General features: G+C 67.5%; 33 protein-coding genes and 1 pseudogene. 21 read left to right on the top strand and 13 right to left on the bottom strand.

What is annotated here, in order from left to right:
* The coding region (locus EX20_RS26455; RefSeq protein ID WP_034195259.1) for a transposase at positions 1-254 on the bottom strand (254 nt) is incomplete at its 3' end.
* Positions 255-658: 404 nt separating this feature from the next.
* The gene (gcvA, locus tag EX20_RS26450; RefSeq protein ID WP_014725325.1) at positions 659-1,558 is read right to left on the bottom strand and encodes a transcriptional regulator GcvA; all 900 of its coding nucleotides are present in this window, start codon (positions 1,556-1,558) and stop codon (positions 659-661) included.
* A 119-nt stretch (positions 1,559-1,677) separates the two neighbouring features.
* Between gcvA and EX20_RS26445 the strand changes: the two genes are divergently transcribed.
* The gene (locus EX20_RS26445) at positions 1,678-2,382 is read left to right on the top strand and encodes an SDR family oxidoreductase (protein WP_014725324.1); all 705 of its coding nucleotides are present in this window, start codon (positions 1,678-1,680) and stop codon (positions 2,380-2,382) included.
* Between the two features lie 58 nt (positions 2,383-2,440).
* On the opposite strand, the gene EX20_RS26440 is transcribed toward EX20_RS26445, so the two are convergent.
* Positions 2,441-3,580, bottom strand: a complete 1,140-nt coding sequence (locus EX20_RS26440) for a patatin-like phospholipase family protein (protein ID WP_011882551.1) — start codon at positions 3,578-3,580, stop codon at positions 2,441-2,443.
* Between the two features lie 633 nt (positions 3,581-4,213).
* Here EX20_RS26440 and EX20_RS26435 point away from each other — a divergent pair.
* Both EX20_RS26435 and EX20_RS26430 read left to right on the top strand, forming a co-directional pair.
* Positions 4,214-5,968: an ABC transporter permease gene (locus EX20_RS26435; RefSeq protein WP_034195258.1), complete on the top strand. Its 1,755-nt coding sequence runs from the start codon at positions 4,214-4,216 to the stop codon at positions 5,966-5,968.
* Positions 5,969-5,979: 11 nt separating this feature from the next.
* Entirely contained in the window at positions 5,980-7,326 is a 1,347-nt protein-coding gene (locus EX20_RS26430) for an ABC transporter ATP-binding protein (RefSeq protein WP_014725322.1), read from the top strand.
* A gap of 49 nt (positions 7,327-7,375) precedes the next feature.
* Here EX20_RS26430 and EX20_RS26425 read toward each other — a convergent pair whose 3' ends face one another.
* Together EX20_RS26425 and EX20_RS32295 are read right to left on the bottom strand one after the other, a co-directional pair.
* Entirely contained in the window at positions 7,376-8,254 is an 879-nt protein-coding gene (locus tag EX20_RS26425; RefSeq protein ID WP_034195257.1) for a MurR/RpiR family transcriptional regulator, read from the bottom strand.
* A gap of 186 nt (positions 8,255-8,440) precedes the next feature.
* Positions 8,441-8,614 (bottom strand): hypothetical protein, encoded by a 174-nt coding sequence (locus EX20_RS32295; RefSeq protein WP_155624709.1) that lies wholly within the window; start codon positions 8,612-8,614, stop codon positions 8,441-8,443.
* Between EX20_RS32295 and ggt the strand changes: the two genes are divergently transcribed.
* Together ggt and EX20_RS26415 are read left to right on the top strand one after the other, a co-directional pair.
* Positions 8,613-10,364 (top strand): gamma-glutamyltransferase, encoded by a 1,752-nt coding sequence (gene ggt, locus EX20_RS26420; RefSeq protein WP_034195256.1) that lies wholly within the window; start codon positions 8,613-8,615, stop codon positions 10,362-10,364. The genes EX20_RS32295 and ggt overlap by 2 nt on opposite strands.
* A pseudogene (locus EX20_RS26415) lies at positions 10,358-10,570 on the top strand (dicarboxylate/amino acid:cation symporter); the annotation flags it as partial. The gene ggt and the pseudogene EX20_RS26415, both read left to right, overlap by 7 nt.
* A gap of 111 nt (positions 10,571-10,681) precedes the next feature.
* On the opposite strand, the gene EX20_RS26410 reads toward EX20_RS26415, so the two are convergent.
* Positions 10,682-11,065, bottom strand: coding sequence for a YXWGXW repeat-containing protein (locus EX20_RS26410; protein WP_034195254.1), 384 nt, complete (start codon positions 11,063-11,065; stop codon positions 10,682-10,684).
* A 612-nt stretch (positions 11,066-11,677) separates the two neighbouring features.
* Here EX20_RS26410 and EX20_RS26405 point away from each other — a divergent pair.
* Positions 11,678-12,766 (top strand): porin, encoded by a 1,089-nt coding sequence (locus tag EX20_RS26405; protein WP_011882545.1) that lies wholly within the window; start codon positions 11,678-11,680, stop codon positions 12,764-12,766.
* Positions 12,767-12,964: 198 nt separating this feature from the next.
* Here the strand turns inward: EX20_RS26405 and EX20_RS26400 are convergent, their stop codons facing one another.
* On the bottom strand, positions 12,965-13,363 hold the full coding sequence (locus tag EX20_RS26400; protein WP_011882544.1) for a GreA/GreB family elongation factor: 399 nt from the start codon (positions 13,361-13,363) through the stop codon (positions 12,965-12,967).
* Positions 13,364-13,873: 510 nt separating this feature from the next.
* On the opposite strand from EX20_RS26400, the gene EX20_RS26395 reads away from it, so the two are divergent.
* Positions 13,874-14,203, top strand: a complete 330-nt coding sequence (locus EX20_RS26395; RefSeq protein ID WP_011882542.1) for a DUF4148 domain-containing protein — start codon at positions 13,874-13,876, stop codon at positions 14,201-14,203.
* Positions 14,204-14,354: 151 nt separating this feature from the next.
* Here the strand turns inward: EX20_RS26395 and EX20_RS26390 are convergent, their stop codons facing one another.
* Entirely contained in the window at positions 14,355-14,816 is a 462-nt protein-coding gene (locus tag EX20_RS26390) for a CBS domain-containing protein (protein ID WP_014725314.1), read from the bottom strand.
* A 176-nt stretch (positions 14,817-14,992) separates the two neighbouring features.
* Between EX20_RS26390 and ribA the strand changes: the two genes are divergently transcribed.
* From ribA to EX20_RS26370, 4 genes are all read left to right on the top strand, one after another.
* Entirely contained in the window at positions 14,993-15,643 is a 651-nt protein-coding gene (gene ribA, locus EX20_RS26385; protein WP_011882540.1) for a GTP cyclohydrolase II, read from the top strand.
* A 54-nt stretch (positions 15,644-15,697) separates the two neighbouring features.
* Entirely contained in the window at positions 15,698-16,780 is a 1,083-nt protein-coding gene (locus tag EX20_RS26380; protein ID WP_231572302.1) for an acyltransferase family protein, read from the top strand.
* A gap of 288 nt (positions 16,781-17,068) precedes the next feature.
* The gene (locus EX20_RS26375) at positions 17,069-17,359 is read left to right on the top strand and encodes a VgrG protein (protein WP_226151047.1); all 291 of its coding nucleotides are present in this window, start codon (positions 17,069-17,071) and stop codon (positions 17,357-17,359) included.
* 152 nt (positions 17,360-17,511) lie between these two features.
* The gene (locus EX20_RS26370; RefSeq protein ID WP_051974505.1) at positions 17,512-18,228 is read left to right on the top strand and encodes an ankyrin repeat domain-containing protein; all 717 of its coding nucleotides are present in this window, start codon (positions 17,512-17,514) and stop codon (positions 18,226-18,228) included.
* Between the two features lie 220 nt (positions 18,229-18,448).
* Here the strand turns inward: EX20_RS26370 and EX20_RS26365 are convergent, their stop codons facing one another.
* The 3 genes from EX20_RS26365 to EX20_RS26355 form a co-directional block, all read right to left on the bottom strand.
* On the bottom strand, positions 18,449-19,222 hold the full coding sequence (locus tag EX20_RS26365; protein ID WP_175464240.1) for a hypothetical protein: 774 nt from the start codon (positions 19,220-19,222) through the stop codon (positions 18,449-18,451).
* Between the two features lie 53 nt (positions 19,223-19,275).
* A complete protein-coding gene (locus tag EX20_RS26360; protein ID WP_011882534.1) occupies positions 19,276-19,884 on the bottom strand; it encodes an acyl-homoserine-lactone synthase in 609 nt (202 codons plus the stop codon).
* A gap of 209 nt (positions 19,885-20,093) precedes the next feature.
* A complete protein-coding gene (locus tag EX20_RS26355) occupies positions 20,094-20,537 on the bottom strand; it encodes a DUF4902 domain-containing protein (RefSeq protein ID WP_011882533.1) in 444 nt (147 codons plus the stop codon).
* 73 nt (positions 20,538-20,610) lie between these two features.
* On the opposite strand from EX20_RS26355, the gene EX20_RS26350 reads away from it, so the two are divergent.
* On the top strand, positions 20,611-21,330 hold the full coding sequence (locus EX20_RS26350) for an autoinducer binding domain-containing protein (protein WP_011882532.1): 720 nt from the start codon (positions 20,611-20,613) through the stop codon (positions 21,328-21,330).
* Between the two features lie 57 nt (positions 21,331-21,387).
* Here EX20_RS26350 and EX20_RS26345 read toward each other — a convergent pair whose 3' ends face one another.
* Both EX20_RS26345 and EX20_RS26340 read right to left on the bottom strand, forming a co-directional pair.
* On the bottom strand, positions 21,388-22,095 hold the full coding sequence (locus EX20_RS26345) for an MgtC/SapB family protein (protein WP_011882531.1): 708 nt from the start codon (positions 22,093-22,095) through the stop codon (positions 21,388-21,390).
* A gap of 328 nt (positions 22,096-22,423) precedes the next feature.
* Positions 22,424-22,624 carry a hypothetical protein gene (locus EX20_RS26340; RefSeq protein ID WP_034195251.1) on the bottom strand — a complete coding sequence of 67 codons (201 nt, stop codon included), beginning with the start codon at positions 22,622-22,624 and terminating at the stop codon, positions 22,424-22,426.
* A 3-nt stretch (positions 22,625-22,627) separates the two neighbouring features.
* Between EX20_RS26340 and EX20_RS26335 the strand changes: the two genes are divergently transcribed.
* The 9 genes from EX20_RS26335 (at position 22,628) to EX20_RS26295 (ending at position 45,878) form a co-directional block, all read left to right on the top strand.
* Positions 22,628-23,776 carry a metallophosphoesterase gene (locus tag EX20_RS26335; RefSeq protein ID WP_034195250.1) on the top strand — a complete coding sequence of 383 codons (1,149 nt, stop codon included), beginning with the start codon at positions 22,628-22,630 and terminating at the stop codon, positions 23,774-23,776.
* A gap of 261 nt (positions 23,777-24,037) precedes the next feature.
* Positions 24,038-24,637 carry an alpha-ketoglutarate-dependent dioxygenase AlkB family protein gene (locus EX20_RS26330; protein ID WP_034195249.1) on the top strand — a complete coding sequence of 200 codons (600 nt, stop codon included), beginning with the start codon at positions 24,038-24,040 and terminating at the stop codon, positions 24,635-24,637.
* 332 nt (positions 24,638-24,969) lie between these two features.
* The gene (locus EX20_RS26325; RefSeq protein WP_034195248.1) at positions 24,970-25,176 is read left to right on the top strand and encodes a hypothetical protein; all 207 of its coding nucleotides are present in this window, start codon (positions 24,970-24,972) and stop codon (positions 25,174-25,176) included.
* 612 nt (positions 25,177-25,788) lie between these two features.
* The gene (gene gspI, locus EX20_RS26320) at positions 25,789-26,199 is read left to right on the top strand and encodes a type II secretion system minor pseudopilin GspI (protein ID WP_063710896.1); all 411 of its coding nucleotides are present in this window, start codon (positions 25,789-25,791) and stop codon (positions 26,197-26,199) included.
* Positions 26,183-26,845, top strand: a complete 663-nt coding sequence (locus EX20_RS26315) for a PulJ/GspJ family protein (RefSeq protein ID WP_034195246.1) — start codon at positions 26,183-26,185, stop codon at positions 26,843-26,845. Before gspI ends, EX20_RS26315 begins: the two co-directional genes overlap by 17 nt.
* Positions 26,846-26,982: 137 nt before the next feature.
* On the top strand, positions 26,983-30,615 hold the full coding sequence (locus tag EX20_RS26310) for a tetratricopeptide repeat protein (RefSeq protein WP_231572301.1): 3,633 nt from the start codon (positions 26,983-26,985) through the stop codon (positions 30,613-30,615).
* A complete protein-coding gene (locus EX20_RS26305) occupies positions 30,612-32,834 on the top strand; it encodes a tetratricopeptide repeat protein (RefSeq protein ID WP_034195291.1) in 2,223 nt (740 codons plus the stop codon). The genes EX20_RS26310 and EX20_RS26305 overlap by 4 nt, the downstream gene beginning before the upstream one ends.
* A 32-nt stretch (positions 32,835-32,866) precedes the next feature.
* Complete coding sequence (locus EX20_RS32660; RefSeq protein WP_014725296.1) at positions 32,867-33,067, top strand: hypothetical protein; 201 nt, start codon at positions 32,867-32,869, stop codon at positions 33,065-33,067.
* A 64-nt stretch (positions 33,068-33,131) separates the two neighbouring features.
* The gene (locus tag EX20_RS26295) at positions 33,132-45,878 is read left to right on the top strand and encodes a filamentous haemagglutinin family protein (protein ID WP_034195290.1); all 12,747 of its coding nucleotides are present in this window, start codon (positions 33,132-33,134) and stop codon (positions 45,876-45,878) included.
* The last annotated feature ends 424 nt before the right edge of the window (positions 45,879-46,302 follow it).

Below are 46,302 nucleotides of genomic sequence, written 5' to 3'. Positions count from 1 at the left end.
CGGCGCAGTTCCTTGACCTCACGCTCCAGGGCCTTGATGCGTTCACGCTCGGCCGTGCTCACGCCATCACGTTCCCCACGATCGATCTCCTCGCGCTTGACCCAATCCAGCAGCGTCTGCGGCGTACAGCCGATCATCGGCGCAATCGATTCGACCGCCGCCCACATCGACGGATGTTCGCTACGCTGCTCACGTACCAGACGCACTGCGCGCTCCCGGACTTCCGGGGAAAACTTGGTTGCCTTCTTGTTCATGGCTCGATTCTCTCAAGAATCCGAGCCTCCACAAAATTCGGTGCGGGTCAAACTTCCCCGAACGGGCGATGCTTCGCTTCGGCATGCAGCCATGCCACGCCTGCGTCACCGACAACCTCGCGTGATCGTCTATTGATCAGTGTTTCCATAGAGACGGTTTCACAAAGACGCGTAGCTACTGTCCCTCAGTGCGTCCCCGTTTAATGTCTCGTCCAAACCCTCCGTCGCCATTGCCGAGTGTGGAGTCTTGTGTGCCTTCGACTGCAACGCGGTCGCGTTTCCGACTCGAGTACAGACTTTCTACGATTTCCGGCAACGCGGCGGGACACCCGAAGACCGTACTGGCAAGGAGTCGAGGTACGGACACTTTTGTGCGCACACATCGACGGCGCGTCCCGCATCGCTCACGCAGCCGCATACTGCGCAAACAGCCACCGCCGCATGGCTTCGAGCGTATCGGACTGCGCATTCGCATTCGGAAAGACGACGTAAAAGCCGAGCGACATCGGAAACGAAAAATCGAATACGCGCCGCAGCCGGCCTTCGGCGATATCGCGCTCGACGAGCGGCTCGCTCGTCAAGGCGATGCCCTGGCCGGCGATCGCGGCGTCGATCGCGAGCAGCGACTGACTGAAGCGCGGGCCCTTGGTCGCGTCCACGCGGCCTCGTCCGCCGAGCTTGTCGACGAATTCGGGCCACAGATCGTGCGCGTCGTGCAACAGCACGTGCGTCGACAGATCGTCGATCGAGCGGATCGGCGGCGCGCCGTCGAGCAATTTGGGGCTGGCGACGGCGAACACGTCGAGCGGCGACAGTAACTGCGCGGTCAGCCCGGCGGGAAACGGCGGCTTGCCGAGCCGAATCGCGATATCGACGCCATCGGCCCGGAACGATGCGAGCCGCTCGTCCGCGACGACGCGCACTTCAATGTCGGGATGCTGCCGGCCGAAGTCGGCCAGCCGCGGAATCAGCCATTTCGACGCGAACGACGGCGTCGTGCTGACCGTGAGCGCCGCCGGCCGCTGGCCGAGCGCTTGCGTCGCGTCGGCGATCAGCTGCAGCGCGCGCTGGACCGACGAGAAATACTCGAGCCCGTCGCGCGTCAGCGCGAGCCCTCGCGGCAAGCGCCGGAACAACTGTACTTGCACCGCGTCCTCCAGATGCCGGACCTGCTGCGCGACGGCGCCCTGGGTGACGCCGAGTTCATCGGCGGCGAGGCGAAAATTCAGGTGGCGCGCGGCGGCCTCGAACGCGCGCAGCGCATTCAGCGGCGGAAACCGACGGGCATTGGACAGCGCCTTCATGCAGTAGAAAACCTACAGGGTAAATGCAGAAATGATCGTTCGACAGGCCGATTATAGAGGCCTAGAGTGGCGCTTTTGCACACGTCGGTAGCGTTGCGCCGACCATTCTGGAGAACGGCATGACTGTAGAAAAAGTGGCGTTGATCACGGCGGCGGGCAAGGGCATGGGTGCGGCGATCGCGCGCGACCTCGCGAACCACGGCTATCGCGTCGCGCTGATGTCGCCGTCCGGCAGCGCGGTCGAGCTTGCGACGGAACTCGGCGGTTTCGGCATCGCGGGCTCCGTCACCGACGACGCGGACATCGAGCGCTTCGTGAGCGGCACGCTCGCGAAATACGGCCGCATCGACGCGGTCGTCAACAACACCGGGCATCCGCCGAAGGGCGATCTGCTCGCGATCGACGACGCCAAATGGCACGAAGGGCTCGACCTGATCGTGCTCAACGTCGTACGCGTGCTGCGTCGCGTCACGCCGGTGTTCCTGCAGCAGGGCGGCGGCGCCGTGGTCAACATCTCGAGCTTCGCGGCCGATGCGCCCGAGCAGCCGATGCCCGTGTCGTCGGCGCTGCGGGCGGCGCTCAGTGCGTTCACGCGGCTGTACGCGGAGCGTTACGCGAAGGACAACATTCGCGTCAATTCGGTGCTGCCCGGCTTCATCGACAGCTGGCCGGAGACGCCCGAGATCGTCGCGCGCATCCCGGTCGGCCGGTTCGGCAGGACCGACGAGATCGCGCAGACGGTGACGTTCCTGTTGTCCGAAGGCGCCGGCTACATCACCGGGCAGAACCTGCGCGTCGACGGCGGCATCGTGCGCGCGCTCTGAGCGGCCGCGCGAGCGCGCGCCGCGGGCGGCACCACGCGACGCCGCCGCGCGGCGCGCGTCAGTTGTGCCGTTCGCCGATCCGGTTTTCTTCCGGGCTCCACACGCTCAAGCCCTCGGTCGGATCCATCGGCCGTTCCCACGGCCGCGCGGCGATCGCCTGCATCGTCGCGTCGAAACCGGCCTGGCGGCGCGCGGCAATCCCGTCCGGCGTGAAATCGATGTCCTTCCACTGATCGTCGCCGTCGAGTCGCGGCGCCGCGAGCTTGATGACGCGCATCGTGGTCTGACAGCCCCATGCGGCGAGCGCCTGCACGTCCGCCGACGCGCGCTCCGGCTCCGGCACGCGCATCACCAGTTCGTTGATCACGTGACGCAGCCGGTGAATCTGCTGCTGCCGCGCGATGTTGCCGTCGGTGCGGCTCGCATACTGGATGTCCTTCTGCCGCTCCGACACCTGCCAGATGCTCTGCGGCTCGGGGCCGACCGGATTCCACATCTGCACCGAGAAGATGATCGAGCTGCGGCGCGGCGCATCGTCCAGCACGACCTCGACCGGCGTATTCGAATAGATGCCGCCGTCCCAGTACGGCGCGCCGTCGACGCGCACGGCCGGGAACGCGGGCGGCAGCGCGCCGGAGCTCATCACGTGGTCGAGGCCGAGCCGGCGCTCGCGGGAATCGAAATAGCGCATCGCGCCGGTGCACGCGTTGACCGCGCCGACGGTGACGCGCGGCCGGCCCGCATTCAGCAGCTCGACGTCGATCAGCGAAGCGAGCGTGTCGCGCAGCGGCTCGGCCACGTAGTACGACGCGTGCTCGACGCCGACGTGCGCGAGCGGCCCGAGCCACGCGGCAGGGTTCGGCCGAAAAAATCCGGGCAGCCCCGCGCCGATCACCGCGAACTCGGCGCCGATCTTGTTCCAGGTCGTCGGCAGGCCCGGCACGTTCACCGCGGGGCGTTCGGTCACGTGACGCCAGAACTGTGCGATCCGCTGCGCGCGCTGCGCCGGCGCGTTGCCGGCGATCAGCGCCGCGTTGATCGCGCCGATCGACGTGCCGATGACCCAGTCGGGCTGGATGCCCGACGCGTTCATCGCTTCGAACACGCCGAGCTGGTACGCACCCAGTGCGCCGCCGCCTTGCAGCACGAGCACGACCTGGCCGGGCAGTTTCGGGTGTGCGGGTTGACTCACCGTCATCGTTCGCCTCGCGGTCGGTGACGGCCGGCGGGCGCCGGCCGGATGGAAGCAGTGTAGGCGATGGCCGGCGGCGCCTGCGCTGCGCGGTGCGTTGCCCGATGCCGCGGCGTACGAAGGGGGCGAGCGCATTTGAGTGGCGGATGCGCGTTTCGCCGATGGCGCGAGGCGGCTTCGCATCGAAGTGCTTCCTGCTGCCGTCATCGGCATCGAAGCGGACCTGCGATCGCGATACGCCGAATGCATGCCGGCCGGCCACTTCGACGGGCGGATCGTGCGCGCACTGGCGAGCGCCACGTGGCTTCTGTCTGCGACGTTCAATGCGAAGCGAAAGCTGTCGCGCTGCGCCAACGTTTGCGACCGGTTCCGCGACCGGCAATGTGTTGCATGTCAATGTCCTGTAAGTGACACGTCACATTTGCGTCATGCCGGCCCGATAGCCTGCGACACCGAATCGTCACTCCGGAGCCCATGATGCCGAACCTCGCGGCAACGGAACCCCGCGCCGCGGCTCGCTGCCGCGCGTCCGCCGTTGGCGTCTGCCGACGGCCTGCCTGGGGCCACGCACGCTGACGCGGCCATCGGCTGCGCGCGCGGCCGCTCCCATCGATTTTCAATTTCACCCACACGCTACCGATGGATATCCGCTTCTTCGATCCGAATCGCACCGCCAATGCGTCCGCGTGGCGCGTGCTGCCCAACCGCTGGGACGCGGTCGCGTTTCCGCTGATCATCGGCATCCTCGCGATGGCGATCGTCGGCTTCCACGAAACGATGGCGCCGATCGCGACGCTGCAGACGCAGAAGATCTCGCTCGATCCGTCGAACCTGCCCGAATACGCGTTGCGCACCACGCTGCGGATGCTCGCCGCGATGGTCGCGTCGCTCGTGTTCACGCTCGGCTACGGCACGCTCGCCGCGAAGAGCCGCCGTGCGGGCATGGTGCTGATTCCGATCCTCGACATCCTGCAGTCGGTGCCGGTGCTCGGCTATATCTCGTTTACGGTCACGTTCTTTCTCGCGCTGTTTCCGGGCCGCGTGCTCGGCGCGGAGCTCGCCGCGATCTTCGCGATCTTCACGAGCCAGGCGTGGAACATGACGTTCAGCTTCTACCAGTCGCTGCGCACGGTGCCGCGCGATCTGAGCGAGGTGTCGCGCGGCTTCCACCTCACGCCGTGGCAGCGCTTCTGGAAGCTCGAAGCGCCGTTCTCGATGCCGGGCCTGATCTGGAACATGATGATGTCGATGTCGGGCGGCTGGTTCTTCGTCGTCGCGTCGGAGGCGATCACCGTCGGCAACCGCACGATCACGCTGCCGGGCATCGGCGCGTATCTCGCGCAGGCGATCGCCGACAAGAATCTCGCCGCGGTCGGCTGGGTGATCGTCGCGATGTCGGTCGTGATCCTCGCATACGACCAGTTGCTGTTCCGGCCGCTCGTTGCGTGGGCCGACAAGTTCCGGATGGAGAACACCGCGTCGGGCGACGCGCCGCAATCCTGGCTGCTCGACATGATGCGCCGCACGCACCTGATCCATCAGCTGCTGGTGCCGGCCGGCTGGCTGCTGTCGCAGGCGGCGCGCATTCCGCTGCGCGCGCCGTCGGTGACGCTCGCGCGGTCGCGCGGCAAGTCGTCGCGCCGGTCGTCGCGCGTCGGCGACCTCGTGTGGGCCGCCGTCGTGATCGCGTTGACGCTGTATGTCGCGTGGCGCGTCGTCGGCTTCGTGGCGACCGGCGTCACGCTGGCCGAGGTCGGCCACGTGCTCGTGCTCGGGCTCATCACGCTGCTGCGCGTGCTGGTGTTGATCGCGATCGCATCGGTGGTGTGGGTGCCGCTCGGCGTGCTGATCGGGCTGTGCCCGAAGCTCGCCGAGAAGATCCAGCCGCTCGCGCAGTTCCTCGCTGCGTTCCCGGCCAACCTGCTGTTCCCGGTGTTCGTGATCGTGATCGTCCACTTCCACCTGAACGCGGACATCTGGCTGTCGCCGCTGATCGTGCTTGGCACGCAGTGGTACATCCTGTTCAACGTGATCGCGGGCGCGATGTCCTATCCGAACGACTACAAGGAAGCGACCAAGAACTTCCGCATCCGCGGCTGGCAGTGGTGGCGTCAGGCGATGCTGCCTGGCATCTTTCCGTACTACGTGACGGGCGCGATCACGGCGTCGGGCGGCGCGTGGAACGCGAGCATCGTGTCCGAATTCGTGCAGTGGGGCGACACGAAGGTCGTCGCGCACGGCCTCGGCTCCTATATCGCGCAGACCACCGCGGCCGGCGACTTCCCGAAGATCATCCTGGGCATCGCGGTGATGTCGCTGTTCGTTACGCTGTTCAACCGTCTGCTGTGGCGTCCGATGTACGCCTATGCGGAATCCCGGCTCCGTCTCGATTGAGAGTAAGCGCGATGCAAAACCCCACCGTAATCAACGCCCCCGTCCAGACGTCCCAGCCGCTTCAGCCGCCGCGGCCCGGCGCCGAAATCCTGCGCGTCGACCACGTGAGCCGCGGCTTCAACAAGACGCAGGGCGAATTGCTCGTGCTCGACGACGCGAACCTGTCGCTGCGCGAAGGCGAAATCGTCGGGCTGCTCGGCCGTTCCGGCTCGGGCAAGTCCACGTTGCTGCGGATCATCGCCGGGCTGATCGAGCCGACCGGCGGCGAAGTGACCTATCTCGGCAAGCCGCTGACCGGCCCGGCCGAGGGCGTCGCGATGGTGTTCCAGACCTTCGCGCTGTTCCCGTGGCTGACCGTGCTGCAGAACGTCGAAGCCGGCCTCGAGGCGCTCGGCGTGGGCGCGCGCGAGCGCCGCGAGCGCGCGCTGGCCGCGATCGACCTGATCGGCCTGGACGGCTTCGAAAACGCGTACCCGCGCGAGCTGTCGGGCGGCATGCGTCAGCGCGTCGGCTTCGCGCGCGCGCTCGTCGTCGATCCGACCATCCTGCTGATGGACGAGCCGTTCTCCGCGCTCGACGTGCTGACGGCCGAGACGCTGCGTACCGACCTGCTCGACCTGTGGACGCAAGGCCGCATGCCGATCAAGTCGGTGCTGATCGTCACGCACAACATCGAGGAAGCGGTGTTCATGTGCGACCGGATTCTGGTGCTGTCGTCGAATCCGGGGCGCGTGATCGCGGAGATCAAGGTGCCGTTCAAGCATCCGCGCAACCGGCTCGATCCTGAGTTTCGCAAGCTGGTCGACGATATCTACGCGAAGATGACCGCGCGCCAGACCGGCGAGGCGACCAAGAAGGGGCTCGAACTCGGCAGCTGGTTGCCGCAGGTGTCGACCAACCTGATGGCCGGTCTGATCGAAACGCTCGCGATGGCGCCGTACCACGGCCGCGCCGACATGCCCGAAATCGCGCGCACGCTGCATCTGGAGATCGACGATCTGTTCCCGATCGCCGAAGTGCTGCAGTACCTGGGCTTTGCCGACGTGCGCGAAGGCGACGTGTTCCTGACGCCGCCGGGCCGCGTGTTCGCCGAGTTCGGCACGCAGGAACGCAAGCTGATGTTCGCCGATCATCTGCTCAAGCACGTGCCGCTCGCCGCGCGGATCAAGAAGGTGCTGAACGAACGGCCGGGCCATCGCGCGCCGCGCGTGCGCTTCGAGCAGGAGCTGGAGGATTTTCTGCCGGACGACACGGCCGAGGAAACGCTCGACGCGGTGATCGACTGGGGGCGTTACGGGGAAGTGTTTTCGTACAACGACAAGACGGAGGTGTTCAGCCTCGAGGACGTCGAGAGCTGACGCTTCATCGCCGCTGATGCGCGGCGACCGATGCGGCGCGCCGCGCCGCTCACTCCGGCAGGTCCCACCGGTCGGCATCCTGCGCGCCGCCGCCCGTACCGAGCCGCTCGATCTTCTCCATGCGCTGCCGCGCGAGTTCCGGCAGCCGGTTCGTGACGCCGATCACGAGCGCCTCGGCGAGCGCGAGCGCGGGCACGTTGGTCTGCAACATCGCGAACGGCCGCCCGAGAATCCGCAGCACGATTTCGGCGAACGCGCTGATCGGCGAGCGCCATTCGTCGGTGATCAGCAGCACGCGCACGCCGAGCGCGTGCGCAGCCTGCGCGAACCGGACGCTGTCCTTCTGATAGCGGCGAAAGTCGAAGATCACGAGCACGTCGCCGGGCTCCATGTCGGCCAGCGACACCGACGCGACGTTCACGTTCGGCTCGACGTAGTGCACGTGCGGCCGCGCATACGCGAGCGTGAACGAGAACAGCGAGGCGAGCGGCGCCGTATAACGGCCGCCGCCGCAGAACACGCGCACCTCCGGCGCCGCGAGCAGCGCCACCGCGGCGTCGAACGCGGCCGCGTCGAGCCCGTCGATCGTCGTCGCGAGCGATTGCGACAGCCGCTCGAAGATGGCCGCATGACTGTCGCGCATGCCGGTTTGCGAATGAAACGCGTCCATGCGCGCGAGCGGCGAGTTCATCGCCGCGTCGATCTCGTCGTGCAGCGCCTGCTGAAACGACGAGTAATTCGGAAAGCCGATCCTGACGACGAAGCGAAACACGGTCGGGTCGCTCACTTCGGCTTGCTTCGCGAAGCTCGCGATCGGCCCGAGCCCGAGGCTCGGGTAGCGATCCAGCAGCGCATGCGCCACCTTCTGTTCCGACGGCGTGAAGCTATCCATCTGCGATAGCAGCAACGCCCTGATGCTTGTCCCCATGGGCACCCCGGCTGGCTCGTGCTGAACGACGAACGGCAGAGCTGCGTCTGCCGGCGAGCGTGCATGGTAGCCGATGGGCGCCGCGCGAGGCGGGCGGCCCGGCCGTTCCGACGCAAGCATCCAGGCGACGCGCCGCTCCGCCGATCGTGTAACGAATCAAACATTCTCCGATCTCGCGCGCGGGTTTCACGCAGAAAGCACGGTAAGTCCCCTAGTTTTTGACGGAAAAATGCCGATGCTATGATCGCAGCCTTGCTGAAATGTATCGTTCATTACATTCGACCGGAGCCGGATCGGCCGGCCGCCCGGCGCATCGCGCATCCCGGCATCGCCGGTCAATCGTGTGGAGGATTTCGTCATGAGACGGCTCGTCGTACTCACCTTGTTGTCGGCCGTCGGCGCATGCGCGTTCGCGGCTTCGGAGCCCGCGGTGGAAGCCACCCACGGCATGGTCGTGTCGTCGCAGCATTTCGCGTCGCAGATCGGCGTCGACATCCTGAAGGCCGGCGGCAACGCGGTGGACGCGGCCGTGGCGGTCGGCTACGCGCAGGCGGTGACCAATCCGTGCTGCGGCAACATCGGCGGCGGCGGTTTCATGACTGTGCATCTAGCAGACGGCCGCGACCGCTTCATCAATTTCCGCGAGACGGCGCCGGCCGCGGCGTCGGCGAACATGTACCTCGACGCGAACGGCAACGTGATTCCGAACCAGAGCCTGTACGGCTATCGGGCGGTCGGCGTGCCGGGCACGGTCGCCGGCCTCGACCTCGCGCAGCGCAAGTACGGCAAGCTCACGCGCAGGCAGGTGATGGAGCCGGCGATCCGGCTCGCGCGCGACGGCTTCGTGCTGACGCGCGGCGATACCGACATCCTCGACACGACGATCGAGCGCTTCAGGAAGGACCCGGAGGCCGCGCGCATCTTCCTGCGCGCGGACGGCACGCCGCTGCAACCGGGCGACCGCCTGGTGCAGAAGGACCTCGCGCGCACGCTCGAGCGCATCGCGGAGCGGGGCCCGGACGCGTTCTATCACGGCGAGATTCCGAAGCTCGTCGAAGCCGCGTCGACGAGCGGCGGCGGCGTGATCACGGCGGCCGACTTCGCGTCGTATCGCGCGCAGGACATCGCGCCGCTGACCTGCACGTATCGCGGCTACGAGTTCGTGTCGGCGCCGCCGCCGAGTTCGGGCGGCGTGACGATGTGCGAGACGCTGAACGTGCTCGAAGGCTACGACCTGCGCAAGATGGGCTACCAATCGGCGGCCGTCGTCCATTACATGACCGAGGCGATGCGCCACGCATACGAGGATCGCAACACGCTGCTGGGCGACCCGAACTTCATCGACAATCCCGTCGCGAAGCTGACCAGCAAGCAGTATGCGGCCGAGATCCGCAAGCAGATCAGCGACGACGCGGCGACGGCGTCGGTCGACGTGCAGCCCGGTATCGGCGTGCACGAGAAGCCGGAGACGACCCACTATTCGATCGTCGATCGCGACGGCAACGCGGTGTCGACGACGTACACCGTCAACGGCCGCTTCGGCGCGGTCGTGATCGCGCCGGGCACCGGCTTCTTCCTGAACGACGAGATGGACGACTTCACCGTCAAGGTCGGCGCGCAGAACCTGTTCGGGCTCGTGCAGGGTACGCGCAACTCGATCGCGCCGGGCAAGCGTCCGCTGTCGTCGATGGCGCCGACGATCGTGAAGAAGGACGGCAAGGTGTTCATGGTGGTCGGCTCGCCGGGCGGCTCCCGGATCATCACGATCACGCTGCAGACCGTGCTCAACGTGATCGACTACGGGATGACGCCGCAGGATGCGGTCGGCGCGCCGCGCATTCACCATCAGTGGCTGCCCGACGAGGTCTATTACGAAACCCGCGGCCTGTCGCCCGACACGCTGTCGATCCTGCGCAAGATGGGCTACAAGATGGTCGAGCAGACGCCGTGGGGCGCCGCCGAGCTGATCCTGCTGGGCCTGCCGGGCACCGAGGTGGCGAGCCGCCAGAGCTCGGGCAACGACGCGTCGGTGTCGGGCAACGTGCGCGTCGGCTATCTCTATGGCGTCAACGATCCGCGCCGTCCGGCCGGAGCCGCGATCGGGTATTGATCCTCGGTGTCGACACGTTTCTCGACATGGGGCGCTCGGTTACCAACGTGGTCGGAAACGGGATCGCGAGTGAGGTGGTCGCGAAGGGGGAAGAGGAACCGATGACGGAGTCCGAGGCGCTTGTGCATGCCGTGCATTTCGACGCGGAACTCGAACGGCGCAACGGCTACGTCGGCTATGGAGGCGGGCGCGCGGCGTCGGTTTGAGCGGGAGGTTTGCGTTGGCGGTGGGCGGTCGCTGGTCGCTGGTCGCCGGGTGCCGCGAGCAGCACCGCGCGGTATCGCTTTCGGCGTTGCGTCCGCCGACCGCGCCGACGCCTATCGCCAGCCACCTTCGACGTAGACCCAGCCCGGCCCCTGGCGTCTCCAATAGCCAGGCACCCAGCGATGTCCCGGGCGGCGCGCGACCCAGCGGCCCGACACCCAGATGTATTGGCCGCGCTGCCAGCGCCAATACCCGTCGGTCCAGACGTAGCCATGCGGCTGAGGCGGCGGCGGCCGGCGATCGTGTCGCGGCGTCGGCGGCGCGAAGCGCGGGCGATCGGCGTAAGGCCGGTCGCCGGGCCCGTGATCGGGGCCGGGCCGGGGCGGAGGGCGATAGCCCGGCGGCGCGGGTTGCGCCGATGCGCCAGGCAGCCAGCCGCCGATGCCGGCCACGGCCGCGGTCAGTCCGATGGTGCGCAGCCACGAGCGTCGATTCATTTGCGGGTCCTCTTTATATGCAACAGAAGTGGGCCTTACCTTAGCGCGCAGCTTCGGTCCTCGGGTTACGGTGGCCGTTAAGGCTGTTACCGCATGTCACCGCCTCCTGCGGACCGCGGCCCATGGCCGATGCGGGTTTCGTTTGAGGACTTCGCCATGCTGATTGCCCCGCTCGAGGCCGTCTCGGAGTGTTTACCGTTCGATGGTTGAGTGTTTAGCCCCCGCAACCCCAATATTTGAGATCCGAATGGGTAAAAATTACCGTTTTTGGGTGTATCCACGGATTCCGTTTGTTGTTTCTATGCAACCGTCAAGACGATGACACGAAAGAATGATGGGATGAAAGGCTTCAAAAAGAAGTCGTCAAGAGGTCAAAAAAATCCTTTAAAACAAATACTTATGAAGTGCCCCTGATTTGATTATTTCTAGTTCAGGAAAAGGTTATTTCTTTATTTGCGGATCGCTGCCCTAGGGTACACCCCTAAACTCACGGTTCCCAAACGGGCAACTCTCCGGGCGCAGCCAGCAGGACCGATGGCGTTTCCGGGCGGTTGCAGACCGTTTATGAACAAGGTCGCGAGACCTGCCTCTTTTTAGAAGGGAGCTCCACGAATGAACAAGACTCTGATCGTTGCAGCAGCTGCAGCATCGTTCGCTACCGTTGCTCACGCGCAAAGCAGCGTCACGCTGTACGGCGTGCTGGACGCTGGCATCACCTACCAAAGCAACGTTGCAAGCAAGTCGCTGTGGTCGATGGGCTCGGGCGTTGACCAAAGCCGCTTCGGCCTGCGTGGTTCGGAAGACCTCGGTGGCGGCCTGAAGGCAATCTTCACGTTGGAAAGCGGCTTCGGCATCGGTAACGGCAAGCTGTCGAACAACGGCGGCATGTTCAACCGTCAAGCGTTCGTCGGTCTGTCGAGCCAATACGGCACCGTCACGCTGGGCCGTCAGTACGACTCCGTCCAGGACTACCTGGCACCGCTGACCGCAACGGGCACCTGGGGTGGTACGTACTTCGCGCACCCGGGTAACGTTGACCGCCTGAGCACGAACGGCGACGTCGCACTGAACAACTCGGTGAAGTTCACGAGCGCTAACTACGCTGGCCTGCAATTCGGCGGCACGTACTCGTTCTCGAACAACCAAAACTTCGGCAACAACCGTGCTTACAGCGGCGGCCTGTCGTACCAGTTCCAAGGCCTGAAGCTGGGTGGCGCGTACTCGCAAGCAAACCTGGGTGACGGTACCAACGGCAACGGCGCGACGAACATCGCTTCGCAAGGCCGTGTCCGCACGTACGGTGCAGCTGCTGGCTACGCATTCGGCCCGGCACAAGTCGGCGCAGCTTGGACGCAATCGCGTGTGGACAACACCGCAGTTGCTGGCCAATCGGTCCGCGCAGACAACTACGAAGTCAACGCAAAGTACAACCTGACGCCGGCTCTGGGTCTGGGTGTTGCTTACACGTACACGAACGTTCGCCTGTCGAACACGGTTGATGGCCTGAACAGCGCCCACTTCCACCAAGTTGGCGTGCAAGCAGACTACTCGCTGTCGAAGCGCACGGATGTCTACGCACAGGCTGTGTATCAGCGTGGCAGCGGTCTGAACGCATCGATCTACAACGGCGACCTGACCACGCCGTCGAGCTCGTCGATGAACCAAACCGCAGCAACGGTTGGTCTGCGTCACCGCTTCTAAGCGTGACGGCTGGGTAACCAGCTTCGCAGCATCGAAAAAGGCGCCTTCGGGCGCCTTTTTTTTCGCGTACGAGATGGGTGTACCGGAAGCGATCACGACATTGCGAAGCGTCGGAGCAAAAAAGCGAGGCGGCGAGCCTCGCTTTTTGCGTTGGTGCGTCAGGATGTGCCGGCGGTCGGCACGGGCCTCAGCGCATCGTCAGCGCGTGTATTCGCCGTTGGCTTCCGGCTGGAACACGATCGCGGCGACCTTCATCAATTTTTCAATACCGCTCGGCTGCATCACTTTCACCGACTGGCCACGTTGCGTACCGAGCAGCGCCATGCCGACCGGCGAGAACACGTTCAGGCGCCCGAGTTCGAGATTGGCGGCATCCGGATAAACGATTGTCCAGGTGGTTTGCTCCTGCGACGTTTCATCCAGCAGCGTGATCTGTGAATTCATCGTGACGACGTTCGCTTTGACGGCGTTTGGCTGCACGATGTCGGCACGCTCAAGCAGCGTGTCGAGCATCGTCTGGAAGCGCGGGTTGTGCTCGGCGTGCTTTTCGAGACGAGCCACGTCGAGTTCGGTCAACTGATAAAGGCGAGGTTTCATGGTGGATCTCCAAATGATCGGCATGGGGCAGGCGTGGCGTGCCTATGAGGATCGCCCGGAGCCTGTCTGAACTGGCTCCGGAAGGAGGCCGAGCTGTCAGATCAGACGCCGGGCGAGGGCGAGCGGCGTCTGGGCCGTGCGTCGAACGCTGGGTCGTGTCGGATGGCCGGCGCGCGCACGCACGCCGGCCGGGCCGGATGGCGAAACGAACAGCAGCGCGGGCGCGTACATGATGGCGGGAAATAGACGGACGAAAAACCTTACGATTCTACAACACAACCTTTGAACTGATGGTTCTGCTGTCGGCAATTCGACAGCTATTGTTTCCGAAATGATCGAAGTGGCCGGGATCTCGATGCGCGTCGACCGCCGATTTTTTCCAGAAACGCAACGCTGTATGTTCAAACCAAGGGTTTCCCCTTGGTTCGGCGCGGCCTACACTTGATCCATCGCTTCGGACAAGTCCCACCGAAAGCGACGTCAAAACAGAACACATTTCGGAGGTCCATCATGAAGTCGATCATCTACGCAGCGATCGCTGCATCCGTTCTTGCCGCGCCGATTGCCTCGTTTGCACAGTCCGAGCAAGGCTTGACCCGCGCACAGGTTCGCGCCGAGCTCGTGCAGCTCGAGCAGAACGGCTACAAGCCGCTCGCGAGCGACGCGCAATACCCGCAGAACATCGAGGCGGCCGAGCAACGGATCCAGCCGAACCAGCCGGTGCTCGCGCAGGCCGATACCAGCGGCTACGGCGCCGTCGCGACCGGCGCCGGCCAGTCGGGCCGTCGTAGCACGCATGAAGCGCCGAATCCGGTGAACTCCGTCTACTTCGGCAACTGAACGATTCCGGGTCTGCCCGAGCACAGCATGTGACCGACGAGGCGCGCGCGAGGCGCGCGTCCTTGTCAGCAGAGCAGAACCTCCGTCGCCGCATTCCGGCGGCTTTCCAGCCCAGACGCTCGTGCGTTTGGGCCTTTTTTGCTGAGGTTGGTCAGGCGGACGTGATCGCCGGTGTGCCGTGGATATAGTGTTCGAGCTGGCTGATCGTGAACTGCTGATCGGCGATCACACTCTTGACGAGGTCGCCGATCGAGATCAGCCCGATGAGCTTGCCGCCGTCGAGTACCGGCAGGTGGCGCATACGGTGTTCGGTCATCAGCGCCATACACTCGTCGCTGGATTGCGATGGTTCGACGTAGCGCACCTTGGACGTCATGATTTCGTCGACGCGGGTGGCCTTTGACGACCGGTCCTGCAATACGACCTTGCGCGCGTAGTCGCGCTCGGTGACGATTCCCGCGATTTCGTCGCCCTCCATCACCAGCAGCGCACCGATTCCTTTTTCGGCCATCAGCTTGACGGCGTCGTAGACGAAATCGGCTTTGGTGACGGTGTAGATGGTGCGGCCGGAATCCGGTTTGGCTTTGAGAATCTGCGCGACAGTCGTGCTCATATGCTTCTCCGTGTGCGTGACGATGCAGGGAAGGCAGGGCGTGATGCGCGACACCCGACGGGCTCAGTATAGCGGCGCCCGCTGCGGCAGTCGCGTGACGTTTCCAGATTAGCGGTAAACTCCGGTCACGCACTATCCACACAACTCCTACATTCCTGATCGTTTCCACTGAATTCATGATGTCTTCGCGTCCCCAATCGCCCGTGCCGGGCAATGGCCAGGCCGACGAGTGCGTCACGCTCGTCGCCACCGCGACGCTGCCCACGCGCTACGGTACGTTCACGTCGTATGCATTCCGCGTATCGGGCAGCGATGCCGAACATCTCGCGCTCGTGATGGGTGACGTCGGCGGCGCGCAGTCGGTACTGACGCGTCTGCATTCCGAGTGTCTGACCGGCGACGTGTTTGGCTCGTATCGCTGCGATTGCGGCGAGCAGCTCGATCTCGCGCTGCGCTACATCGCCGCGGAGGATCGTGGCGTGCTGCTGTATCTGCGGGGTCACGAAGGGCGCGGTATCGGCCTGAGCAACAAGATCCGCGCTTATGCGCTGCAGGAGCAGGGGCGCGATACCGTCGAGGCGAATCTCGACCTCGGCCTGCCCGACGATGCACGGGAATACGATTCGGCCGCGGCGATCCTGCGTATCCTGGGCGTGACGTCGGTGCGGTTGATGAGCAACAACCCGAAGAAGTTCGATACGCTCGTGAAGCACGGGATTCCTGTCTGCGAACGCGTGGCGCTCGCGGTGCCGATGCGCGAGGAAAACGAACGGTATATCCGGACCAAGCAGGTCAAGTTCGGGCATTACTTCGAAGAGAACGAGTAACACGATCGACTGGCTCCGAGGAGCCGGAACCAACAAATCAAAAAATTGTAGATCGTGAAGCTTTCTCGAATTCCCGAACTTGACCTGCTTCGGTTCGTCGCCGCACTTGCCGTAGTGTTTTTTCACTTTGCATTTCGGGGCCATGCAGCCGACGACCTGACCATCATGCATTATCCGCCGCTGGAGCCGATTTCTCGGTACGGTTTCCTCGGCGTGCATCTGTTTTTCATGATCAGCGGGTTCGTAATCCTCATGACGGCCGGCGATGCGAGCATCAAAAAATTCATTGCGTCCCGTGCGGCTCGTCTGCTGCCGGCGTTTTGGGTTTGTTGCACGGTCACTTTCTTCGTGACGCTCGCAGTTGGCGGGAACAGGTTTACGGCGACATGGCCCCAATACATCGTCAACATGCTGACGCTCGGCGGCGGGTTTGGGGCCGATCCGATCGACGGCGCATATTGGTCGCTCGGTGCAGAACTGCGGTTCTACAGATTGGTCGCGATTCTGATCATCGTCGGCCAAATTGGCCGTTCAGAGCGATGGCTCTTTGTATGGTTGATCGGCACGGTGCTCGTGGAGATATTCCCGTTCATCAAGCTCAAGACTTTCCTGGTGACGGATTACGCTGGCTTCTTCATCGCTGGCGCGGCGTGCTTTCTCATTCGGGCGCACGGGCTATCGCGCTCACGCGTCGTGCTGCTGTGTGCCTCGTGGGCACTATCGCTGTATCACGAATTCCAGTTGCTGCCATCCTTTAGCGAACACTTTCGATTGGACCTGAGCCCGGTGGTCATCGGTATCGTGATGACGTCTTTTTTCGTGGTGCTGCTCGGGCTCGCGCTTCGTCGAACGCCGATCCTTCACGGTTCGCGATGGGCCTGGTTCGGTGCAGTTAGCTATCCGCTTTACCTGATTCATCAGAACGTCGGTTACATGCTATTCAACTTGACCGACGCAACGGCGAATAGCGACGTGCTGTTTTGGAGCGTTATCGCGGCGGCCATCGCGTTTGCATTGATGGTGCATGTAGCCGTCGAGAAACCGCTCGCACGGCCGCTGAGGAGCGGAATCGTGCTTGGGCTTGATGCGCTTCACAACTGGGCTTTAACTGCGCAACGGAGCCGAATGCGCCAGTAACGCTCTGCGTTTCTGCATGAGATTCATTTTGCCGCCTTCGGGCGGTTTTTTCGTTTACGGGGATTCGAGGCAAGACCACGAAAAGACGATTCTGGAATGGACCATCATCGGCGCATTGATTGGTGTCGCGAAGGTGCCGGTCGGCAGCACGCAGCACGCTTCGGCTGGTTGTGTGGCAGGGCGGTATTGAGGCCAGAAGGTGACTGATCGTCCTTTGGAGCGGCGTGAGATTTGGCTAGGTGTGATGTTCTACCTTTGAATAACAAGCCCGGCATTACTTCGAGGACAATGAATCCTGAAACGGTGGCGCAGTACGGCGAGACGGTTAAATCGACCAACATCACGGCCTATCGCGTCGACGGTGACATATTGACCGGGCTTCAGGAAGGGCGGCTCGGACCGATCAGTGACGGTACCGCGCAACTCATGCCGAAAGCGGTCGGTACTCCCGTCACGCTCGATGGTCAGAGCATCACGACTGTTGGCCGTCACTTGATGGGTGACGTGACGAACGGGATCAACCAGCAGGTCGCGACGGATCAGTTCGGCCTGGTTTCACAGATGAACTCATCTCACTGATGCGATACAAGAAAGCGATAACCGCCGGCGCGATTGTCGCACTCGTTGGAGTGACCTCACCGCTCTGGTGGCCCATTCAAGCCCAAGGGACGAACATAACCGGCTTCAAACGTTACGCACCGGAAGATTTCTTTTCGGGGTAGCAACTCACGTTGGCTCAGGCCATTCATGACGGCGATCTCGGGCGGGTTCAGCAACTCGCGCCGAAGACCGATCTGAATGCGTCCGGCGCGAAGAACACGACGCTGCTGTCGTACGCAGTGCAGGAAATCGTTCCGGTCAAGAACGATGCGTCTAATCCGCGGTACCAGATCATTTCGGTGCTCGTGAAGAGCGGTGCGGATCCGAAGGCCCCGGTTGGCAGCAGCGGTGGATCGGTGGTCGATGTCGCATTGCGGGCCGATACGCCCAACCTTCTGCGCGTGTTGTTGAACAGCGGACTCGATCCCAATTGGCTGTACAACGGCGACACGCCGATGATCTTCGCGGTTGCAGAGAACCGGCTGCTGCCCCAGCTGAAGCTGCTGGTCGAGCACAAGGCGAACGTGAATGCGCGCGACTCGCTCGGAAAGACCGCACTCTTCGAGGCGACGATGATTCAGCAGTGGGACGTCGTCGACTACCTGCTCGCGCACGGCGCCGATCCGAAGACTGCCAGCCAGCTCGGGGTGTCGTACGGGTGGGTGCTGCAGAACGAATTGAAGAACCATACGACCGCGGATTCGTCGGCGCGTACGCGTATCGAGGGGATTCGTCGCAAGATCGTCGCGGCCGGCGCGCCGTGGCCGCCGCTCGATCCGAAGGCGCAACGCGCAGCGATGCGCGCTCGCGGCGAGAAGGTCGTGACGCCGGCAGGCCAGACGGATTGAACGCACGCGGGACGGTTGAAGCGTCGCACGCCCGACTCTCATCGCTTTGCGAAGCTTCAAAACCGCCACGCCGCGGGCAGCCGGACTGCATCCCCTCATCCGTCCCCATCAAAATATCGCAGACAAGAAAAAGCCCGCTACTTGAGCGGGCTGAATCCATGCTTGGAGACATGGAGGAGACAGTTCGAACTTTAAGGGAAAACCCGAGGCCTGGCAAGCCCTAGTTGTAATTGTGCAACGCAACGTTCCCCGAGAATCCGCCGAACCGCTCCTGCGCGACCGGCACCGCGTACTTGTCGCGCATTTCCGTCTCGATCCAGGCGCAAGCTTCTCGCGCGCAATCGGTCAGTGCGTGCCGGGTCGCATGCCCATTGACGTCATAGACGAACCGTACGCCGACCTCGTCGTCTGCCACCTGCCGCTGCAACTGATTGAGGTGCAGTTGCGGGCCGCGCTCCTGCGCCAGCGCATGCAACTCGTCGAAGTGATATTCGAGCCAGTCGGCGAAGAAGAGGGCGTCGCTGTGGCTGCTCAGGCGGAACGCCGCCGTGCGCGATGGCCGTTGCGCGGCATCCGTCACCTGCCCGTCGCCGCCCGGCGCGATCGCGGTGTCGATGGCGCGGTCGATCGGCGCGAGCGGCTCGCGAATCCGACGGTACGGTTCGCGCTCGCGCAACGCGTGCCATAGCAGTTCGTCGCCGGCGGCGCCGGACGGCTGCATCGTCAGGTCGTGCCGGCCGTCGCCTGCAGCACAGACGTCGCGAATCACGAGGCGCAGCGAGCAGAGCGGCTCGTCCGCAACCAGCAGCGTGGCGGGGCGCGGCAGCCCGCAGACGAGCGGCGCGGCGCCGCTCGCGCGGAACACAAGCCCGCGCCGATCGAGCCGCACGAGCGGCAGCGTGCGCGGGAACAACGGGTACGCGAGCGTGATGCCGGCGCCGGCAGCACCCGTCAATCCGGGCATCATCGCGCGAAAGACCTGAGACTGATCCACACTGATTCTCCTTCGTTACAATTTCCGTCCGGCCGGACTACGCGCGTTCCGGCTCAGGCGGCGATGGCTTGCCGGGCAGCCCGCCCCGGCGTGATTCCAAGTGCCGCAAACGTTTGCGGGTCGATATCGATCCAACATGCGACTACCAGACGGCCATCCACCTGTTTCGGCGGTCCGGCGCGGTGCGCGTGCACGCCGATCCGGCGGAACAGCCGCTCCATGCTCGCGAACGTCACGCCGATCAGCTGCCGCGCGCCGAGCTGCGCAGCACATTCGACGACGGCTGCCAGCATCGGCCGCACGGCCCAGTCGGCATTGCCCGCGCCGCCTTCGTCGCCGGTGGCCGCGAACCGCGACAGCTCCCAGACGGCCGCCGATTGCGGCAGGGCGACGTCTTCGGCGATGAGATCGGCGAACAGCGACTCCAGCAGATACGGACGCGTGGTCGGCAACAGGCGCGCACAGCCGCACACGTCGCCGCCGGCGTCCCGCGCGAACACGTAGACCGTATCGTCACGGTCGAACTGATCGTGCTCGAAACGCTCGTTTGCAGACGGAAGTGCCCAGCCGAGTTGCTCGATGAACACACGGCGCCGATAGCGCCCCAGTTCCGCTGCAAGCTCGCTTGGCAGCCGCCCTTCCTCGTGAACGAAGGTCCGCATGGTGTCCTCGGATCGGTACTTTGGGATGCACGCATTACATCGCGCGGCCCGAGGAGGCTGTAACTGGTAACTCTTACAGGGTGGCGGCTTACCGGTATCATTCGACCGGTGGTAACGGTTTCTTGATCGGCGGGATTGAAATACGGGCGGCTTTTGCTTATAAAGAGCGCCAGTCTTGCGGAAAAGTCAGAGGAAAGCCGGGACGGTTGTCACTGGAGCGTGGGACCGGCATGATAGGCGTCGTTGCGACCCAGTACCGATGCAGCGACCGCGGCGGCCCAGTCGAGATCCGTGAGCCGGGTGGCGAGCGCGGCCGCGGTGCGGAACATGCCGAGATCGGCGCCCGTCGCGTCGACGGCCATGATGTTGCTGCGGACGTCGCCGTATGCGATCACGAAGGTGCTCGTCGCGCGGTCGAGATACCAGTCCCACCCGACCGTCAGGTATGCGACACCGACGCTCGCCGGGCGGTGCCATTCGGTATAGCCGGCCAGGCGCGCGTCGATGCCGCCTTCGCGCAATTCGTCGAGCAGCGAGGCATCGAGACCGCTCGCGACATGGTTGAGCGCGAGCGCGGCCAATGCGCTTGCGGACAGGCGCACGTAGCCGTCCGGAGACGGACTGCGGACCGGGTGCAACAAAGGTGAAGTCATGCGCGGAATGTATCAGCCCCCAACCGGTGCTGGCACCTGACAGGTATGACAGCGTGACGTTGTCGGAGAAAGAATGGAACTGCGCTGGCAGGATGCCTACCAACAATTCAGCGCCGCGGAAGACGAGCAGCAGCTCTTCCAGCGGATCGCCGCCTATTCTAAACGGCTCGGCTTCGAATATTGCTGTTACGGCATTCGCGTGCCGCTGCCCGTATCGAAGCCGGCGGTCGCGATCTTCGATACCTATCCGGACGGCTGGATGGCGCACTATCAGGCGCGCAACTACATCGAAATCGACTCGACGGTGCGCGAAGGCGCATTGAGCACCAACATGATCGTGTGGCCGGACGTCGACCGGATCGACCCGTGTCCGTTGTGGGAGGACGCGCGCGACTTCGGGCTGGCCGTGGGCGTCGCGCAGTCGAGCTGGGCCGCGCGCGGAGCGTTCGGGCTGCTGAGTATCTCGCGTCACGCGGACCGCCTCACGCCCGCCGAGATCAACATGCTGACGCTGCAGACCAACTGGCTCGCGAACCTGTCGCACTCGCTGATGAGCCGCTTCATGCTGCCGAAGCTGTCGCCCGCGGCGGGCGTCACGCTGACCGCGCGCGAGCGCGAAGTGCTGTGCTGGACGGCCGAAGGCAAGACCGCGTGCGAAATCGGCCAGATCCTCAGCATCTCGGAGCGCACGGTGAACTTCCACGTGAACAACATCCTCGAGAAGCTCGCGGCGACCAACAAGGTTCAGGCGGTGGTCAAGGCGATCGCTGCCGGCCTCATCGACACGCCCTGACGCGGCACCGCGGCCGCCTGCATGCCCGCATGCACGCGCGCATCGGGCGGCCGCCGCTCACTCCATCATCGGCTCCGCCTCCTTCGCGGTCCAGCTCACGCTTGAAATGCTCTTCTCCATACTGATCCGGCTCGCGATCTGCTCGAGTTTCTGCTGATCTTTCGGATGCAGCTTCAGCGTCGCGGTGACCTTCAGCCGGTCCGGCTGCTCGGGCACGTCCTCGCTCGTCAGGCTCTGGAACGACAGCGGCTTCGCGTACATCGCGTTCGACAGCAGCGTGCGGATGTGCACTTCGTCGGCGGCCAGGCAGATCACGGTGATCCGGTATTCGCGCACCAGATCGGCATTCGACACCGGCGTTGCGTTGATCGCCTGACTGACGCCGCGCAGCACCGTGTTGGCGAGCAGCACCACGCCCGTGCCGGCCAGCGCGGGTACGAAGTGGCCGGCGCCGGCGAGTACACCGACGGCGGCCGAGCACCACAGCGTCGCGGCCGTGTTGATGCCCTGGATCGAGCCCTTGTCGCGCATGATCACGCCGCCGCCGAGAAAGCCGACGCCGGACACGACGTACGCGGCGATCTGCGTGACGCCGGCCACGCCGTTGCCGGTCAGCACGCCGAGCGTCACGAACAGGCAGGCGCCGCTCGCCACCAGCGTGATCGTGCGCAGGCCGGCCGTGCGTTGGCGCATCTGGCGTTCGAGGCCGATCGCGACGCCGCAGGCGAACGCGGTGAAAAGACGGAGTGCGAAATCGAGCGTCATGTTGGTCCTGCCGTGTAAAGCGCGCTTGCCGGCCCGCATCGCGGCGGCGCTGGGCGAGCGCGATGCGATGGCCGTCATCGCGCGGTACTGTACCGCGCGAATGCGTCATTCAGTGTGAAACGGGAAGCGTGCGGACTCGCGGAACGCGAGTCGCGGCAGGATGGCTGCGTGGGACAGGCGTTCAGGCGGCGAGCGGCGCACGCAGCGAAGGGCTGCAACTGTCCACGATGGTTCCTGAAGGAGGGATGGGCGGCATTCTAGTGGGCGGCTCGCGCGTACGTCAATCGCGTCGGCAGCGTCGGCGGACGGCCGCCGCATGCGGTAATGCTCATTGCGCCGCGTCGATCGTCTCCGTCATGAGCGCGGCCGCCGCCGCCCGCTCAGGTACGCCCGACGCGCGTCCCGTCGTGCCGCCCGGTATCTGTGTACCATCGGACATAGGGCGCGCGACGCCGGACACAACGTGAGCCGACGTCATGTTCACGTCCGGCGCGCGGCGCGCAATCGATATCCCGATCAGGACGAGCATTCCATGCGAAGTTTCTTTGTCCGATTCATTGCAATCGGCGTGCTGTTGCATCTGTATGTCGGGATGCGGATCATCCCCGACGCGTTCACGTCGCCGCTCGCGCGAACCGTAGCGGCGCTTGTGCTCGCGAGCTTCGTCGTGCTGATTCCGGTCGGCATGTTCTCGCGCCGCTTCGACGAGGGCTGGGCCGCCACGTTGTTCGGCTGGACCGGCGCGCTCGCGATGGGCTTCTTCTCGTCGCTGCTGGTGCTGACCTTGCTGCGCGAACTGGTGCTGCTCGGCGTGGTCGCCTGGCGGCAATTCGTGCATCCCGGCGCGTGGAGCGATGCGGCGTCCGCTACGGCGCTCGCAGTGTTGGCAGCCGCGGTACTGGTCAGCGCGATCGGTTTCGTGGGCGCGCGGCGCACCGCGGCGGTCAAGCGCGTGTCGATTCCCGTCGACGAGTTGCCGGCTGCGCTCGACGGGCTGACGATCGTGCAACTGTCGGACATTCACGTCGGGCCGACCATCAAGCGGCCGTTCATCGAGCGGATCGTGCGCGTGGTCAACGCGCTCGATGCGGATCTGGTCGTCGTGACCGGCGACGTGGTCGACGGCTCGGTCGAGCGGCTGCGCGAGCATACGGCGCCGCTCGGCAGCATGCGCTCGCGGCACGGCAGCTTTCTCGTCACCGGCAATCACGAGTACTACGCCGGCGCGCATGCTTGGATCGACGAGTTCCGGCGGATCGGCCTGACGGTGCTGCTCAACGAGCACGTGCTGATCGAGCGCGACGGCGCACGCGCGGTGCTCGCGGGCGTCACCGATTTCACGGCGGGCGGCTTCGATCCCGGGCATCGCAGCGATCCCGAACAGGCGCTCGCGGGCGCGCCGCCCGACGTCGCCACCAGGATCCTGCTCGCGCACCAGCCGCGCAGCGCGCAAGCGGCGAGCCGCGCCGGTTTCACCGTGCAGTTGTCCGGCCATACGCACGGCGGCCAGTTTCTGCCGTGGCCGCCGTTCGTGCGCCTGCAGCAGCCCGTGATCGGCGGGCTGAACCGGATCGGCGCGATGTGGCTCTACACCAGCCGCGGCACCGGCTACTGGGGGCCGCCGAATCGCTTCGGCGTGCCGTCCGAGATCACGTTGATCCGTCTGACGCGCGGGAGCTAGAGCGTGGCGTGCGTCAGGGGCGATGTCGTCCGGATGGAGGTGTGGGATGTGCGCGAGCATACGTGCCGGTTCGGCATGCCTGGCGCCAACGACGCAGCTCGTGCGGATCGGGATGTTCGGCAGGGCTCACCGGTCTGCATGGCGACGCGGCCGCACGCTTGACATGGGCACCGCGACGATCGCGCATGGCGGCGCGAGGCGGCGTTGGCTACCATGCATGGATGATTCGCTCCCGTCCTTCGCTCTCTGTCTGATCCCGCCATGTCGACGCCCGATCTTTTCGCCGATACGCCGGCTCCCGAGGTGGACTGGTATCCGGACTGGCTCGCCCCGGCCGATGCCGACCGCCTGCTGGCCGCGCTAATCGACGAGGTCGCGTGGCGACAGGACACGATCCGCACGCCGCGCGGCCGCATTCCGCTGCCGCGGCTGACCGCGTGGCAGGGCGAGCACGATGCCGTCTACGTTTATTCGGGGATCCGCAACGTGCCGGCGCCGTGGACGCCGGCCGTGCTCGAGCTGAAGCGCGCGGTCGAGGAGACCAGCCGCGCGCCCTTCAACAGCGTGCTGCTCAATCGTTACCGCAACGGCCAGGACAGCCTCGGCTGGCATGCGGACAACGAGCGCGAGCTGGGCGACGCGCCTGTCATCGCGTCGGTGAGTCTCGGCGCGATGCGCGTGTTCGACCTGCGTCATCGCGCGAGCGGCGTCACGCATGCGTACCGGCTCACGCACGGCAGCCTGCTGGTGATGCGCGGGCGCACGCAGGCCGAATGGCTGCACCGCGTGCCGAAGGCGCCGGCCGTGCAGGGCGAGCGCGTCAATCTCACGTTCCGGTTCGTGACGCCGACCGCGCAGTAGCAGCCGGAGGCTCGTGCCGGAGTACAGTCGCTGCGTTCGGGCACATCTGGCGCGCCCCGATTACGTATGTCGCCATTGGCTGGTCGTCGATGTGGCACGTTGACGCACGGCGCGCTGGCGCGCCGCGGAGGGCGGCCTGCGAGGCCCGTGCCGCTTGACTTGCGAACAGTTTCGATCGACTGGCCGGTTCCGATAGGCAAGTGTAAGCCCTGATGGTGCGTCGCAACATTCTTTGACTAGACTGGCGAATGGCAGGATCGCGTCGGCACTCGGCGCAATTTTTCGACATGCCCGGCGGCGCCGATGCGACGCGCAGGGCAGGAGCACAATCCGTGATCGTACTGGACTCATCCCTCGAACCCTCGCTGCACGTCTTCGAACAAGACGGCGGATGGCAATGGGCGCTGACGGTGAAGCGGACGTCCGGCGTGGGCGTGAAAGTCGTCGCGTTCAGCACCGAGGGCTACCGCCGCGAAGCCGACGCGTATGCCGCCGGCGAGCGGGCGCGCGCCGAGTATGACGACGCCGTGACGACGTGAGCCGCTGACGCTGCCGCATCGGGCGGTATGCGGGCAGGCGTCCGTTCGTCGTCTCCTTTCTTTCTGCCTTTCCGATTTTCTTAGCTCTCTACCCCGCATCGCGCCAGACACCGGCGTGACCTCGGGCCGCGCGCCAATCGAGCCAAATAATCCGCACGCTTCGATACACCGCTGCAATACGCGGTGCTCGTCGCCGATTTCCTCCATTCGCTGCCACGCATTGCGTCACGCGCACGCGTGCCTCAGGCCGCCCGCGGTCCGACCGAAACGATCCGGACCCTTCGAATTTCCTCAGTTCCTCGCGACGCATCGCGTCATGCAACGACGTGGTGCCGGGGCATGCGTCGCCCGAAATGATTCGTAGCTTTCGCCACGCATCTGCCATACGTGCCGCTTTCCCCACTTTGCTGCGCTCCCCGTCACGCATTCGCGTCACTTACCGGCGTGATCCTGGCACGTGCGCCGCCCAAAATGATCCGTACCTTTCGACACGTCCGTGCCATACGCTCCGCTTAACGTGCACGGGTGGCGTCCGCCATGGCGACGCTGCGCGACGCGTCGCGTGCCCGGCGCACGCCGCGCGGCGGCGACTCACCGACTCGAACGCAGCTCATGTGCGATGACAGAACCGACACTTTCCGCGCTGCTCGGGCATCGCGACGGGGCTTCACCTTGATCGAGGTGCTGATCGCGCTGGCGATCGTCGCGGTGGCGCTCGGCGCCGTGATGCGCGCGATCGGCGCGCTCGCCGCGGATACCGACACGACCCGCATGCGGCTGCTCGCGCTCTGGAGCGCAGACAACGCGCTCGGCGAACTGCGCATCGCGTCGAGCTGGCCGGACGCCGGCACGCAGACGTTCGCATGCCCGCAAGGCCGTTACCGGTTCGTCTGCCGACAGTCCGTCGCCACGCTGCCGAGCCCGCTCGTGCGGCGCGTGACGGTCAGCGTTTATCCGTCGGCATCGAGCGGCACCGTGCTCGCCGAAGTCGTGACGGTGATCCAGAATGAAGCACGGCGCTGATCGGCCCGCGCGCCTCCATGCGCGCGGCTTCACGCTGATCGAGATGCTGGTCGCGATCGCGCTGCTCGCGGTGATCGCTCTGCTGTCGTGGCGCGGCCTCGATGCGACGATTCGCGGCCGCGACGACATCGCGTCGAATCTGGCGCAAACGCGTCTGCTCGGCCGCTACTTCTCCCAGCTGCAGTTCGACCTGATGAACCTCGTGACGGCCGACGAGGTGTTCGGGCCGCCGCTGCGCATCCGGCCGAACGAGCTCGTGATGGTGCGCCGTCTCGGCGTCGGCAGCGGGCCGACGCACGTGCAGGTCGTGCGCTACCGGCTGAACGGGCGCGCACTCGTGCGCAGCGCGTCGCAGCCGCTCGCCACGCTCGCCGAGGTGGACGCGGCGCTGCGGCACATGGACGATTTCGCGCAGGTCGTCGTCAGCAGCGATGCACGCGCGATGCAGCTCGCGGTGTGGATCGCCCCCGGCGGCTGGACGACCAGCCAGGCCGCGATCGAGCAAGCCTACGCGCAGTTTCTCGCGCAGCACGGCATCAGCAATTCGACGTCGCTCGGGATGCCGCTGCCGCGCGGTGTGCGCTTCGCCGTGACGATCGGCGCGCCGCCGGTCGAATACGTGAGGACGATCGCGATCGGTCAGTGACGGCGGCGGCAACGCCCTGCGGCGCCGGCACGGCCGCGGTCGGCCGCAGCCGACCGAGCGCTGCGTGACCCGGCAAAAATGGTCCGTAACTTTCGTCATACGGCTGTTATCGGGCGTCCGTTAGTCTCGTGCCGAACATGACCGCCGCGACCGGCCGCTTCGGCCCGTCGCCGGCATCGGCAAACGGGAAGGGGGCGAACGTGACGGTCGAGCACCGGCATGATCCACACGCGGGCGCGCCGGCGAACGGTGCGTCCGGGCAATGGCAAGCGGCGGCGCTCCTCGGCCGCGCGCAGCAATGGCACGGCGCCGGGCGCTTCGACGATGCGGCACGCGACTATCTCGCCGTGCTCGCGAACGAACCCGATCATCCGCAGGCGCTGCACCTGTACGGCGTGCTGCAGTTCCAGCGCGGTGCGGCCGATCAGGCCGAAGCGCTGCTGCGCCGCTCGATCGCGCTCGACGCGAGCGCACGCGCGTTGTCGGATCTCGGCGCGCTGGTAGGCGAGGAGGGACGCGTCGACGAGGCGCTCGACCATTTCGCGGCGGCGCTGCGGGCATCGCCCGACGACGTGCAGACGCTCGTGCGCCGCGGCAACACGCTGCTCGGGCTGCGGCGCTACGACGACGCGCTTGCGTCGTTCGATCGCGCGCTGGCGCTGTCGCCGCTCGTGCTCGATGCGCTGTGCAATCGCGGCGGTGCGCTGCGGGCGCTCGGCCGCTTCGACGAAGCGCTCGACACCTACGAGCGCGCGCTGATGGTCGACCCGCAATCGTGCGAATCGTGGTTCAACCGCGGGCTCGTGCTGCGCGAGCTGCAGCGATCCGTCGACGCGCTGCACTGCTTCGAGCGCGCGCACGCGCTGCGGCCGGGCGTGGCCGCGATCGAGGCCGAGCGCGGCCGCGCACTGGCCGATCTTGGCCGCGACAACGAAGCGCTCGCCGCGTTCAACGATGCGATCGCGGCCGACCCGGCGCGGCTCGACGTGCTGCGCGACAGCGCGGCCGTGCTCGAACGGCTCGGTCGCGCGGACGAAGCGCTTGCCCGCTGGGAGCGCGTGCTGGCGTCCGATCCGGATCAGGTGCATGCGCTGGCGGGTGGCGGCAATGCATTGCCGCCACTGCGCCGCGACGACGACGCGCTCGACGGCCGCGCGAGGTCCTCGAACCTGGAACGAGCGCCACGCGCGAGCGCGCCGGCCGCGCCGCGATCGGCCGATGGCAGTCAGCACGATGGCAGCGCGTCGGTTGGTCATCAGCCAGATGCCAGGCGAGCCGATGCCGGCCGGTCCAATGGCAACCGGTCCGATGCGAGCTCGCCCGACGACAGCGCGCCCATTGGTAACCAGCCCGATGCCAGGCGAGCCGATGCCGGCCCGTCCAGTGGCAGCCGGACCGATGCGAGCTGGCCCGACGACAGCGCGCCCTTTGGTAACCCGCCCGATGCCAGGCGAGCCGATGCCGGCCGGTCCAATGGCAGCCGGCCCGGTGCGAGCCAGCCCGATGACAGCGCGCCCATTGGTAACCCGCCCGATGCGAGCCGAGCCGATGCCGGCCCGTCCAATGCCAGGCAACCCAATCCCAGCGCCCCCGAAGCGCTCGCCCCCGACCAACTACTCGCCCGCGCACGCGCCGCGCACCGCGACGGCGCGCTGCAGCAGGCCGAGCACGCGTACGCCGCGCTGCTCGCAGCCGATCCCGACCATCCGGAAGCGCTGCACCTGCTCGGCGTGTTGCGTTTCCAGCAGGGACGGCTCGACGATGCCGAGCCGCTGATGCGGCGCTCGATCGAGCGCCAGCCGGCGCCGCTAGCGCTCGCGAACTACTCGGCGGTACTCGCTGGGCTCGGCCGCACACACGACGCACTCGCACGGCTCGACGATGCGCTCGCGATCAATCCGACGCACGCGCGCGCACTGTTCCAGCGCGCGGGCCTGCTCGCGGAACTTGGCCGGCACGACGAAGGCCGCATAGCCTACGACCGGCTGCTCGAACTTACCCCGGGCTTCGCCGACGGCTACGTGAAGCGCAGCGACACGCAGCGCGCGCTCGGCCACCACGCTGCGGCGGTGGCCGACTGCGATCGCGCAATCGCGCTCGCGGGCCGCACGTTCGACGCGATGCGCGCGCGCGGTCTCGCGCTGCGCGAACTCGGCCGCCATCGCGACGCGGCCGACAGCTACGACCATGCGCTCGCGCTGGCGCCCGGCAGTGCCGACGTGCTGTTCCTGCGCGGCGTCGTTCATCTCGATCTGCACGATCCCGAGCGCGCGCTCACGGATTTCAACGCGGCGATCGCGACGAAGCCGACCTTCGTCGATGCGCTCGTCAACAGCGCAATCGCGCTCGAGCAGCTTGGGCGCCACGACGAAGCGCTGCTGCGCTGCGACCGCGCGCTTGCGCTCGAGCCGCGCCACGCGTGCGCGCTCGCCACCCGCGGCAACGCGGCGAGCCAACTCGGACGTCACACGGACGCAATCGATAGCTATGCGCGCGCGCTCGACGCCGATCCGCTCAGCACCGTCGTGCTGTGCAACTTCGCCGATGCGCTGATGCGCGTCGATCGCCACGCCGACGCGCACGCGCTGTGCGAGCGCGCGCTCGAGCTCGACCCGCAGTGCGCGCCGGCGTGGTTCACGCGCGCACGCGTGCGGCTCGAAACGCATCGTTACGACGATGCGCTCGACGATCTCTCACGCGCGATCGCGCTCGCGCCGCTCGACAAGCTCGCGCACTTCCATCGCGGCCACGCGTTGCGCGCGCTGCGCCGGCACGACGACGCGCTGCACGCCTACGCGCGCGTGCTCGACATCGATCCGGACGATGCCGCCGCACACTGCACGCGCGCCTTCCTGTGCCTGTCGACCGGCGATTTCGAAACCGGCTGGGCCGAGTACGAATGGCGCTGGCGCGACAGTCAGCTCGACGCCAGCCGGCGCGATTTCGCGCAACCGCGCTGGACGCGCGGCATGCCGCTCGACGGTCGCACGATCCTGCTGTATCCGGAACAGGGGCTCGGCGACACGCTGCAGTTCTGCCGCTACGTGCCGCTGGTGAAGGCGCTCGGCGCGCGCGTCGTACTGGAGGCGCCGGTCGAGCTGACGACGCTGTTCGCCACGCTCGACGGCGTCGACGTGCTGGTCGCGCGCGGCGAGCCGCTGCCGCCGTTCGACCTGCATTGCCCGCTGCTGAGTCTGCCGCTCGAATTCCGCACGAACCTCGCGTCGATTCCCGCGGGCGCGCCGTACCTGCGCGCCGATCCCGAGCGGGTCGAACGGTGGCGTGCGCGCCTCGGCGACAGCGGTCGTGCACGCATCGGCCTCGTATGGACCGGCAACCCGCTGCACCTGAACGATCGCAACCGTTCGATGACGCTGGCTGACCTGCTGCCGCTGCTCGACGATCGCTACGACTGGATCAGCGTGCAGAAGGTGATTCGCGACGACGATCGCGCGGTGCTCGACGCGAGCGCGATCCGTTTCGTGGGCGACGACCTGACCGATTTCGCCGAGACGGCCGCGCTGATCGGCGCGCTCGATGCGGTGATCAGCGTCGATACGTCGGTTGCGCACCTGGCCGGCGCGCTGGGCTGCCCGCTCGCCGTGCTGCTGCCGCACACGCCCGATTTCCGCTGGCTGCTCGATCGCGACGACAGCCCGTGGTATCCGCGCGCGACGCTGTTCCGGCAACCGGCCGGCGGCCAGTGGGCGCCGGTAGTCGAGCGCGTGCGCGCCGCGCTGCCGGCGCTGCTTGCGCGCGCGACGCGATGAGCACCGTGCCCGCGCCGCCGCTGCGGGCGGCCGTCGACGACGCGCTGCGACACGCGCGCGCGAAGCTCGCGCGGCGCGATTTCGCCGGCGCGGCGCGGCTCTACGAAGGTGTGCTCGCGATGCTGCCCGATCACGTCGAGGCGTTGCACCTGCTCGGCGTCGTGCATCTGGAACGCGGCGACCCGTCGCGCGCGGAGCCGCAGATCGCGCGCTCGATGCGCTTCGGGCTCGATCAGCCGTGGAATTTCACCAACCATGCGGTGGCGCTGACCGGCATCGGCCGCCATCGCGACGCGCTCGACGCGGCCGCGCAGGCGCTCGCGCGCGATCCCGGCCATGCGCGCGCGCATGCGGTGCGCGGCGACGCGCTGCTTGCGCTCGGCCGGCATGCGGAAGCGCTCGGCGCATACGACCTCGCGCTGCTGCGCGAGCCGGGGCGCGTCGCGACCTGGGTGCGGCGCGGCGAGGCGCTGCGCGTGCTGGGCCGTCCCGCCGACGCGCTGATCAGCATCGAACGCGCGCTGCAGATCGACGCGCACGACGCGGACGCGCTCGCGCAACGCGGCCATGCACTGCGCGCGCTGGGGCGCGGCGACGAGGCCGTGCATTGCTTCCGGCTCGCGATGGTGGTGCGCGGCAAGACCGCCGAACTCGTCTACGCATGCGGCCATGCGCTGATCGAACTGGGCCGCCCGGCCGACGCGCTCGCATGCATCGACGAAGTGCTGACGCGCATGCCCGACGACGCCCAGTTGCTGTTCGTCAGCTGCGTCGCGCTCGATCTGCTGCATCTGCACGACGAATTGCTGAAGCGCGCCGACCGTCTGCTCGCGCTCGACCGCGACAGCGTCGGCGCGTGGCTCGGCCGCGGCAACGCGTTGCTCGGACTGCGCCGTCACGACGAAGCGGTGCGTGCCTACGACGAAGCGCTGGCGCGCGCGCCGGGCGACTTCGACGCGCTGCGCAATCGGGCGGGCGCGCTGCGCACGCTGGGCGCCTGTGAAGACGCGCTTGCCGATTACGATCGCGCGCTCGCCGCGCGCGGTCCGCATGCCGAAGTGCTGTGCAATCGCGCGATCGCGCAGCAGTTGCTCGGCCGTTACGACGATGCGCTCGCGAGCTACGCGGCCGCCGCCGCCGCGCCCGGCAGCACCGCGCAGGAGCTCTGCACGCGCGCGGTCGCGCGCCAGCAGCTCGGCGACTACGCGGGGGCGCTCGCCGATTTCGCGCTGGCCTGCCGGCACGACCCGAATCACGGCATCGCCCGCCGTTCCGACGCATTCTGCCGTCTGCTGACCGGCGACTTCGCCACCGGCTGGCGGCTGCACGAGGCGCGCTGGGACGCCGCCGACGTGACGTTGCACCGGCGTCATGCGGGCCGCCCGCAGTGGACCGGCGACGAATCGCTCGCGGGCCGCACGCTGCTGCTGCACGCGGAGCAGGGCTTCGGCGACACGCTGCAGTTCTGCCGCTACGCGAGCCTCGCGCACGATCGCGGGGCCACCGTCGTGATCGATGCGCCGGCTGCGCTGGCCGAGTTGCTCGGCACGCTGCGCGGCGTGAGCCGCGTCGTCGCCGCTGGGCAGCCCGCGCCGGCGTTCGACCTGCATTGCCCGATGATGAGCCTGCCGTTCGCGTTTCGTACGACGCTCGACACGGTGCCGGCCGACGTGCCGTATCTGCATGCCGACCGGCGGCGGCGCGCGGCCTGGCGCGCGCGGCTCGACGCGGCCGCGCCGTCGCGGCGCCTGCGCGTCGGGCTCGCGTGGTCGGGCAATCCGCATCACGCGAACGACGAGAACCGGTCGATGACGTTGGCGGCGCTGGCGCCGCTCATGGCGCTCGACGCGACCTTCGTCAGCCTGCAGGTCGACGTGCGCGCGCGCGACGCCGCCGCGTTCGCGGCCGGCGGCGTGCTGTCGTTCGCGAACGCGTTGACCGATTTCGCGGAAACGGCCGCACTCGTCGACGCGCTGGATCTCGTGATCGCCGTCGACACGTCGGTCGTGCATCTGGCCGGCGCGCTCGGCCGGCCGGTGTGGGTGCTGCTGCCGCGCGTGCCCGACTGGCGCTGGCTGCTCGAGCGCGACGACAGCCCGTGGTATCCGCACGCGACGCTGTTCCGCCAGCGCCTGCCGGGCGACTGGCCGGCGGTGGTCGAGCGCGTGGCCGATGCGCTCGCCGCGCGTGTGCGCGCCCACGCGGCCGGCCGACTGTGACAAAAGCTACGGACCATTCGCGCGCGGCCGGAATGGTCCGTAACACCCGCCATGTCGCTGCCATCGGGCCTTCGTATGTTCTCGGGATTCCCGCGGCCGGGTTCCGGCCGACGCGCAACGACCAGGCGCGGCAACGGATCGGCGTCGTGGGCGGCGCGATCGTCGCCGAGCGCCATTTCATAGGATTCGGGGTGACGAATGGCAGCACGCGCACGTACGGCACGACAATCTGACGCGACGGGGTCGCGCTCGACCCTCAACTCGGAACTGCGGCCGCTGGTGCGCGCCGCTGCGCTGATGTTGCTGGCTGCGGCGTCCGCGCATGCGCACGCGGCCGGCATCATGAACCTCGGCGCGGCCACCGCGCGCGCCGCAGGCGGCGGCAGCGGCGCGGCCGGCGGCGTGCCGGGCATGCCGAACCTCGGCGTGTCGCCGCAGCAGGCGGCGCAGGCGAGCCAGCCGTCGATCCGCAACCTCGGCTACGCCGCGCATGCGATCGCGGCCCAGATCGCCGCGCAGCAGAACGCGGCCGCCGCCGCGGCGAAGCTGCCGTCGAGCGTGCCGAACGGGCTCGCGCCGGGCGGGCTGCAGGTGGCGGCCGGCGCGACGGCCGACACGAGCAATCCGGTGCTGTGGTTCAACGCGAACGCGCCGACGCAGAGCGTCGACGCGAACGGGCACGTGAACGTCGACGTCAAGCAGACCGGCCAGAATGCGGTGCTCACGTGGGAGACGATGAACGTCGGCCGTCAGACCACGCTGAATTTCGACCAGTCGGGCGGCACGCAGACCAACGGTGCGAACAACTGGGCGGTGCTGAACCGCGTCAACGATCCGAGCGGCCGGCCGAGCCAGATCCTCGGCAACATCGCCGCGCAGGGCGCCGTCTACGTGATCAACCGCAACGGCGTGCTGTTCGGTGCCGGCTCGCAGGTCAACGTGCATTCGCTGGTCGCGTCGTCGCTGAACCTGCTCGACATGAAGAAGCAGCTCGTGCCGACCGCGGACGGCATCGTCGCGAGCAACCTGCAGTTCCTGAGCGTGCAGCCCGGCAAGACGGGCGGCCTGGCCTATCCGCAATCGGGCAGTTCGAGCGGCGTGGCGGGCGCCATCGGCCGCCCGAACGAGGTGCTCGGGCTCGGCGGCCCGGTGCTGCTGAGCGGCGCGTATCAGGCGCCGGGCGACGTGACCATCGAGCAGGGCGCGTCGATCACGACGCACACCAACGGGACGGCGAGCGACGGCGGCTTCGTGCTGGTCGCGGCGCCGAACGTGACGAACGCCGGCAGCATTTCCGCGACGGCCGGACAGGTGGTGCTGGCGGCGGGCGTCGGCGTGAGCCTGCGCCCCAACACCGCCGGCGTGACGGCTAATCCGCAGGTGCTGTTGCCGGAGTTGAGCGGACAGATCGTCAAGACCGACCTGCAGACCGGCGGCACGATCGACGTCACGCCCGCCGGCACGCTGACCAACACCGGCATCGTCCAGGCCGCGCGCGGCAACGTGAACCTGCTCGGCAGCCGCGTCGCCCAGAACGGCGTGGTCGGCGTGACGACGAGCGTGAACACGCCGGGCACGATCACGATCTCGACCGCGGACGAATATGCGTCGAACGATCCGCTCGGCAATCCGTACCCCGGCTCGGGGCTGGTCTCCAGCGGGACCGGCGGCGCCGACAACGTCAATCGCGCGGGCCTGCTGAGCTTCGGGCCGCAATCGGTGACCACCGTGCTGGCGGACAGCGCCGGCCAGACGGCGACGTCGACGCCGGGCACGACCTTCACGCCGGGCGGCATCGCGATGACGGCCGGTTCGGTGTGGTTCCAGCGCGGCTCGCTGATCGAGGCGCCGGGCTCGAACGTGTCGGTGACGGCCTATGTGCCGTCCGTCGTGTCGAATTCGACGCCGGGGCAGAGCGCGGTGCCGGGCCGCATCTACGTGGACGACGGCGCGACGATCGACGTATCGGGGCTGGCCGACGTGCACGCGCCGATCTCGCAGACGCTGCTGACCATCGACCGGATCGGCCAGAACGAGCTGGCCGACTCGCCGTTGTTGCGCAACAGCTTCCTGTTCGGACTGAAGGGCGTGGTCGTCGACAGCACGCTGACCGGCACGCGCAGCGACGGCGTGCAGTGGGTCGGCAGCCCGATCCTGAACCTGTCCGGCTACGTGAACCTGATTCCGCGCACCGTCGATCAACTGCTGACCAACGGCGGCACGATCACGCTGTCCGGCAACGAGGTGATGACCGCGACCGGTTCGTCGATGAACCTGAACGGCGGCTACGTGCATTACGACGGCGGGATGGTGAACACGACGCGGCTGGTGGACGCCAACGGCGCGATCGTGCCGATCGGGCAGGCGAGCCCGTACGAGCGCTATGTCGGCATTGCCGGGCAGTTCGTCGAAAGCCATCCGCGCTGGGGCGTGACGAAGTCGTGGTTCAACCCGCTGCAGACGGGCGCCGCGTACCAGGCCGACTACATCGTCGGCGGCAATGCGGGCACGCTCGACCTGTTCGCGTCGCAGGCGCTGGTGCTCGACGGCGACGTCAGCGCGCAGGCGTTCGGCGGCGCGAAGCAGACGCAGGGCAACAGCCTGCCGTCGGGCGGTACGTTCAACCTCGGCGCGGACCCGAAGCTGGCCGGCGGCGCGCTGGCCGGGATGGCGTGGAACGCCGCGGCCAGCACGTCGCTCACGATCAACGGCATCGCAGGCCTCGTGATCCTGCAGAACGAAGCGCCGCAGCTCGGCGCGTTGATGCCGGGCTTTTCGATCGACACGCGGCTCGACCCGAGCGCGTCGGCGGCGCTCGCCGCGAACGATCCGGACAATCTGCCGGCCGCGCAGGTCGTGCCGGTGGCGACGCTGAATCGCGGCGGCTTCGCGAGCCTGAACGTGACCGGCGACAGGAACGCCGGCAAGGGCATCGAGGTCGCGCAGGGCACGCAGCTGAACCTGCAGCCCGGCGGCTCCGTTTCGCTCGACAGCTCGGCGATCGGCGCGGACGTGAACATCGCGGGGCGTGTCTCGGCGCCGTCCGGCAAGATTTCGGTCACGAGCGGCGGCAATGTCGTGGTCGGCCCGCACGGCGCGCTCGACGCGGCCGGCCAGTGGGTGAACAACGACGTGCAGGCCGCGCCGGGCACCACGCCCGGCAACAGCCAGTTCGTCGACGGCGGCAGCATCTCGCTGTCGGCGATGCAGGGCTCGACGCGCGTGAACGGCGCCGACGTGGATGCGACCGGCTCGATCGTGCTGCAGCCGGGCAGCGTGCTCGACGTGTCGAGCGGCGGCGAGATGCTCGCGAACGGGCAACTGCTGATGCGCGACGGCGTGCCGGTCGGGCGCGGCGGCAACGTCACGTTGCAGACCTATGCGGCATCCGGCGCGACCAGGCAGTTCGGTCACACGCTCGACGGCGGTGCGCCGCTGCCCGCCACGCAGCCGAGCGCCGGCACGATCGCGATGGGCGGCTCGATACTGAGCGAAGGCTTTTCGGGCGGCGGCACGCTGACGCTCGAGGCGCTCGGCTTGCGGATCGGCGGCGACCGCTCGGCCGCCTCGCCGTGGGACGTGTACCTGCCCGACAGCTTTTTCGCGCAGCAGGGCTTCGGCAAGTACGTGCTGAACGCGTACTACGACTCGACCATCGCGCCGGGCGCGACGCTCGCGCTGACGCAACGCAACCGCATGCCGGACGCGCTCGCGCTGCAGCGCACCGGTTCGGGCGCGAACCTCGCGTCGGCGGGACTGACGACGATCGGGCAACTCGACGCCTATCACCGGCAACCGACGAGCCTCGTGTTGACGGGCGGCAACTATCTGACTTGGCAGAGCACGCCCAATGGCCCGCCGCCGTCCTATGCGGACGTGACCGGCGCCGTGACGCTGGCGTCGGGCGCGTCGATCCATGCGGATGCCGGCGCGAGCATCGGCTTCGGTTCGCCGCTGCAGGTGACGGTGCTCGGCTCGGTGGTCGCGCCGGGCGGCTCGATCACGCTGAGCGCCGATACGGGCGGCGGCCCGTTTGCGCAGCCGGGGCAAGCCATCGTGTTCACGCCGAGCGCCGGCCGCTCGGTGTGGCTGGGCGCCGATGCGACGCTCGACGCGGCCGGTGTCGCGTTGGCCGATCCGCTGGCCGCGCCGGTCAGGATCGGCGCGACGACGGTCACGCCGCATACCGGCAAGGTGTTGCCCGGCGGCTCGGTGACGCTGTCGAGCGATGCCGGCTACGTGGTCGCGCAAGCCGGCTCGACGATCGACGTCTCGGGCGCGTCGACGAACTTCGACCGCCTGCAGGCGAACGGCGCCTATGCGTCGCAACCGGTGTGGAGCGACGCCGGCTCGATCACGCTGTCGGCCGCATACGGGCTGTTCGCGGACGGCAAGCTGGCGGGCCACGGCGGCGCGTCGCAAGCGCGCGGCGGCACGCTGACGATCCTGCCGCACCAGAACGGCGGTTCGCCCGGCGCGACCGCGCTCGTCGTGCGGCAGAGCGGCACGTTGCTGCCCGCCGGGTTCGCGCCGGGCGCGGCTGTCCCGACGCCGGCCGATAGCGCGGCCGGCCAGCCGAGCGGCGTGATCGAGTTCGCCGCGGATCGCCTCGACGGTTCGGGGATCGCGAATCTCGTGTTGGGCGACAGCACGCCGTCGCCGCTTTCGGCGCCGGTGCCGACGATCGCCTTCGCGGGCAACGTGAGCCTCGCGCTGCCCGAGTCGGTGACGCTCAATGGCGGGCGCATCGCCGCGATCGGCATGGACCAGCTGCAGACGCTGCTGGCGACGCCGCAGCTGCCGGGCGCCGCCGGTTCGGCGCTCGACGCCCTTTTGTCGCAGGCGCCGGCTCACCCGCTCGGCACGAAGGTGACGATCGACGCGCCGTACGTCGCGCTGGCGGGCCCGACGGCAACGTCGTCGACGCCGCAGTTCGCGCCGGTCGAGACGCTGTCCGATGCGACGCTGAACGTCAATGCGTCGTTCGTCGATCTGCGCAACCAGATCCAGCTCAACAACTTCGGTCACGCGAACCTGAGCAGCCGCGGCGACATCCGGCTGAGCTCGACGAGCGTGTCTCAGCAGGGCAATGCGCTGCTGCCGGGCGTGCTGTACACGCCGGGCAACGTCACGTTCAATGCGGCGAGCCTGTATCCGGCCACCGGCAGCACCTTCATCGTCGATGCGGTCGGTCCCGTCGATCCGGTCACGGGCCAGCGTGCGCCGACCACCGTCACGTTCGGCTCGACCGGCGCGTCCGGCACGCCACTGTCGGCGGGCGGCACGCTGCTCGTCGACGCCACCGACATCGTGCAGGGCGGCACCGTGCGCGCGCCGTCGGGCGCGCTCGTGTTCGGCGTCGGCGATCCTGCGAGCGGTGCGACGCAGAAACAGTTCGGCACGCTGCCGCTCGTCGCGACCGATTCGGTGACGTTCGCGAACGGCAGCGTCACGTCGGTCTCGAACGGCACGTCGATCATTCCGTACGGCACGACGATCGACGGCGTCGAATGGCAGTTCAATCCGCTCGCCGGCGCGTCGGCGGGGGACCTGAACGCGCCGCCCGCGAAGTACGTGGGCGTGAACGGCGCGCGCGTCGCGCTCGGCAAGGGCGCGACGATCGACCTGTCGGGCGGCGGCGATCTGCAGGCCGCCGAATGGGTGCCGGGCACGGGCGGCACGCGCGACGTGCTGGCGCAATACAACGTGAGCTATGCGAGCGGCAACGGGGCAACGGCGGTGCCGGTCAACGCCGGCGCCGGGAACGTCTACGCAATCGTGCCGGGCGTCCAGTCGCCGGTCGCCGCATACGATCCGATGTTCGCGCAGACGCTGCAGCCGGGCGTCGCGAGCAACGGGACGCCGACGACCACGACCGCGACGCTCGATGTCGGCCAGGCCGGCTTGCACGACGCGATCGGCAAGGCTGTGTACCTGTCCGGCGTGCCGGGCCTGAAACCCGGCTACTACACGCTGCTGCCGGGCAAGTACGCGACGCTGCCGGGCGCGTACCGCGTGACGGTGTCGGGCACCGGCGGCAACGTCGTTCCGGGCGCGACGCAGGTGCGGCCGGACGGCACCGTGACGACGGCCGGCTACTTCGCCGACGCGGTCACCGGCGGCCGCAGCGCGACGCCGACGCTGTTCGACGTGCAGTCGGGCGCAACCTGGCAGCAGTATTCGCAGTACACGCTGAAGGGCGCGAACGATTTCTTCGCCGCGCAGGCCGCGAAGCAGGGCAACGTGACGCCGCCGCTGCCGGTGGACGGCGGTCAGCTCGTGCTCGCCGCGACCAAGGCGCTGGCGCTCGGCGCGACGCTCAACGCGGCGCCCGGTGCACTCGGCGCGCCGGCGGAGGTCGACATCGCGTCGCGCGACATCCAGATCACCGGCAGCGGCAGCGCGGCATTGGCCGGCTATCTGCAGATCGGCAGCGATGCGCTCGATTCGCTGAATGCCGGCAGCCTGCTGATCGGCGGCACGCGTGCGGCGACCGCGAACGGCGTGACGATCACGCCGATCGCGAACAGCGTGGTCGTGTCGAACGACGCAGGTTCGTCGCTGAAGGGCCCCGAGATCCTGATCGCGACGAGAACCGACGCGGGCGGTACGGATCCGAATGCGGCGAACGGCTTGCGCGTCGACGCCGGGGCATCGATCGCGGCGGCGGGCGACTACCCGGCGGCCAAGGATCAACCGATCACGATCGCAGGCGACGGCGCGCTGCTGCGCGTATCGAACGGCGCGATGGCGCCGCTCACGCGCAGCGGCGCGACCGGCGCCGGGCTGTTGACGGTCGGCGCGGGCGCGACGCTGTCGGGCGGACAGGCGCTGCTGCTCGATTCGTCCGGCACGCTGAAGGCCGACCCGAGCGCGCTGCTGTCGGCCAAAGCGATCACGGTGGACGGCTCGGCGATCACGTTCACGAATGCGGGCGGCGCAGCCGCGGCGGGCCTGCCCGGTTTCGTGATCGATCCGTCGGGCCTCGCGCAGTTCGCGAACGCCGATCTCGTGTCGTTGCGCAGCTATGGCGCGATGGGCTTCATCGGCGACGTGAATGCGACGTTCGGCAAGCACGTCGACCTCAGCGCGGGCACCTTCACGAGCGACGGCGGCCGCGTGACGCTGAACGGGCAGCAGATCGCGTTCACCAACGAGACGGGCGCGCCGAACGGCGCCGTCACGCCGGGCCGCGGCACGCTGACGGTCAACGCGCAGGAGATCGATTTCGGCGCCGGCACGAAGTCGCTGAGCGGATTCGCGTCGGCGAACCTGAGCGCGAGCGCCGGCATCGTCGGGCAAGGCACGGGGACGTTCGATTTCGGTGCGCTGCCGGTGACGCTGAACGCGCCCGTGTATCTGGCCGATACGCGTTCCGCGTCGACCGTGAAGACGGCCGGCGCGCTGACGTTGAACGGCGCGGCGGGCGCCGCGTTGCCGCAGACGCCGGTCGGCGGTGCATGGCACTTCGTCGGCGCCACGCTCGCCGACAACGGCGCGACGATCGCGGCGCCGGCCGGCAACGTGAGCCTCGAGGCGACCACCGGCAATCTGACGATCGGCAGCGGTTCGACGGTCAGTTCGGCAGGCGTGTCGAAGCAGTTCTTCGACGTGACGCAGTACGCGCCGGCCGGTTCGATCACGCTGACCGCCGATGCGGGGACGGTCGACCTGCAGCCGGGCGCGACGCTCGATTTCTCGGGCGCGAAGGGCGGCGGCGCGGCGGGCAGCCTGACGCTGTCGGCGCCCAAGCAGGTCGTGAACCTGAACGGCACGATCAAGGGCGGCGCGGCGAGCGGCTATGCGGGCGGCTCGCTGTCGCTCGACACGGCCGGTGCGGCCGACCTCGACGCGCTGGCGAAGACGCTCGCGTCGAGCGGCGTGAACCAGTCGATCGACATTCACACGCGCTCGGGCAACCTGACGCTGTCGGCCGGCAATGCGCTGTCCGCTCACGCGGTGTCGCTGACGGCCGACGGCGGCGCGGGCAACGCGTCGGATGCGGCGAACGGCAACGTCGACGTGCTGGGGACGATCGATGCGTCCGGCAAGGCGGGCGGGCAGATCAGCCTGTACGGCAAGAGCGGCGTCGATATCGAGGGCTCGCTGCTCGCGAAGGCAACCGATGCGAGCCAGCGCGGCGGCAAGGTCGCGATCGGCACGAGCGCGACGTTCGATCCGGCCGTCGCCGATCCGTACAACGCGAGCTACGGCTATGAGAACGTGTCGGCCGCGCAGTCCGGCGCGATCCGGCTCGGTTCGAATGCGTCGATCGACGTGTCCGGCGGTACGCCCGGCGGCACGCTGGACGGCACGGTCGATTTCCGCGCGCCGCTGCTGCGCGACGGCACGGTCAACGTCGTGCTCGACGGAAGCCGCGTGCGCGGGTCGCGCAAGACGACGGTCGAAGCGTATGCGGTGTGGAGCACCGCCGATGCGACGACCGGCTCGCAGCATTTCGACGGCCTCGTCGATCCGGCCGGCTGGTACGACGGCAGCGGCCATCTGCTGGCGGGCACGTTCACGGTGCCGGGCAGCACGCCGGCGACGTACAGCTATACGCCGGGCGGCGCGGGCGGCGGAACGCTCGTCAACGACGCGACCGGAGAGTCGACGGCGGTGACCGAGGATCAATTGCGCAACGGGATTTCCGGCAGCGGCTTCACCGGGCTGTCCGGCGCGTACTTCGCCGCCGCGGCCGCCAACGCCGATCATGTCGCGTTCTACGGGTATCGCGCCGACGCGTCCGGCGCAGCGCCGGGCACGCTAATGGCATTCGTCCAGCATGGACCGGATGGCGTCGCCGGCCAGTTCGCCGCTGCATCGCTGCAGAATTTCAGCGTCGCGCCGGGCATCGAGCTCGCCAATCCGGGCCGTGCGGTCAACGGCGGCAATATCTCGGTGCTGTCGAACTGGAACCTCGGCGCGGGCGCGCCGAACAACAGCGGCAGCATCACGCCGGATTTCCGCTATCGGTCGACGATCGCGCCGACGCTGACGTTCCGCGCGGCCAACGATTTCGATGCGTACGCAAGCATTTCGGACGGGTTTTATCAGAGCCAGGTGGCGTCGATCCTGGGCGGATCGGGGCCGGCTACGGCAACCGGCACTTATACGGACGCGAAGCAGCAATTCGACCAGTTGGTGTCGCTTGACGATCCGACGCAGGTGACCGTGACGTTTACGAACGGGGGAACGGCGGGCCTCACGTCGCTGGATCCGAATGCAATGCTGGTATCGCCGCTGACGGGGCAGACCGGTGGCTATTACTCGGCATATCTGTCATATACCGGCGCGTGGCAACAGGATATCGAAGCGTGGACGTCGCCGAATTCCTCATCGATTTACACCGGGCACATTCTGCCGGTCAGGCCGTCGGTTACGCCGGCGCCGGTACTGGCCGATCATTCGACCTACAGCGACTATCTGACGGCCTATTGGGGCTCTGACCTCACGAGCGGCCCCGCGCCCGGCACTTACATGAATGGGTACACCCCCAGGACGGTTACGAGTTTTGGCACACCTGCCGCACCGACTCCGCCGACCGGCCTGGCCGCGAACGCGACGTTGTCGGAGCAGCGTGCCTACCTTGCCGATTACGCGAACTATATGCTCGCATATTCACGCTATTTCAATCGTCGGCTCCCGAGCCTGTTCACACCGCCCGTACGTGCATACAACGTGTTCTATGCGCCCATTGCGCCTTCGTCGGTGCCGGATACCGGCGTCGTGAATATCGGCGCGCTACCCGGCAACGCGGCGGCGAACGTGCCGACCGCGAACAATCCGCTACCGGTCGCTTTCGCGACCTTGCTCGGCGGCGAAAGCTCGTCGTACCGGATCGTGTCCGGCGCCGATGTGTCGAGCGCGAACCCGCTCGCGTTGCAGCCGGCTTCGACGTCCACGAACGCAGCGGCGGCTTCCGCCAACCTCGGCAACGTGGTGCTGAGCGGGCACACGGGCTACGTGGACAGCAACGGCTTGACGCTCGTCGAACCGGTAACGATCCGGACCGGCAAGGGATCGATCGACGTGGCGGCCGGCAACGACGTGTCGTTGTTCGACACGTCGCGGGTCGCCGATCCGTCGACGCTGATCATTCCGGGCGTGATCTATACGGCCGGCGCGCCGGCGGCAGGCGCGCCGCCGGTCGGTTTGACGACCGCGATCGCGCATGGCAACGTCGCCGGCCTGCAGGACGTTCTGGTGACTTCGGCAGTGAATCCCGATTCGGCCGGCGACATCACGATTCATGCGCGACGTGACATCAAGGGCATGCAGAAGGTGATCGACGCGAACGGAACCGTGACCGGAAATGCCGGTAACTCGATCGACCAGTATTGGTGGCAGTGGATGCAGATCACCGGCGCGAAAACGGCCGACGGCAACACACTCGTTGCTCCGCTGGCCCGGACCTCGATCGATTTCGGCGCCTTCGACCAGGGCGTGATGAGCGTCGGCGGCAATGTCTCGCTCAGTGCCGGCGGGAATATTTCGGATCTCGCGGTGTCGTTGCCGACCACCTGGTACAAGGACGCAACCGGCCAGCCCGTCACCGTCGGCGGCGGCAATCTGTCGGTACGCGCCGACGGCGACATTTTGAGCGGCACTTACTTCGTCGCGAAAGGCGCGGGCGTGATCTCGGCAGGCGGCAGCATCGGCTCGGACATCGCGGTGCCGGTGTCGATCCCCGGGCAAGCTCCAGTAGCGGTATCGACGATCCTGGCGACCCAGGACGGCGTGTTCGACGTGACCGGCCGACAGGGTGTCGAGCTCGGCGCGGTGCTCGATCCGTCGTATGCGAGCGCGTTCCCTCAGGCAGGCGATTCGCCGACCCACCAGATCAACCTGCAGTACTACGGGCAGTACGCCGACAGCCAGGGCTACTCGCCGACCTCGTCGGTGAACGTGTCGTCGACGACCGGCGATATCCGGCTCGGCGCAATCGGCAGCCTGTTGACCGGTGCGAACGGCGTGCTGCCGGCCAGCGTCAATCTGACCGCATTCAGCGGCGGTATCGACGTCGAATCGGGCGGTACGCTGTTTCCGTCGGCGCTCGGACAACTGAACCTGATCGCGGATCGGTCGGTGCGTCTGTCCAACGCCGCGGCGTTGTCGGTCGGCAGCGACACGGCGCCGGCGACGCAATTCGGCCTGTCGGACGCCGATCCGTCGACGATGCCGTCGCCGACCAACCCGCTGCCGGTCGCCGCGATCCCGGCGCTGACCGACGCGACGCTCGCCGCCCATGCGCGCACGGCGCTGCACGGGGACGACGCGACCCCGGCGCGGATCTACAGCGTGAACGGCAGCATCGTCAACGGCGTCGCCGACACGTCCGCCGACGGCGACGGCTTCTATCGCAACCTCCTCACGCTGTCGATCGACAAGCCGTCGCTCGTGCAGGCCGGACAGGACATCGTGAACCTCGCGTTCTGGGGGCAAAACCTGCGCGGCTCGGACGTGACGCGGATCGTTGCCGGCCGCGACATATACGACACGCCGACGCCTCAGAACGGCAGCGGCGTGGTGCCGGTCCTGTCGGTCGGCGGCCCTGGCTGGTTCGATGTCCAGGCCGGCCGCAACATCGGCCCGCTGACGAGCCAGGCCGAGCTCTACAACCAGCACGCCAACACAGGCGGAATCGCGCACGTGTTCACGGGCATCGACGCGGTCGGCAACGCGAACAACCCGAATCTGCCGCACCAGAGCGCGAACCTCGACGTGCTGTTCGGCGTGGGCCCCGGCATCGACGTTCCCGGTTTCGTGGCGGCCTACGTCGCGCCGGGCAGTTCGGTCGCCGGCGTGCCGAGCGCGACGCCGGCGTTGATCGCGTTCATGGAGCAGTACGACGCGGGGCTGCGCGTCGATACGGGGCTGCAGGCCGACCACGACGCGGCGCTCGCGAACGTCGGCCGGCTGACGGCCGCCGAAGCGTGGAAGCAATTCCAGGCGTTGCCGTCGTATGTGCAGCAACGCTTCGCGCAGAAGGTGCTGTTCGGCGTGCTCGCGCAGGTCGGGGCCGACTACAACGATCCGTCGAGTCCGTACCGCGGCCAGTATGCGCGAGGCTATCAGGCGATCAACACACTGTTCCCCGGTTCGCTGGGCTATACGGCGAACAGTCTGGGCGGCGGATCGAACGGCGCGAACCGGCAGGTCGCGACCGGCAATCTCGACATTCGCAGCACGACGATCCAGACCCAGCAGGGCGGCGACGTGACGATCCTCGGCCCCGGCGGGCAGGCGCTCGTCGGCAGCACGACGGCGCCGCCGCAGATCGTCGACGGCACCGGGAGCGTGGTCGCCGGCCCCGGCACGATGGGGATCCTGACGCTCGAGAAGGGCAACGTCGACATCTTCACGGACCAGAGCGTACTGCTCGCGCAGAGCCGGATCTTCACCGAGCAGGGCGGCGACATGACGATCTGGAGTTCGAGCGGCGACATCAACGCGGGCAAGGGCGCGAAAACGGCGGCCGACACGCCGGCGCCGCAGTACGTGTGCGACGCGAACCATTACTGCACCGTCGACGCGCGCGGGCAGGTAACGGGCGCCGGCATCGCGACGCTGCAGAGCATACCGGGCGCGCCGAAAGGCACGGTGAATCTGATCGCGCCGCGCGGCACCGTCGATGCGGGCGACGCCGGCATTCGTGCGGGCAACCTGAACGTTGCCGCGTTGCACGTCGTGAATGCGGACAACATCCAGGTGACGGGCACCGTGAACGGCATCCCGCTCGTGCAGGCGGTGAACACCGGGGCGTTGACCGCCGCGAGTTCGGCCGCCTCGGCCGCGAGCCAGGCCGCGCAGGACATTGCGAAGAACAACGCGTCGGGCGTCGCGCCGCGTCGCTGGACGATCAGCGTGCAGGTCGAGGGCTTCGGCGACAACGGTCCGGATGGCGGATCGAAGCGGCGCAGGCCGGAGCAGGTCGGCTACGATTCGTCGAATTCGGTTTCGCTGCTCGGCTTCGGCGCGCCGGGGGCGACGCAGAAGACGCTGCTGAGCAAGGACGAGCTGGCGAAGCTGAACCGGTTCTGAAGCGCGCGTCGCAGCGGGACGCGCGCTGCCGGGGCGGCGACGGGTGACGTCGGTCGCCGGCCGCGCAGCGCGGCGAGCCACCGGGACTTCCCGGTGGTCCGTCGCGATTCGGCTCGTGACGTGCCCTGACGTGCCGGACCGGCGTAGGCGTCGCAGGCAGCCGCGGAAAGTCGACATCAAGATCGGCGATGTGACGCGCGTAGTGCTTGGCGGGATTTCATCGACGCTGGGGCAGTCGCAGACGCCGTGTGCTTCGGCCCCAGAGTGATCGGTTATCGGCTCACTGTGCCGCATCGGGCAGCGCCGTATCGCGCAGGCGCTCGGCTCTCTCCTTTCGGTTCGAACCCGATGCATCGCTTCACCACGGCTCGCGTGAATCGCTGCGCTGTCCGCAATGAAAAACCCCAAAGGTCGGCTTCCGACC

Source organism: Burkholderia sp. WP42 (assembly GCF_000745665.1).
In the GTDB taxonomy this organism is placed as follows: Bacteria; Pseudomonadota; Gammaproteobacteria; order Burkholderiales; family Burkholderiaceae; genus Burkholderia; species Burkholderia vietnamiensis.
Note: the sequence above shows the minus strand (reverse complement) of the source record. Positions and strands in the feature narration are given on the sequence as shown.

Coding starts and splice junctions, on each gene's coding strand:
- EX20_RS26345 (WP_011882531.1), bottom strand. CDS start 22,095: ATGACGCTCGATTTCGCACTCCGTCTTTTCACCGCGTTCGCCTGCGGC.
- EX20_RS26445 (WP_014725324.1), top strand. CDS start 1,678: ATGACTGTAGAAAAAGTGGCGTTGATCACGGCGGCGGGCAAGGGCATG.
- EX20_RS26430 (WP_014725322.1), top strand. CDS start 5,980: ATGCAAAACCCCACCGTAATCAACGCCCCCGTCCAGACGTCCCAGCCG.
- EX20_RS26355 (WP_011882533.1), bottom strand. CDS start 20,537: ATGACTTCACCTTTGTTGCACCCGGTCCGCAGTCCGTCTCCGGACGGC.
- ribA (WP_011882540.1), top strand. CDS start 14,993: ATGATGTCTTCGCGTCCCCAATCGCCCGTGCCGGGCAATGGCCAGGCC.
- EX20_RS26295 (WP_034195290.1), top strand. CDS start 33,132: ATGTTGCTGGCTGCGGCGTCCGCGCATGCGCACGCGGCCGGCATCATG.
- EX20_RS26375 (WP_226151047.1), top strand. CDS start 17,069: ATGAATCCTGAAACGGTGGCGCAGTACGGCGAGACGGTTAAATCGACC.
- EX20_RS26410 (WP_034195254.1), bottom strand. CDS start 11,065: ATGAATCGACGCTCGTGGCTGCGCACCATCGGACTGACCGCGGCCGTG.
- EX20_RS26405 (WP_011882545.1), top strand. CDS start 11,678: ATGAACAAGACTCTGATCGTTGCAGCAGCTGCAGCATCGTTCGCTACC.
- EX20_RS26310 (WP_231572301.1), top strand. CDS start 26,983: ATGACCGCCGCGACCGGCCGCTTCGGCCCGTCGCCGGCATCGGCAAAC.
- EX20_RS26435 (WP_034195258.1), top strand. CDS start 4,214: ATGGATATCCGCTTCTTCGATCCGAATCGCACCGCCAATGCGTCCGCG.
- ggt (WP_034195256.1), top strand. CDS start 8,613: ATGAGACGGCTCGTCGTACTCACCTTGTTGTCGGCCGTCGGCGCATGC.
- EX20_RS26395 (WP_011882542.1), top strand. CDS start 13,874: ATGAAGTCGATCATCTACGCAGCGATCGCTGCATCCGTTCTTGCCGCG.
- EX20_RS26425 (WP_034195257.1), bottom strand. CDS start 8,254: ATGGGGACAAGCATCAGGGCGTTGCTGCTATCGCAGATGGATAGCTTC.
- EX20_RS26350 (WP_011882532.1), top strand. CDS start 20,611: ATGGAACTGCGCTGGCAGGATGCCTACCAACAATTCAGCGCCGCGGAA.
- EX20_RS26360 (WP_011882534.1), bottom strand. CDS start 19,884: ATGCGGACCTTCGTTCACGAGGAAGGGCGGCTGCCAAGCGAGCTTGCA.
- EX20_RS26400 (WP_011882544.1), bottom strand. CDS start 13,363: ATGAAACCTCGCCTTTATCAGTTGACCGAACTCGACGTGGCTCGTCTC.
- EX20_RS26390 (WP_014725314.1), bottom strand. CDS start 14,816: ATGAGCACGACTGTCGCGCAGATTCTCAAAGCCAAACCGGATTCCGGC.
- EX20_RS26335 (WP_034195250.1), top strand. CDS start 22,628: ATGCGAAGTTTCTTTGTCCGATTCATTGCAATCGGCGTGCTGTTGCAT.
- gcvA (WP_014725325.1), bottom strand. CDS start 1,558: ATGAAGGCGCTGTCCAATGCCCGTCGGTTTCCGCCGCTGAATGCGCTG.
- gspI (WP_063710896.1), top strand. CDS start 25,789: ATGTGCGATGACAGAACCGACACTTTCCGCGCTGCTCGGGCATCGCGA.
- EX20_RS26440 (WP_011882551.1), bottom strand. CDS start 3,580: ATGACGGTGAGTCAACCCGCACACCCGAAACTGCCCGGCCAGGTCGTG.
- EX20_RS26340 (WP_034195251.1), bottom strand. CDS start 22,624: ATGCTCGTCCTGATCGGGATATCGATTGCGCGCCGCGCGCCGGACGTG.
- EX20_RS32660 (WP_014725296.1), top strand. CDS start 32,867: ATGGTCCGTAACACCCGCCATGTCGCTGCCATCGGGCCTTCGTATGTT.
- EX20_RS32295 (WP_155624709.1), bottom strand. CDS start 8,614: ATGACGAAATCCTCCACACGATTGACCGGCGATGCCGGGATGCGCGAT.
- EX20_RS26330 (WP_034195249.1), top strand. CDS start 24,038: ATGTCGACGCCCGATCTTTTCGCCGATACGCCGGCTCCCGAGGTGGAC.
- EX20_RS26305 (WP_034195291.1), top strand. CDS start 30,612: ATGAGCACCGTGCCCGCGCCGCCGCTGCGGGCGGCCGTCGACGACGCG.
- EX20_RS26315 (WP_034195246.1), top strand. CDS start 26,183: ATGAAGCACGGCGCTGATCGGCCCGCGCGCCTCCATGCGCGCGGCTTC.